This is a genomic window from Aureibaculum marinum (assembly GCF_003813905.1).
Taxonomy (GTDB): Bacteria; Bacteroidota; Bacteroidia; order Flavobacteriales; family Flavobacteriaceae; genus Aureibaculum; species Aureibaculum marinum.
This window is the reverse complement of the sequence record NZ_RPFJ01000006.1, coordinates 288,357-346,027: the sequence shown is the minus strand read 5'-3', so window position 1 is coordinate 346,027 and position 57,671 is coordinate 288,357. Positions and strand designations below refer to the sequence as shown.

General features: G+C 28.3%; 57 protein-coding genes and 1 tRNA gene (2 of these 58 cut by a window edge). 30 read left to right on the top strand and 28 right to left on the bottom strand.

Annotation, left to right across the window (positions count from 1 at the left end):
- A protein-coding gene (gene uvrA / locus EGM88_RS06145) for an excinuclease ABC subunit UvrA (RefSeq protein WP_123897084.1) crosses the window boundary here: on the top strand, window positions 1-2,704 show its 3' portion. It extends 74 nt beyond the left edge of the window; only the last 2,704 of its 2,778 coding nucleotides appear in the window; its start codon lies off the left edge, out of view; it ends in the stop codon at window positions 2,702-2,704.
- 79 nt (window positions 2,705-2,783) lie between these two features.
- Here the strand turns inward: uvrA and EGM88_RS06140 are convergent, their stop codons facing one another.
- The 4 genes from EGM88_RS06140 to bshB1 all read right to left on the bottom strand — a co-directional run bounded on the left by EGM88_RS06140 (window position 2,784) and on the right by bshB1 (window position 5,910).
- Complete coding sequence (locus EGM88_RS06140) at window positions 2,784-3,845, bottom strand: serine hydrolase domain-containing protein (RefSeq protein WP_123897083.1); 1,062 nt, start codon at window positions 3,843-3,845, stop codon at window positions 2,784-2,786.
- Between the two features lie 192 nt (window positions 3,846-4,037).
- A complete protein-coding gene (locus EGM88_RS06135) occupies window positions 4,038-4,733 on the bottom strand; it encodes a hypothetical protein (protein ID WP_123897082.1) in 696 nt (231 codons plus the stop codon).
- Window positions 4,734-5,016: 283 nt separating this feature from the next.
- Window positions 5,017-5,092: transfer RNA gene (locus tag EGM88_RS06130), tRNA-His, on the bottom strand.
- 101 nt (window positions 5,093-5,193) lie between these two features.
- Window positions 5,194-5,910 carry a bacillithiol biosynthesis deacetylase BshB1 gene (gene bshB1, locus EGM88_RS06125; protein WP_123897081.1) on the bottom strand — a complete coding sequence of 239 codons (717 nt, stop codon included), beginning with the start codon at window positions 5,908-5,910 and terminating at the stop codon, window positions 5,194-5,196.
- A gap of 133 nt (window positions 5,911-6,043) precedes the next feature.
- On the opposite strand from bshB1, the gene EGM88_RS06120 reads away from it, so the two are divergent.
- From EGM88_RS06120 to EGM88_RS06105, 4 genes are read left to right on the top strand one after another with little or no spacing between them, the layout of a single operon-like run.
- On the top strand, window positions 6,044-7,174 hold the full coding sequence (locus EGM88_RS06120) for an efflux RND transporter periplasmic adaptor subunit (RefSeq protein WP_123897080.1): 1,131 nt from the start codon (window positions 6,044-6,046) through the stop codon (window positions 7,172-7,174).
- 2 nt (window positions 7,175-7,176) lie between these two features.
- Window positions 7,177-10,368 (top strand): efflux RND transporter permease subunit, encoded by a 3,192-nt coding sequence (locus EGM88_RS06115; RefSeq protein ID WP_123897079.1) that lies wholly within the window; start codon window positions 7,177-7,179, stop codon window positions 10,366-10,368.
- Complete coding sequence (locus EGM88_RS06110; RefSeq protein ID WP_123897078.1) at window positions 10,358-11,671, top strand: TolC family protein; 1,314 nt, start codon at window positions 10,358-10,360, stop codon at window positions 11,669-11,671. The genes EGM88_RS06115 and EGM88_RS06110 overlap by 11 nt, the downstream gene beginning before the upstream one ends.
- A gap of 1 nt (window position 11,672) precedes the next feature.
- Entirely contained in the window at window positions 11,673-11,858 is a 186-nt protein-coding gene (locus tag EGM88_RS06105) for a CPXCG motif-containing cysteine-rich protein (protein ID WP_123897077.1), read from the top strand.
- A 47-nt stretch (window positions 11,859-11,905) separates the two neighbouring features.
- Here EGM88_RS06105 and EGM88_RS06100 read toward each other — a convergent pair whose 3' ends face one another.
- From EGM88_RS06100 to EGM88_RS06080, 5 genes are all read right to left on the bottom strand, one after another.
- A complete protein-coding gene (locus EGM88_RS06100; RefSeq protein WP_203229435.1) occupies window positions 11,906-12,703 on the bottom strand; it encodes an endonuclease/exonuclease/phosphatase family protein in 798 nt (265 codons plus the stop codon).
- Window positions 12,704-12,731: 28 nt separating this feature from the next.
- Window positions 12,732-13,877 (bottom strand): trans-sulfuration enzyme family protein, encoded by a 1,146-nt coding sequence (locus tag EGM88_RS06095; protein WP_123897075.1) that lies wholly within the window; start codon window positions 13,875-13,877, stop codon window positions 12,732-12,734.
- 160 nt (window positions 13,878-14,037) lie between these two features.
- Complete coding sequence (locus tag EGM88_RS06090) at window positions 14,038-14,655, bottom strand: glutathione peroxidase (RefSeq protein WP_123897074.1); 618 nt, start codon at window positions 14,653-14,655, stop codon at window positions 14,038-14,040.
- Window positions 14,655-17,849, bottom strand: a complete 3,195-nt coding sequence (ccsA, locus tag EGM88_RS06085) for a cytochrome c biogenesis protein (RefSeq protein ID WP_123897073.1) — start codon at window positions 17,847-17,849, stop codon at window positions 14,655-14,657. The genes EGM88_RS06090 and ccsA overlap by 1 nt, the downstream gene beginning before the upstream one ends.
- 145 nt (window positions 17,850-17,994) lie before the next feature.
- Window positions 17,995-18,276 (bottom strand): hypothetical protein, encoded by a 282-nt coding sequence (locus EGM88_RS06080; RefSeq protein ID WP_123897072.1) that lies wholly within the window; start codon window positions 18,274-18,276, stop codon window positions 17,995-17,997.
- A 74-nt stretch (window positions 18,277-18,350) separates the two neighbouring features.
- On the opposite strand from EGM88_RS06080, the gene EGM88_RS06075 reads away from it, so the two are divergent.
- The 5 genes from EGM88_RS06075 (at window position 18,351) to EGM88_RS06055 (ending at window position 21,674) form a co-directional block, all read left to right on the top strand.
- Window positions 18,351-18,938, top strand: coding sequence for a Crp/Fnr family transcriptional regulator (locus tag EGM88_RS06075; protein WP_123897071.1), 588 nt, complete (start codon window positions 18,351-18,353; stop codon window positions 18,936-18,938).
- 7 nt (window positions 18,939-18,945) lie between these two features.
- Window positions 18,946-19,707: a Rossmann-like and DUF2520 domain-containing protein gene (locus EGM88_RS06070; RefSeq protein WP_123897070.1), complete on the top strand. Its 762-nt coding sequence runs from the start codon at window positions 18,946-18,948 to the stop codon at window positions 19,705-19,707.
- Entirely contained in the window at window positions 19,691-20,197 is a 507-nt protein-coding gene (locus EGM88_RS06065) for a KdsC family phosphatase (protein WP_123897069.1), read from the top strand. Before EGM88_RS06070 ends, EGM88_RS06065 begins: the two co-directional genes overlap by 17 nt.
- Before the next feature lie 78 nt (window positions 20,198-20,275).
- A complete protein-coding gene (locus tag EGM88_RS06060) occupies window positions 20,276-21,208 on the top strand; it encodes a YihY/virulence factor BrkB family protein (RefSeq protein ID WP_123897068.1) in 933 nt (310 codons plus the stop codon).
- 4 nt (window positions 21,209-21,212) lie between these two features.
- Entirely contained in the window at window positions 21,213-21,674 is a 462-nt protein-coding gene (locus EGM88_RS06055; RefSeq protein ID WP_123897067.1) for a thioredoxin family protein, read from the top strand.
- A 187-nt stretch (window positions 21,675-21,861) separates the two neighbouring features.
- On the opposite strand, the gene rpsA is transcribed toward EGM88_RS06055, so the two are convergent.
- From rpsA to EGM88_RS06040, 3 genes are all read right to left on the bottom strand, one after another.
- A complete protein-coding gene (rpsA, locus tag EGM88_RS06050) occupies window positions 21,862-24,087 on the bottom strand; it encodes a 30S ribosomal protein S1 (protein WP_123897066.1) in 2,226 nt (741 codons plus the stop codon).
- Between the two features lie 273 nt (window positions 24,088-24,360).
- On the bottom strand, window positions 24,361-24,798 hold the full coding sequence (locus tag EGM88_RS06045) for a hypothetical protein (RefSeq protein WP_123897065.1): 438 nt from the start codon (window positions 24,796-24,798) through the stop codon (window positions 24,361-24,363).
- A 154-nt stretch (window positions 24,799-24,952) separates the two neighbouring features.
- A complete protein-coding gene (locus EGM88_RS06040; protein ID WP_238988393.1) occupies window positions 24,953-25,390 on the bottom strand; it encodes an Hsp20/alpha crystallin family protein in 438 nt (145 codons plus the stop codon).
- 191 nt (window positions 25,391-25,581) lie between these two features.
- Here EGM88_RS06040 and EGM88_RS06035 point away from each other — a divergent pair, with 191 nt between their 5' ends.
- On the top strand, window positions 25,582-26,190 hold the full coding sequence (locus EGM88_RS06035) for a WG repeat-containing protein (RefSeq protein ID WP_123897063.1): 609 nt from the start codon (window positions 25,582-25,584) through the stop codon (window positions 26,188-26,190).
- 47 nt (window positions 26,191-26,237) lie between these two features.
- Here the strand turns inward: EGM88_RS06035 and EGM88_RS06030 are convergent, their stop codons facing one another.
- From EGM88_RS06030 to EGM88_RS06020, 3 genes are all read right to left on the bottom strand, one after another.
- Complete coding sequence (locus EGM88_RS06030) at window positions 26,238-27,143, bottom strand: mechanosensitive ion channel family protein (protein ID WP_123897062.1); 906 nt, start codon at window positions 27,141-27,143, stop codon at window positions 26,238-26,240.
- Window positions 27,144-27,245: 102 nt separating this feature from the next.
- Window positions 27,246-27,665: a hypothetical protein gene (locus tag EGM88_RS06025; RefSeq protein ID WP_123897061.1), complete on the bottom strand. Its 420-nt coding sequence runs from the start codon at window positions 27,663-27,665 to the stop codon at window positions 27,246-27,248.
- Between the two features lie 9 nt (window positions 27,666-27,674).
- Window positions 27,675-28,064: a DUF302 domain-containing protein gene (locus EGM88_RS06020; protein ID WP_123897060.1), complete on the bottom strand. Its 390-nt coding sequence runs from the start codon at window positions 28,062-28,064 to the stop codon at window positions 27,675-27,677.
- A gap of 769 nt (window positions 28,065-28,833) precedes the next feature.
- Here EGM88_RS06020 and EGM88_RS06015 point away from each other — a divergent pair.
- Window positions 28,834-30,057, top strand: coding sequence for a DUF6051 family protein (locus EGM88_RS06015; RefSeq protein WP_123897059.1), 1,224 nt, complete (start codon window positions 28,834-28,836; stop codon window positions 30,055-30,057).
- A gap of 158 nt (window positions 30,058-30,215) precedes the next feature.
- Window positions 30,216-30,671 carry a pyridoxamine 5'-phosphate oxidase family protein gene (locus EGM88_RS06010; RefSeq protein WP_123897058.1) on the top strand — a complete coding sequence of 152 codons (456 nt, stop codon included), beginning with the start codon at window positions 30,216-30,218 and terminating at the stop codon, window positions 30,669-30,671.
- 53 nt (window positions 30,672-30,724) lie between these two features.
- Here EGM88_RS06010 and EGM88_RS06005 read toward each other — a convergent pair whose 3' ends face one another.
- The 4 genes from EGM88_RS06005 to EGM88_RS05990 all read right to left on the bottom strand — a co-directional run bounded on the left by EGM88_RS06005 (window position 30,725) and on the right by EGM88_RS05990 (window position 34,053).
- The gene (locus EGM88_RS06005; RefSeq protein ID WP_123897057.1) at window positions 30,725-31,702 is read right to left on the bottom strand and encodes an MlaD family protein; all 978 of its coding nucleotides are present in this window, start codon (window positions 31,700-31,702) and stop codon (window positions 30,725-30,727) included.
- 79 nt (window positions 31,703-31,781) lie between these two features.
- Entirely contained in the window at window positions 31,782-32,522 is a 741-nt protein-coding gene (locus EGM88_RS06000) for an ABC transporter ATP-binding protein (RefSeq protein ID WP_123897056.1), read from the bottom strand.
- Window positions 32,523-32,524: 2 nt separating this feature from the next.
- A complete protein-coding gene (locus EGM88_RS05995; protein WP_123897055.1) occupies window positions 32,525-33,310 on the bottom strand; it encodes an MlaE family ABC transporter permease in 786 nt (261 codons plus the stop codon).
- 41 nt (window positions 33,311-33,351) lie between these two features.
- A complete protein-coding gene (locus tag EGM88_RS05990) occupies window positions 33,352-34,053 on the bottom strand; it encodes an RNA polymerase sigma factor (protein ID WP_123897054.1) in 702 nt (233 codons plus the stop codon).
- 143 nt (window positions 34,054-34,196) lie between these two features.
- On the opposite strand from EGM88_RS05990, the gene EGM88_RS05985 reads away from it, so the two are divergent.
- Complete coding sequence (locus tag EGM88_RS05985; protein ID WP_123897053.1) at window positions 34,197-35,378, top strand: baeRF7 domain-containing protein; 1,182 nt, start codon at window positions 34,197-34,199, stop codon at window positions 35,376-35,378.
- Between the two features lie 207 nt (window positions 35,379-35,585).
- Window positions 35,586-36,023, top strand: a complete 438-nt coding sequence (locus tag EGM88_RS05980; RefSeq protein ID WP_123897052.1) for an Hsp20/alpha crystallin family protein — start codon at window positions 35,586-35,588, stop codon at window positions 36,021-36,023.
- A gap of 180 nt (window positions 36,024-36,203) precedes the next feature.
- Here EGM88_RS05980 and EGM88_RS05975 read toward each other — a convergent pair whose 3' ends face one another.
- Window positions 36,204-36,926 carry a peroxiredoxin gene (locus tag EGM88_RS05975; protein ID WP_123897051.1) on the bottom strand — a complete coding sequence of 241 codons (723 nt, stop codon included), beginning with the start codon at window positions 36,924-36,926 and terminating at the stop codon, window positions 36,204-36,206.
- A 172-nt stretch (window positions 36,927-37,098) separates the two neighbouring features.
- Window positions 37,099-37,899, bottom strand: coding sequence for a patatin-like phospholipase family protein (locus EGM88_RS05970; protein WP_123897050.1), 801 nt, complete (start codon window positions 37,897-37,899; stop codon window positions 37,099-37,101).
- A gap of 141 nt (window positions 37,900-38,040) precedes the next feature.
- Here EGM88_RS05970 and EGM88_RS05965 point away from each other — a divergent pair, with 141 nt between their 5' ends.
- The 3 genes from EGM88_RS05965 (at window position 38,041) to EGM88_RS05955 (ending at window position 42,989) form a co-directional block, all read left to right on the top strand.
- On the top strand, window positions 38,041-41,271 hold the full coding sequence (locus EGM88_RS05965) for a PAS domain S-box protein (RefSeq protein WP_123897049.1): 3,231 nt from the start codon (window positions 38,041-38,043) through the stop codon (window positions 41,269-41,271).
- A 29-nt stretch (window positions 41,272-41,300) separates the two neighbouring features.
- Window positions 41,301-42,371 (top strand): response regulator, encoded by a 1,071-nt coding sequence (locus EGM88_RS05960; protein ID WP_123897048.1) that lies wholly within the window; start codon window positions 41,301-41,303, stop codon window positions 42,369-42,371.
- Between the two features lie 150 nt (window positions 42,372-42,521).
- A complete protein-coding gene (locus EGM88_RS05955) occupies window positions 42,522-42,989 on the top strand; it encodes a hypothetical protein (protein WP_123897047.1) in 468 nt (155 codons plus the stop codon).
- 43 nt (window positions 42,990-43,032) lie between these two features.
- Here the strand turns inward: EGM88_RS05955 and EGM88_RS05950 are convergent, their stop codons facing one another.
- From EGM88_RS05950 to EGM88_RS05935, 4 genes are all read right to left on the bottom strand, one after another.
- Window positions 43,033-43,248 (bottom strand): DUF6327 family protein, encoded by a 216-nt coding sequence (locus EGM88_RS05950; RefSeq protein WP_123897046.1) that lies wholly within the window; start codon window positions 43,246-43,248, stop codon window positions 43,033-43,035.
- On the bottom strand, window positions 43,245-43,595 hold the full coding sequence (locus EGM88_RS05945) for a hypothetical protein (RefSeq protein ID WP_123897045.1): 351 nt from the start codon (window positions 43,593-43,595) through the stop codon (window positions 43,245-43,247). The genes EGM88_RS05950 and EGM88_RS05945 overlap by 4 nt, the downstream gene beginning before the upstream one ends.
- 5 nt (window positions 43,596-43,600) lie before the next feature.
- Window positions 43,601-43,933, bottom strand: a complete 333-nt coding sequence (locus EGM88_RS05940) for a YtxH domain-containing protein (RefSeq protein WP_123897044.1) — start codon at window positions 43,931-43,933, stop codon at window positions 43,601-43,603.
- Between the two features lie 132 nt (window positions 43,934-44,065).
- Entirely contained in the window at window positions 44,066-44,797 is a 732-nt protein-coding gene (locus EGM88_RS05935; protein ID WP_162497549.1) for a SpoIIAA family protein, read from the bottom strand.
- A gap of 277 nt (window positions 44,798-45,074) precedes the next feature.
- Here EGM88_RS05935 and EGM88_RS05930 point away from each other — a divergent pair, with 277 nt between their 5' ends.
- The 4 genes from EGM88_RS05930 to EGM88_RS05915 all read left to right on the top strand — a co-directional run bounded on the left by EGM88_RS05930 (window position 45,075) and on the right by EGM88_RS05915 (window position 48,039).
- Window positions 45,075-45,335 carry a cation transporter gene (locus EGM88_RS05930; protein ID WP_123897042.1) on the top strand — a complete coding sequence of 87 codons (261 nt, stop codon included), beginning with the start codon at window positions 45,075-45,077 and terminating at the stop codon, window positions 45,333-45,335.
- Between the two features lie 79 nt (window positions 45,336-45,414).
- On the top strand, window positions 45,415-46,272 hold the full coding sequence (locus EGM88_RS05925) for a universal stress protein (protein ID WP_123897041.1): 858 nt from the start codon (window positions 45,415-45,417) through the stop codon (window positions 46,270-46,272).
- Window positions 46,273-46,347: 75 nt separating this feature from the next.
- Window positions 46,348-47,193: a universal stress protein gene (locus EGM88_RS05920; protein WP_123897040.1), complete on the top strand. Its 846-nt coding sequence runs from the start codon at window positions 46,348-46,350 to the stop codon at window positions 47,191-47,193.
- Between the two features lie 15 nt (window positions 47,194-47,208).
- A complete protein-coding gene (locus tag EGM88_RS05915) occupies window positions 47,209-48,039 on the top strand; it encodes a universal stress protein (protein WP_123897039.1) in 831 nt (276 codons plus the stop codon).
- A gap of 166 nt (window positions 48,040-48,205) precedes the next feature.
- Here EGM88_RS05915 and EGM88_RS05910 read toward each other — a convergent pair whose 3' ends face one another.
- Together EGM88_RS05910 and EGM88_RS05905 are read right to left on the bottom strand one after the other, a co-directional pair.
- Complete coding sequence (locus tag EGM88_RS05910) at window positions 48,206-48,658, bottom strand: pyridoxamine 5'-phosphate oxidase family protein (RefSeq protein WP_123897038.1); 453 nt, start codon at window positions 48,656-48,658, stop codon at window positions 48,206-48,208.
- 28 nt (window positions 48,659-48,686) lie between these two features.
- Window positions 48,687-49,484 carry a universal stress protein gene (locus tag EGM88_RS05905; RefSeq protein ID WP_123897037.1) on the bottom strand — a complete coding sequence of 266 codons (798 nt, stop codon included), beginning with the start codon at window positions 49,482-49,484 and terminating at the stop codon, window positions 48,687-48,689.
- A gap of 118 nt (window positions 49,485-49,602) precedes the next feature.
- Between EGM88_RS05905 and hemN the strand changes: the two genes are divergently transcribed.
- The gene (hemN, locus tag EGM88_RS05900; protein ID WP_123897036.1) at window positions 49,603-50,970 is read left to right on the top strand and encodes an oxygen-independent coproporphyrinogen III oxidase; all 1,368 of its coding nucleotides are present in this window, start codon (window positions 49,603-49,605) and stop codon (window positions 50,968-50,970) included.
- A 46-nt stretch (window positions 50,971-51,016) separates the two neighbouring features.
- On the opposite strand, the gene EGM88_RS05895 is transcribed toward hemN, so the two are convergent.
- On the bottom strand, window positions 51,017-51,445 hold the full coding sequence (locus tag EGM88_RS05895; RefSeq protein ID WP_123897035.1) for an RrF2 family transcriptional regulator: 429 nt from the start codon (window positions 51,443-51,445) through the stop codon (window positions 51,017-51,019).
- Between the two features lie 117 nt (window positions 51,446-51,562).
- Here EGM88_RS05895 and EGM88_RS05890 point away from each other — a divergent pair, with 117 nt between their 5' ends.
- From EGM88_RS05890 to EGM88_RS05860, 7 genes are all read left to right on the top strand, one after another.
- Window positions 51,563-52,150, top strand: coding sequence for a fasciclin domain-containing protein (locus tag EGM88_RS05890; protein WP_123897034.1), 588 nt, complete (start codon window positions 51,563-51,565; stop codon window positions 52,148-52,150).
- Between the two features lie 58 nt (window positions 52,151-52,208).
- Window positions 52,209-52,673 (top strand): cytochrome c, encoded by a 465-nt coding sequence (locus tag EGM88_RS05885; protein WP_123897033.1) that lies wholly within the window; start codon window positions 52,209-52,211, stop codon window positions 52,671-52,673.
- Between the two features lie 28 nt (window positions 52,674-52,701).
- Window positions 52,702-54,669 carry a Sec-dependent nitrous-oxide reductase gene (gene nosZ / locus EGM88_RS05880; RefSeq protein ID WP_123897032.1) on the top strand — a complete coding sequence of 656 codons (1,968 nt, stop codon included), beginning with the start codon at window positions 52,702-52,704 and terminating at the stop codon, window positions 54,667-54,669.
- A 129-nt stretch (window positions 54,670-54,798) separates the two neighbouring features.
- Entirely contained in the window at window positions 54,799-55,410 is a 612-nt protein-coding gene (locus tag EGM88_RS05875; RefSeq protein WP_123897031.1) for a hypothetical protein, read from the top strand.
- A complete protein-coding gene (locus EGM88_RS05870) occupies window positions 55,407-55,838 on the top strand; it encodes a nitrous oxide reductase accessory protein NosL (RefSeq protein WP_123897030.1) in 432 nt (143 codons plus the stop codon). Before EGM88_RS05875 ends, EGM88_RS05870 begins: the two co-directional genes overlap by 4 nt.
- Before the next feature lie 29 nt (window positions 55,839-55,867).
- Window positions 55,868-57,109, top strand: coding sequence for a nitrous oxide reductase family maturation protein NosD (locus EGM88_RS05865; protein WP_123897029.1), 1,242 nt, complete (start codon window positions 55,868-55,870; stop codon window positions 57,107-57,109).
- On the top strand, window positions 57,102-57,671 hold the 5' portion of the coding sequence (locus EGM88_RS05860; protein WP_123897028.1) for an ABC transporter ATP-binding protein. Its footprint extends 159 nt past the window's final position; 570 of the gene's 729 nt are visible here — the first part of the coding sequence; it begins with the start codon at window positions 57,102-57,104; the stop codon falls past the right edge of the window. Before EGM88_RS05865 ends, EGM88_RS05860 begins: the two co-directional genes overlap by 8 nt.

Genomic DNA, 57,671 nt, shown 5'->3' with positions numbered 1-57,671 from the left:
AAACGTAGCTATTCCTAGAAATAAATTAGTAGTAATTACAGGGTTATCTGGCTCAGGAAAATCTAGTTTAGCCTTTGACACCTTATATGCAGAAGGCCAACGCCGTTATGTAGAGAGTTTATCCTCTTACGCTAGACAATTTTTAGGAAAATTGAATAAACCAAAAGTAGAATATATAAAAGGTATTGCCCCTGCAATTGCTATTGAACAAAAAGTTAATAGTACCAATCCACGTTCTACAGTTGGTACTTCTACAGAAATTTATGATTATTTAAAACTTTTGTTTGCCAGAATTGGCAAAACCTATTCTCCCATCTCAGGTAATAAAGTAAAAAAAAATACAGTTTCTGATGTAATTGATTATATTAAGACATATGATGAAGGAAGTAAGCTCTTGTTGCTATCTCCTATTTATATAGATAAAAATAGAACATTAAAAAAAGTTTTACAAATTTTAGAACAACAAGGCTATTCTAGAATAAAAATTAATAATGAAGTTGTTCGAATTAGTGATTTTACGCCAGGTGACCAAGATAACTTCAAATTAGTTGTAGATAGAATTGTAGTAAAAAATGATGAAGACTTTTACAATCGATTAGCCGATGCTATAGAAACGGCTTTTTTTGAAGGTAAAGGTGAATGTATAATTGAAGATTTATCAACTCAAAAAGAACATATATTTAATAATAAATTTGAACTTGATGGACTTTCTTTTTTAGAACCTAACACTCATTTATTTAGTTTTAATAATCCTTATGGAGCCTGCCCAACTTGTGAAGGATATGGAAATGTTATTGGAATTGACAATGATTTAGTAATTCCAAATACATCTTTGTCTATTTATGATGATGCAATTGTACCATGGAGAACTGAATCTTTTTTAGAATATAAAGAAGCTTTGATAGATAATGCTTATAAATTTGATTTTCCAATTCATAAACCTTATTTTCAACTAACTGATAAACAAAAGCAATTGCTTTGGGATGGCAATAAATATTTTCATGGTCTCAATACATTTTTTAAACATATAGAAGAGAAAACTTATAAAATTCAGTACCGTGTTATGCTTTCACGTTATCGTGGAAAAACCAAATGTAAGGATTGTAATGGTAAGAGGTTACGAAAAGAAACATCTTATATAAAAATAAATAATACCTCTATTACTGATTTAATTGACCTTCCAATTGACGAAGTATTGAGCTTTTTTCAAAATTTAAAACTTTCAGATCACGATTATAATATAGCCAAAAGATTATTGAAAGAAATTAATAACAGACTTCAATTTTTATCAGATGTTGGATTAAATTATTTAAGTTTAAATCGTGCTTCAAACACGCTATCAGGTGGTGAAAGTCAACGAATAAATTTAGCAACCTCTTTAGGGAGTAGTCTTGTGGGGTCAATGTACATTTTAGATGAGCCAAGCATTGGCTTACATTCAAAAGATACCGAACGTTTAATTAAAGTTTTAAAAGGATTACGAGATTTAGGCAATACCGTAATTGTGGTAGAACATGATGAAGATATTATGAAAGCTGCTGACTACATTATTGATATTGGTCCAGAAGCCGGAACCTTTGGAGGAGAAGTAGTAGCTTATGGTAGCTATAACGATATTTTAAAAACAGATACTTTAACGGCCAACTACCTAAAAGGAACTTTAAAAATAGACGTTCCAGAAAAAAGAAGAAAAGCCTCTAATTTTATTAACATTATAGGTGCAAGAGAGCATAATTTAAAAAATATTGATATTCAGTTTCCACTTAACACATTAACAATGATTACAGGGGTATCTGGAAGTGGTAAAAGTACTTTAGTGAAAAATATTCTCTATCCAGCTTTACAAAAAAGTTTATTTAATTACGGAGAGAAGCCTGGACAATTTACAACTATTGATGGAAATTTCTCATCTATAAAAAGTGTAGAATTTATCGACCAAAATCCTATAGGTAGATCTAGTAGATCAAATCCTGCTACATATATAAAAGTATATGATGATATCCGGGCTTTATTTACGCAACAAAAATTGTCTAAATTAAGAAATTATAAAGCCAAACATTTTTCATTTAATGTAGATGGTGGAAGATGTGATACTTGTAAAGGTGAAGGTGAAGTAACCATTGGAATGCAATTTATGGCTGATGTTCATTTACCATGTGAAGTCTGTAAAGGAAAACGCTTTAAAAAAGAAATTTTAGAAGTTCAATTTGAAAATAAATCAATTTCTGATGTTTTAGAAATGACCATTGACGAAGCTACTGCGTTTTTCAATCTTCATAAACAAAAAAAAATTGTAACAAAATTAAAACCATTACAGGACGTAGGCCTTGGTTATGTTCAGCTAGGACAAGCCTCTTCTACCCTATCAGGAGGTGAAGCCCAGCGTATAAAACTTGCCTCTTTTTTGGTAAAAGGAGACACAAAAGATAAAGTATTATTTATTTTTGATGAACCCACTACCGGATTGCATTTTCACGATATAAAAAAACTATTAGCATCTTTTAATGCTCTGATTGAAAAAGGACATACTATTATAGTTATTGAACATAATATAGATTTAATTAAATGTGCTGATTATATCATTGATCTCGGTAAAGATGGTGGAAAAAATGGAGGTAATTTATTATTTCAAGGAATACCTGAAGACTTGATAAAAGTTAAAGAATCTTATACAGGTAAGTATTTGGCAGAAAAATTAAACTAAATGATAACCTAAAAAAGCAGTATTTATAAATCAAATAGTCGCCTGTGATTTTTAAACATGCTTTAAAAGAATAATTTTTTTAGTCTAATAAAATATCTAAAAATTCACTATCCTCAAAAGTATCATCTTCTAATTGTGTTTGTCTAAGTATAACTATGTCTTTCGATGGTATTAAATACATTCTATTTTTTCCAGAACCTAAACCTGCAATAATTTCTGTATATCCATTATAATAAATCATTCCTCCTGCTGATCCGTCAGGTGCAGAATCATTTTCATTAAACCCATATCCGTCAACTAAGTTTAACCAAACAAAGTTTCCGTGTCCAGGATTAGGACCTTTGGGTATATACATTTCTTTCAATAAATCTGATTGTATTATCTGAACCCCATTCCATTTTCCTTCATTCAATAAAAACTGTCCATATTTCACCCAATTTCTTGGAGTAATAGTACATCCATTAGGAATATTTGGATTTCCTGCCTGATCATAATTCCAGCTTTCATATTCTAATCCAATTTTTTCAAAAATCTCGGTTTCAAGATATTCTAATGGGTTTTTTGAAATACCACTACTCTTTAACTTTCGCTCCAAAAAAACTCCAAAAACGTAATAATTACTTGGACCATAAGAAAATTTACTATTTGGCGTATTTATCATTTTTAATTCATCTACTACATACTGATAGGTATTACTTGTATTTGATATAGTTAAAAAATCTTGAGAAAGACCTGAAGACAATGTTAATAAATGCTGTATTTTAATTTGATTTTTGCCTGGATGCAAGTTAACATCTTGCCATTCAGTAATAGTATTGGCAACAAACTCTTCATAATTTAATAATCCTTGTTGTTTTGCTAATGCACAAACTGACATCCAAAAAAGTTTAGTTGCACTATGAATATCTGTTGCTGTATTTTCATCAGCTCCATTATGGTAATTTTCGTAAATAATATTACCTTTCTCCATTATTAAAACGGAACTGCCTCCTTTTTCCTTAGAATAATATGCCGAATTTGTTAACTGTTCAACAGTAAAAGTTTCTTCAGTATCTATTAAAGCATCATCATTTTCATCACATCCATAAAAAACAACTAAAACAACTAAAAAAGAAAAAAGATATGTTTTTATCGCATCCATAGATTTTTTAGTTTATACGCTTTGACTATTACTTTTACTAAAGGTTTAAAATAGCAAAAAGAATTATTTTATGAACTCCTTCATTTATGGTTATTTAACATAAAACAACGATTCATTTAATATAAAGTCCAAAAAAAAAAAGTTGAACTAGAGTTCTAATTCAACTTTATTTATTGTAGGTAAAACAATAATTTATTCTTTTTTTACTTGATTTCCATCTATAACAGCTTGTAAATTCTCTTTAGCTAGTACAAAATCTTCTTGAATCTCAACAGCTTTTTGAAAACTAGCTTTGGCTAAATCCATTTTATCTTGCTCAAATTCTATTAACCCTTTTAAATTTGAAATTGCTGCCAACAATGCCACTTGTTGTTGGTAATTCTTATTTACAGCATAAGTCACTTTTATTTCTCCTGTATCTTTTAACTCTAGTGCTTTTTGAATTGCTTTATAAGCCTCATCATATTTTTTAATAGCATAATATAAGTTAGCCAACTTATAGGCATGATAATTATTTTTAGTTTTTACTGTTAACTTCGCATAAGATTGAGCCGCTTTTTCGTATGCTCCCATATTCTCTAAAGAAATAGCTTGCATTTCTAAAATTTCTTGTTTACTACCATCTCTGCTTAATATATCTGTACAAACCATAAAACAAGAAGAAAACCGTCTGTCGTTAAAATAAAGATAAGCTAAACTATCTTTGTATGTACTATTTTCTCCTTCTTTGGCTATAATATCATACATACTTTTTTTAGCCACATCAGAATCAGCATAAATCAACGCTTGTTTTAAAACTTTTTTATCTAATTCAGTATCTGTATTATTTTGAGCATAAAAAGTAGCAACGGCTAAAAATGCACTTAATGTAATGTAAAAATTTCTCATAATTTATTTTTTGGGTGTTTTGCAAATTTATTGAAATTTATCTTAATAAAAGATTAAAGTTTTTTAGTCAATAAATGGTTTTAACTAGCCATAGCTAATGCCCAATTTATTAGGTAAAACTATAATGAAAAATCTTTATTTATTTTGTAGATTTAAAACAATAAAAAGAATTCATGCTTGATTTTTATAATTAAAAGCTACTCGACAGGTGTTTTTAAATATTCTAATAAAAATGAAACTTTATTATAAAAAAAAGCTTCTTATTTCTAAGAAGCTTTTACTTGGGTGGAAGATGGGGCTCGAACCCACGACCCTCGGTACCACAAACCGATGCTCTAACCAACTGAGCTACAACCACCATTTAAATTAAAGACTTAGCCATTCTTGCTAAGCGGATGCAAATATAATCTATTTGTAGTATTGTTCAAATAAAAAATGAAAAAATTTCTAATGAGTAATTTTAAATCAAAGCATCTAAACTATTAACAGCAACATAACGCTCTGTTGTAAAACCTTCTGCATAATCAACTCCAATTAATCTACCTAAATCCTTAGCTCTATAAGAAACACTTTCAAAAAAGTTTTTAGTAGCAATTGGTGAAGTTGGTTCTTTACTGTCTGGATTATAAAATTGAGATTCATAAGCCTTAATAGCTTCAACTTTTGTATCTATAAAACCAGTTACATCGACAACAAAATCAGGTTCAATATTCTTCCATTGTACATAATGATATACATGTATAGGTCTCCACGCTTCTTGATTTTCTCCATTTAATTCAGTTTCTATCTTACGTAAACCTGACAAAAAACATGCATCACTAACTAACTTGCTTCCTTTTCCGTGATCAATATGTCTATCATCAATGGCATTACAAAGCACAATTTTTGGTTTGTATTTTCTAATAATTTTTATAATTTCTAATTGATGAGATTTATCATTAACAAAAAAAGCATCACTAAAAGCAAGGTTTTCACGAACCTGTACACTTAATATTTTTGCTGCATTTGCAGACTCTTTATCTCTAATTTCAGCAGACCCTCTTGTCCCCAATTCTCCTCTAGTTAAATCTAGAATACCTACTTTTTTTCCTAAAGAAATTTCTTTTGCCAAGGTTGCTCCGCAACCTAATTCTACATCATCTGGATGTGCTCCTATAGCTAAAATATCTAATTTCATATTATTTTTAATAATTATACAAAGATACTAAAGTCTTTTTAACAAAATTTTAAATAACTTGATTAGTAACTGCCTGTATTTTAACATATTTTTGGAAATTATGAATTATTCTTTATAATTATTTACAAAAAAAATGAGAAAATTTTTACTTTCGGCTATTGGCATCGCAATTGTTATAATTGCTTTAATTATATCATATTTTATAGTTGAGAATAACATTAAACCAAAACCAAAAGTAGAAAAAGTTTCTAAAATGGTTTTTAGTGAAATTGTTAAAAATTCAACTATACCTATAACAATTCCTGCTAATGGAACATTAGTTGCTAAAAATAGATTAGAATTATATTCTGAAGTTCAAGGCATATTTCAAGGAAGTGCTAACGATTTTAAAGCAGGACAACCCTATAAAAAAGGACAAACTTTAATTAGCATCAATTCTAGTGAATATTACGCTTCGGTACAATCTGCAAAAAGTGATTTATACAATGCAATTACAGCTATAATGCCAGATTTAAGATTAGATTACCCTAGTGATTTTCCAAAATGGCAAACTTATTTATCAAATTTTGATTTAAATAAAAGTGTTAAACCTTTACCAGAGTCTTCTAATGAAAAAGTAAATTATTTTATTACTGGTAGAGGTATTATTACTGCTTATTACAATGTTAAAAATCTAGAGCAGCGATTATCTAAATATAGTATTTATGCACCTTTTAATGGTGTACTTACAGAAGCATTAGTTACTAAAGGAACATTAATTAGACCAAGTCAAAAACTAGGTGAATTTATTGACACTTCGGCTTATGAATTAGAACTATCTATTGGAAAAACATTTAGTGATTTATTACAGATAGGAGAAAATGTTCAACTACAAACACCTGAAGGTGATGCAAACTACACCGGAAAAGTTACGCGAATAAATGGAAAAATAGATCAAGCAACACAAACCATAAAAGTTTTTGTTGAAGTAAAAGGAAAATCGCTTAAAGAAGGAATGTTTCTTGAAGCTCATCTAGAAGCTAAAGAAGAACCTAATGCTATTAAAATTTCCAGAAAATTATTAATTGACGAATCTGAAATATTTATTATTAAAGACAGTATACTGGATATTATTAAGGTAAAACCAGTTTACTTTTCTCCAAAAGAAGTGGTAATAAAAGGGGTACCTGATGGTACAAAAATCTTATCCAAATCCATTCCAGGAGCTTATGCCGGAATGCTTGTAAAAAGTTACGAAGAACCGAAGAAACAAACTGCTAAATAATTATGAGAAAAGTATTAAGTTATTTCATAAAATATCATGTTGCAGTTAATGTAATTATTTTAGCCTTTGTAATTTTTGGATTAATGGGAATGTTTCAATTAAAATCATCCTTTTTTCCTCTTCAAGATGCAGAAATTATCTCAATTAATGTTTCTTATCCAGGAGCTGCTCCAGAAGAAATTGAAGAAGGAATTGTATTAAAAATTGAAGATAATTTAAAAGGGCTTATTGGTGTAGAACGAGTAACATCAACTTCTAGAGAAAATGGAGGTAGTATTACCGTAGAAATTGAAAGCAATCAAGACATCAATGACATGCTTGCTGAAGTTAAAAATGCTGTAGATAGGGTTTCTAATTTTCCTACAGGTATGGAGCCATTAGTAGTTGCAAAACAGGAAAGAATACGACAAACAATAGATTTTGCAATTAGTGGTGATAATATAGAATTAGCCTCCTTAAAGCAAATTGGCAGACAAATAGAAAATGATTTGCGAACCATGGAAGGTATTTCTCAAATAAACATTACTGGCTATCCTGATGAAGAAATTGAAATCGCTGTAAGAGAGACTGATTTATTAGCTTACAACTTAACCTTTACAGAGGTTGCCAATGCTGTGTCACGGGCAAATATTCTTACTACTGGAGGTAATATTAAAACGGACTCTGAAGACTATTTGATTAGAGCAAGTAATAAATCGTATTACGGTAATGAATTAAATAACCTAACTGTTAGAGCTAAAGAAGATGGAACTGTAGTTCGATTACATGAAGTAGCAACCGTCAGAGATCGATTCTCTGAAACTCCAAATGCTACTTATTTTAATGGAAATGCCGCTATTAATGTTGAAATAACAAATACAAACAGTGAAGACCTAATGTCAACGGCAAAACAGGTTAATGCTTATATTGAAGAATTTAATCAAAAACATACAGGAATAAAAATAGATGTAGTAAGTGATTCATCTATCCGACTAAAACAACGTACACAATTATTATTAGAAAATGGTGTAGTTGGTACTCTTTTAGTACTTTTCTTTTTATCTCTTTTCTTGAATACTAGAATGGCATTTTGGGTTGCTTTTGGACTTCCGATATCATTTTTAGGAATGTTTATTTTTGCTCCTCTTTTTAACGTTACCATTAACATATTATCTCTTTTTGGGATGATAATCGTTATTGGAATTTTAGTAGATGACGCTATTGTAATTTCAGAAAATATTTATCAACATTACGAACAAGGAAAATCAAGAGTACAAGCTGCTATAGATGGTACAATGGAAGTACTACCTGCTATTATCTCTGCCATTACTACAACAGTACTCGCTTTTTCAACTTTTCTATTTTTAGAAGGGCGAATTGGTATATTTTTTAGTGAGGTTGCAGTAATTGTTATGTTAACTTTAATAATTTCTCTAATTGAAGCAGTAATAATTTTGCCTGCTCACATTGCCCATTCAAAAGCTTTGATTAAAGTTTCTGAAGAAGAAGAAAATAAGAAAAAAGGAATAGCGAAAGTTTTTTTAAAACTAAGAAAACTTAATGAATATGGAGATCGTTTTATGAATTATTGTCGAGATAAACTTTATAGTCCAATACTTCGATTATTTTTAAAACAACGTTTTATTACTTTATCTGTTTTAGTAGCATTAATAATTTTAACTATAGGTTTTTATAAAGCTGGTATAGTAAGAAGTGCCTTTTTTCCCAATGTTGCTAGTGATCGGGTAAGTGTTGAGTTATTAATGCCTGAAGGTACAAATCCTAAATTAACAGATTCTGTTATTACAATGGTTGAAACTGCTGCTTGGAAAATAAATGAGGAATACACAAAAAAACAAACAGGAAATAAGCAAGTAGTAGAAAATATAATAAAACGCGTAGGACCTGGAAATAACAAAGCTAGTTTAAGTATAAATTTATTACCAGGAGAGGCTCGTGATTTTAGTTCTCAAGACATTACTAATTCTATTCGTGATGAAGTTGGAGAAGTATATGGCGTAGAACGTTTAATTTTTGGGTCAGGACGAAATTTTGGAGGTAGTCCCGTTTCAGTTTCTTTATTAGGTAATAATACAGAAGAATTAAAACGTGCCAAAGATGAGCTAAGATTGGTTTTTGAAAATAACCCTCTTTTAACAGACATTTCAGATTCAGATCCTGAAGGAATAAAAGAAATTAATATAGAATTAAAAGAATCAGCCTATGCTTTAGGTCTTAACTTAAGAGAAGTTATGAGTCAAGTTAGAGCTGGATTTTTTGGATTACAAGCTCAACGTTTTCAAAGAGGACAAGATGAGATACGTGTTTGGGTACGTTATGATCGGTCAAACCGAGAATCTATTAACAATCTTGATGAAATGCGTATTGTTACTCCATCAGGTCAACGAATTCCATTTAGAGAAATTGCAACCTACAACATAAAAAGAGGTGAAGAAAGCATTAGTCATTTAAATGGAAGAAGAGAAATTCAAGTTAATGCAGATTTAAAAGATCCTAAAGGAAGTCCTACAGAAATATTACAAGATATAAAAGATAATGTAATGCCTCAAATTAGTTCTAAATATCCTACTGTAAGTGCATCCTACGAAGGACAAAATAGAGAAGCTAACAAACTAACAAAATCAGCCAGAATAGTAGTGCCTGTAATTATTTTCTTAATTTACGTAGTAATTGCATTTACCTTTAGAAGTTATAGTCAACCATTATTACTTCTTTTTATGATACCTTTTAGCTCCATAGCTGTAGCTTTTGGACATTGGTTTCATGATTTTCCTATAAATTTTTTATCTGCCTTAGGCATCATAGCACTCATTGGTATTATGGTAAATGATGGGCTAGTTCTTATTGGTAAATTTAACTCTTTTTTAAAAGAAGGTATACCTTTTGATAAAGCTCTTTTTGAGGCAGGAAGGGTTAGATTTAGAGCTATATTTTTAACCTCATTAACCACAATAGCCGGTATTGCCCCTTTGCTACTTGAAAAAAGTAGACAAGCTCAGTTTTTAAAACCTATGGCAATTTCTATTGCTTACGGTATTGCAATCGCAACACTATTAACATTATTTATTTTACCCCTGTTACTGTCTATAACCAATAGTTTTAAAACAAATAGCAAATGGTTATTTACTGGAAAAAAAGTAAACAAAGAAGAAGTAGAACGTGCAATAAAAGAACAGAAAATAGATGAACATTAAAACAATATTTAACATATTATTCTTAATTTCTTTATCCGTTTCAGGTCAACAACTTCTAACAAAACAAGAAGCAATTTCTGTAGCACTTGAAAATAATTATGGAATAAAAATAGCCAAAAACAACTTAAAAATTGCGGAGAATAATAAAAATATCTTAAACTCTGGTTATTTACCGACTTTAGATGTAAATGCTGGTGCAACTTACAGTTTAGATGATACAGAAGCTACATATTCAGATGGTAGAGTAACTAATTTAACAGGAGCAGAAAGTGATCGATATAATACCTCTATAAGCCTTAACTACCTACTATTTGATGGCATGGGCAGATATTATGATTATAAAACTTTAAAAGAACAATATAACCTAACTGAATTACAAGCTAGACAAACTATAGAAAACACCATATTACAATTATTCTCTGTATATTATAATGTTGCTAAACTAACAGAAGATTATTCTCTTTTACAACAAAATCTTGCAATCTCTAAGGATAGATTACAACGTGTTCAATACCAATTTGAATATGGGCAAAATACAAAATTAGCTGTTTTAAATGCCGAAGTAGATGTTAATAATGATAGTATTAATTTATTAAACACAAAACAATTACTAATAAATGCTAAACGCGATTTATATGTTGTTTTAGGCAAAGAGGAAGCTCCAAATTTTACTGTAGATACCCTGGTAAATTTTAACCTAGCCCCCAGCAAGGAATCTTTATTTGAAAAAGTAAAAAACAATAATGTTGTTTTACAACAGGTAGAAAAAAATATATCAATAAATGAATTTCAGATAAAAGCGAATAAATCAGGCTATTTACCCACTATTGGATTAAGTGGCTCTTATGGATGGAATAAAAATAATAATAATGAAGCCTCATTTTTAGCAACATCTATAAATAATGGTTTATCCGCAGGAATAAGTCTCTCTTGGAATATTTTTGATGGCGGAAGTACCAAAACATTGGTAAATAATGCTAAAATAAACCTTGAAAATCAGGAATTAATAAAGGAAGAAACTATTCTAGATATTACAAGAACCTTCAATAATGCTTACGACGATTATGTAAACAAATTATTTATTTTACAAACACAAGAAAAAAACGTACAAACCAATACAAACAACTTTAACAGAACCGAAGAACAGTTTAAACTGGGACAAGTAACCTCAATAGAGTTTAGACAAGCTCAATTAAACTTAATTAATGCTATAAACGCTAAAAACTCTGCAAAATACGATGCAAAAATGGCTGAATTATTAGTTTTACAATTAAGTGGAGATTTATTAAATATTGATTATTAATATGCTTGAATACTTTTTTCAATGTCCATACTGTTGGGAAGAAATATCTATGTTATTAGATACTTCTATACTTAACACTACATACATTGAAGATTGTGAAGTTTGTTGTAGCCCAATTGAATTAAATGTGAGTTTTGATAATAATCAAAACTTAGAAAGTTTTTCTGCCATTAGCCTTGAACAATAAAAATATAAGTAAGACTAATCTATTATAGAAAATAGTATAATTATATTTTATTTATCTAATAATTCTAATACCACCAAATAAGCAAAATGGTCAGATGCTATTGTATTCTTTATAACTTTAGTTTCTAAAACCCGCCATCTATTTTTAGGATAAAACAACACATAATCAATTTTGACAGTAGGCTTATCTGAGGGGTAAGTTAAGTCATAATTATCCTTATCATAAGCTGTAGTCCAAATTTCTTCAAGAATATTGATGGGAGTACTATTAGGTTCAGCATTAAAATCTCCAGCTAAAATTGTAGGGTATTTGTTTTTAGAAAAAACTTCATTTATCTTTTTTACTTGAGCCACTCTATCTTTATCATTAGTTAAATGATCTAAATGTGTACCCACAAACGAAATGGTATCTTTAGATTTTAGCACTGTTGTAATTTCCAATGCTGCTCTAGGCTCGTGATCGTCATAATATGGCAAAGCTACCCTTCTTGAATTTAAAAATGAAGTTTTAGATAAAATACCTTCTCCGTATTCTCCTCCATCATAATTCATAGCTTTACCAAAAAGAGGACTTAACTTGGTACGCCAACCCAATTCTGTAACCAAATCATATTTTTTTGCCCTATTGGTTTTAAAATCAACTTCCTGTAACGCTACATAATCAGGATTCGCATCCTTTATAACATTAGCAATCAAATCTAAATTAAAATCACCTTTGGTGGTTGCACCATGTAGTATATTAAATGTCAATACACGCACTATTTTTGTACTATCTACTTGAGTTTGCGACCAAGATGTATTAGTTAAAACTAATACAATAATTATTAATTTAAAATTCAGTTTCATCTTCAATTTTTGTTAGTTATTGTAAATATTAAATTTTAAGAGCATTCTCTATATCTGCAATAATATCCTTTACATCTTCAATACCCACAGAAAAACGCAATAAATTATCTGAAACTCCCATTTCTTTTCGTTGTTCTGGTGTTAATAAACCATGAGATGTTAAAGATGGCATTAATATGGTAGACTCCACCCCTGCTAAACTCATACTAGGTTTTATTAATTTAAGATTCTTTTGAAATTCAGAAGCATTGAATTCTGATTTTAACTCAAAAGACAACATCCCTCCAAAACCATGCATTTGTTTTTTTGCTATATGGTGAGTTGGGTGAGACTGTAACCCTGGATAATATACTTTTTCTACAGCATTATTATTTTCTAACCATTCTGCTATAGTTTGAGCATTTAAGTTATGTCTTTCTACGCGTATTCCCAGAGTTTTAATACTACGTTCTAATAAATAGGCTATAAAATCGCTTAAATGCCCACCTAAATTTTTAGCTTTATTCCATATAATATCAATATTATGTTGAGAAGAAGCTACAGCCCCAGCAGAAATATCACTATGGCCTCCTAAATATTTAGTAGCTGAATGAATACAAATATCAATACCTAAATCTAAAGGAGTCTGATTTATAGGGGAAGCAAAAGTATTATCTATTATAGATAAAATATTGCTTCTTTTAGCCACTTCAGAAATAGCTTTTATGTCTGTAATACTCAATAAAGGGTTTGAAGGTGTTTCTAAATATAAAAGTTTGGTATTTGCTTTTATTTTTTCTTCAAAATGGATAGGTTCAATTCCTTCAGTAAAAGAGTATTCAATACCCATTTTATCAAATTCTTCTACAATCAGATTAAATGTTCCTCCATAAATCTCGTTTTGTAAAACAACATGATCTCCATGCTTTAAAAAAGCAAATAACGTAGTACTGATTACGGCCATACCTGAACCAAAAAGCAATCCTGCTTCTGCATTTTCTAAGGCGGCCACCTTTTGAGCTACTGCTTGTTGATTTGGAGTGTTAAAGTATCTAGGATATCGTTTTGAATCCACATCCATATAAGGATAAGAAGTAGTCATGTAAATGGGCGAAATTGCACCACCAAATTGAGTATCTTTCACCTCTCCAGTATGTGTACAAATAGTATTTAAACCATGTTTTTTAGTTGTCATTTTTATAAATTAAAAGTAGGGTAATTTACAAAAACTTAATATAAAAATACTAGTAGACACTAAAAAATAGATATGAAACTTAGATAAAATTATTACCGTTTACTCAGTAAAGAAATACTACTTTTAAATTAAATAACTTTAAGAAAAAGTAAAACTAGTATTAACCTTTAATCCAATTTACAATGGCTTCATCTGTTGGTAATGTTTTTGACAAATATACATTTACCACATGACCATTTTCATCAATTAAATATTTTTGAAAGTTCCATTTTACTTCTGAATCTTTAAATCCATTTTTCCTCTTTTGAGTTAAAAATTGATATAAAGGATGCATGTCTTCCCCTTTTACAGAAATTTTAGCCATCATAGGAAATGTTACCCCATAATTTTCTTGACAAAACGAAGCAATTTCACTATTTGTACCAGGCTCTTGTTGATTAAAATTATTTGCAGGAAAACCTACTATAGTAAAGTTATCATTCTTATAGGTATCATATAACTTTTGTAAATCTTCATACTGAGGTGTAAAACCACATTTGGAAGCTGTATTTACCACCAATATTTTTTTTCCTTTTAAAGAAGAAAAGTCAAAATCTTCACCAGTTAAAGTTTTAACATTAAATTGATAGATATTTTCCATAGTTTCTTGATTTTGAACTAATGCGGTTTCATTTTTTACAGAATCTTTTTCTGTATTAATTTTATTGGTATTATTCTTAGTCTCTTTACAACTTATCAACATTAAAGCTGACGCCATAACGATTATAATTTTTTTCATTATTTTATTTTTTTAGTTTTTTTATAATATTTCTTGAACTTTAAATACCCCAAAACACTAATAATAGCTGATACAATCAACCATCCCCAAATTTCATTAGGTATTGGAACGGCATCTCCTACTGCATAAGAGTGTAAACCTGATAATAAGTGATTTACACCTAGAAAAGTCATTAATATACTCGCATAAGCAAAAACAGAAATCATATTAAAAGCAAAACGACTTCTTAATCCTGGCACTAAACGCATGTGCAAAACAAATGCATACACCATAATACTCACTAATGCCCAAGTTTCTTTAGGGTCCCAGCCCCAATAACGCCCCCAACTTTCATTAGCCCACATACCACCTAAAAAGTTGCCTATAGTTAACATAACCAATCCAATGGTTAAGGCCATTTCATTAATTATAGTTACTTCTTTTATAGCTAAATCGAGTTTATGTTTGTTTTTAGTTGTTGTTACAGCAAATAAAACAAGTGATAATAAACCTAATACCATACCTATTGTCAATGGCCCGTAACTTCCTACAATAATAGCCACATGAATCATTAACCAATATGAATCTAATACTGGCACTAATGTTCCTATTGAAGGATCTAGCCAATTCCAATGGGCAATCATCAAAATCATAGAAACTACAAAAGTGGTTGCAGCTACCGTTAATGACGATTTTTTTCCAAAAAGCAAACCGAAAAGCATTGTTGCCCATGCCACATAAATCATTGCTTCGTACCCATTACTCCATGGTGCATGACCAGAAATATACCAACGAATACCTAACCCTATAGTATGAAAAATAAATAATGCAATAATTATAAATACCCCTGCTTGCACAAACCTAACGATAAGTTTAGAATTATTAAAAATTTGCACTATTACAACCACAAATAAGAATAAGGCGGCCAGCATATAATACATAAACAAACTTCTAAAAATATCGTATTTATTATACAGTAGTTCTAATTCAACTTTTCTATCAGAAGGCATAACCGCACCTCCAAATTTATGCTGATAACGGTGCATGCTTTCTAAAAACTCATCAGCTTTTGAATAATCGTTTTTTTCAGCAGCCAATTTTAATCCGTTGGCATACAATGGTATTACATTAGCAACATACAGTGAATCTGTACCTTTAAACCCTGCCAATTTGTGTTCTACGTAAGAGAACCATTTATTATTTGGATCTCCTTGCAACGGAAAAAACTTAAAAATACTTCCATTTATAACTGCTTGGTATAATAATGTAACTCTCCCATCAATATTTAATATACTTTCTTCAAATTTATTTTTAATCTTCTTTTTATACGCTTTTTCTACTTCTACACTTAGTTTATATTCTCCTCTTGTGGTAAAAAAATCTGACAGTCGAGCATATTTCTGATCTTCAGGTATTCCTATTATTTCTCTCACCCTAGTATTTGCTGGTTTAATATAAATAAATGGAACTGACATCCAAATTCTAGGATTAGTAACCATAGATATGGCTATTTGATTAGCATCTAAACCATTATAAGTGTCTTTTTTACTTACTTTTCTAATCAATTCAGAAGTAAATGTATTTACAGGTTTCATCCTCCCATTAGCATCTTGAATAATTAAACTTCCAAATTTTTCAGCATGCTCCTTAGATGCTTTTTGAGCAGTTAAAATAGAATCTATTTTTTCTTTTGTTAAAATGTGGCTACTATGATTGTCTTGAGCAAAAGATACTGCTCCAAAAAACAACAAGAATAGAGACAATGTTGCTTTTTTCTCTTTCACTTTATTTAAAGCCTTTCGTAAAGCTCCAAATCGAGAAGTTTTAGAAAACAATATCATAATAAGACCAAAATACAATAAAGAATACCCAAAATAAGTAACCCAAGTACCAACTGCATCATGATTTACGGATAAATGTGTTTCTTCAAATTCATCAGTAATTCTATAACTACTTTGAAAAAACTTAAACCCCCTATGGATTAATATATGATTCATATATATTCTAAAATCGAAATTATTGCCATTATCTAAAACGGTAACTTCACTAGCATAAGATTTAGGACTTTCAGAGCCAGGATACCTATCTAACTGAAAATCATTTAGTTTTATAAAAAACGGCAATTTTAATTGTCTTGCTCCATAGGAAATTCTAAAATTTAATCCATCCATTGAAAACATTTCTGGTGGAGTTGCAGCAAATTGATATCCGTATAAATCAACTATCTTTTTTTCATTTTCAGTTACAATCTCTACAGTTAATTTATCTGCAGGATGTTCATCTTTATCTCCTGAAGTCTCAATTAAATTACCTTTTAAGTTTGCCTCTGGTACTACAAACTGCAAGTTACCAATATTATGCAATGCTCTTAAGTTAAATGTTTGAACAGAGTCTTTAACAATAGTACCTCTAGCTTGTGTAGCCATAACCATATAATCTCCGGCAAAAGGAGATTGTATTTTTAAGGTATCGTTTTCTGTAAAAATATTAATAGCACCCTCAGTTTTGTTTTCGTAAGAAACTAAAGCATTATGAATGTTTGCAACTTCACCTTTTTTTATATAATGATCATGTCTTCCTCCTCCACCAGATTCTACAAAATGTAAAAAGTCGGTCCCTGAAGGGTCTTCTTCAAATTTTTCAAAAGCATTAGGTATATAATTTATGTAATTTACCGTAACAGGCTTATCTTTAAAGTCTGCATTAAATGAAAAGTCATTGCCTCCTCTTAAAAAATTAAAGAATTTTGAAACTAAAGGAATAAAACGCTTTTCATCACCTATTTCAGGAGCAAAAAAATATCTTTTATTAATTTCTCTAGCCACTTTTCCATCATCAACATGAACATTAATGGTAGTTTTTTCTGAGAGCATTAAGTTAGTAGTTTCTCCCTCTTTAATCGGCATTATGGCTTCATAACTAATATATCTAGTAATCCCTGCTCCAATGATTATAAAGATAAAAGCAAGGTGAAAAATCAAAACAGAAAATTTCTCTTTACGCAATAATCTATATCTAAAAATATTACCTATAAAGTTACCCACAAAAATCAGCATAATTAGCTCAAACCACCACGTATTATAAACTAATGCTTTAGAAGCTTGTGTTCCATAGTCATTTTCAATAAAAGTTGCTATTCCATTAGCAGCTCCAAAAACAATAAATAAAATAGCAGTAAGGCGGGTTGAGAAGAGAATATTATAAAATTTTTTCATACAAAAGGGATGTTCTAATAAACTCTGGCGAAGATACTCAAAATTCATTTAATAATTTTTGGTTTTAACATATATTCATGGCCCTTTAACAGAACTGATTTACACTTTTAATCATTAGCAAAAAATATAAACCAGTTCAATATTCTTACAAAATGTTAATAAGAATCAATGTAGAATTAACAACTAAGGATATGATTAATAGGTTAAAGGCTATTTCCTTTTTAAAACTTGCTATTAATGAAGTATTGTACAGCATAGATACCATAACACAAACTGATAATTCAACTATACTTAACACATCATTATCTTGAGACACAATCACCATTGCGGCTATAGAACCTAGACAACTTTGAAAGATAATAGTTAAAGCTATATACATTAAAAAATGCTTCTTATAATCAGCTAATAAATCAGCATAAAAACTCATAATTTATCATTTTAAATTAGACGATAAAGTTCTATGCCCTATCTTTGTTATTTTATGATTCTAATCATAAGGTTATGATACCCGAAAATATTTTATCAAAGTACAATCCTACTTTAAAAACATATAAAGTTGGGCAACTAATTTTTGAAGAAGGTACTAATGCAAAATTTTTCTATCAGATAAAAAAAGGTAAAGTAAAAGTCTTTAACTTATCAGAAGATGGTAAGGAAGTTTTACATGCTTATTTTAAAGATGGCGATAGTTTTGGTGCACCTGCACTTATAGCTAATTTTAAACGTCCAGCTCGTGCTGAAACTATAGAAAAATCGTCAATCTACACTTTATCAAGAGAACTGTTTATGCAAATTTTAGCTAAAAACAGTGACATACATTTAGAATTAACTGCAAAAATTTGCCAAAGACTACATTTCAAATCTTTATTAATAAAAGAAGTATCATTATATCCACCTGAACATAGAATTATTACATTATTAAATCATTTAAAAGAAAAATCTAATTACCAAAAAAAATATGAGGTACAATTGACACGACAAGAGATTTCTAATCTTACAGGACTACGAGTAGAAACTGTTATAAAAGCAGTAAAAAAGTTAGAAAAACGAAACTTATTAACCCTAACTAATCGCAAAATATATATTTAATTTTATAATGATTTCAGCAATACTATTAGGCACAGGAAATGTAGCAAACCATTTAATTGATACATTTTTACAGTCAAAAGATGTAGATTTGGTGCAAGTTTATGGAAGAAATAGTGCCAATTTAAAACTAATTAGAGATAAAGTTTGTACTACTTCAGAGATAAATCAATTAAAAAATGCTGATGTTTATATTATAGCTATTTCTGATGATGCTATTCAAGAATTTTCATCTCAAATTACTATAAAAAACAAATTAATTGTTCATACCTCTGGTAGTGTTTCTATGGATGCTCTTTCTTTTCATAAAAATAGAGGAGTCTTTTACCCTTTACAAACGTTTACAAAAAATAAACCTGTAAATTTTAAAGAAATACCAATTTGTTTAGAAACAAACAGAAGTGAAAATTATAAATTATTAGAACAACTTGCTAAATCCATTTCAAATCATGTATATAATATAGATTCTAATCAAAGAAAATATATTCATCTAGCGGCCGTTTTCACTAATAATTTTGTAAATTATATGTATAAAATTGGTAATGATATTTGCACTGAAAATAACATCCCCTTTAAAATCTTGTATCCGTTGATTTTAGAAACTGCTAAAAAAATTAAAAACAACAATCCTGCTAACATTCAGACAGGACCTGCAGTACGTAATGATACTAAAACAATTGAAAAACAAATTAATCTATTGAACAACCAACAACAACAAATATATAAACAATTAACCCAAGCTATAAAAAACACTTATGGAAAAAAGTTATAAAGAATTAATGCCTCAAATAACTACATTTATTTTTGATGTAGATGGCGTTTTAACTGATGCAACAATTTCAGTTTTAACAAATGGAGAACTTATTAGAACAATGAATATGAAAGATGGTTATGCCTTAAAAACAGCCATTAATACTGGTTATAATGTATGTATTATTTCAGGAGGAACCAACGAAGGAGTTAGATCTCGTTTAGAGGGTTTGGGTATAAAAGATATTTTTTTAGGAGTACATAACAAAGTCGATCAATTAAAAAAGTATTTAGATGCTCACAATATTAAATTAGAAAATGTATTATATATGGGTGATGATATACCCGATTATTCTGTTATGAAAATAATAGGTTTACCAACTTGCCCTAAAGATGCTGTTCCTGAAATTCAGAATATTTCACTGTATGTTTCTCAAAAAAAAGGAGGAAATGGCTGTGTTAGAGATGTTATAGAACAAGTAATGAAAGTGCAAGATAGGTGGAAAGTTTAAAACTCTTTAGTAATATGTCCAAATCACTTTTTACTTTTAATTACTAAAAGATAAGAATGAAAATATTGAACTAAAACAATGACCACAGAAGAAAAACTTTTAAAGATACCCATTTTAGGTTGGCTAGTCAAACTTTTAAAAAAAATAAAAGTTCCTGGTCTTGAGGGCATGTCTTTATACAACGTTTTAGAAATGTATGTTTTAGGAATTGTTAAAGGAGCCTTAACATCAAGGGCTGGTGGTATTGCTTTTAGTTTTTTTATGGCTTTGTTTCCATTTGCTCTTTTTATATTAACCCTAATTCCATTTATCACCATTGAAGGCTTTCAAGATGGGTTTATGGATTTTATCCATCAAGCATTACCTCCACAAACTTATGATGCAGTAGACTCTGTTCTAAATGATATTATCAATAATAAATACAGTGGTTTATTGTCTTTTGGTTTTGTATTTTCGATAGTTTTAATGACTAATGGGGTTAATGCCCTATTTGGCGGTTTCGAATACAGCTATCATAAAATGCAACCCCGTTCGATGATACGACAGTTTTTGGTTTCAATGGCCATTTCAATTATCTTGGCATTATTATTGCTATTAACAGTCGCAGTAATTATCTACTTTGAAGTTGCTATTAGTAACTTTAAAGAAAAAGGCTATGTTTCTGATGATTTATTTTGGATTGATATAGGTAAATATGTTATTGTACTAGCCATGATATTGATAACGGTTGCATTGTTTTATTTTTTCGGCACAAAAGAAGGTAGAAAAATTTCGTTTTTTTCACCAGGAGCTATACTTACCACCTTATTATTAATACTAAACTTCAAACTTTTTGGCATTTATGTAAGAAAATTTGCACAATATAATGAGCTTTATGGAGCCGTTGGAACTTTATTAGTGTTAATGTTATTTATTTGGTTAAATTCCATAATACTATTATTAGGATTTGAATTAAATGCCGCGATTATTGGATTAAAAAGAAATATAACAACAAAAAATAGGAAGGAATAATAAAATGAGGAAGATTGCTTACATAGTATTTTTAATGTTGACTTGTACTTTATCTGCAAATTCACAAAATAATAAGTCAATTGATTTAAATTGGCAAAGTGATTTTGAAAAAGCAAAAAAACTAGCTACATCAGAAGGCAAACACATCCTTGTGTATTTTACTGGATATGATCGGACAGATTCTTGTCAAATGCTAAATGAAGATTTTTTCTATACTGAAAAATTTCAAAAAATAGCACAACGTTATTTAATTTTAGTTCGAGTAAATGCACATGCAAGACCAGACGCTTTAACTGATGAACAAAAAAAGAAAAATCATGCTCTCAGTAAACAATTTAATCAAAAAGTACACCCTACGGTCGTTTTAACGGATGCTAATGGCAAAATGATAGAAAAAATAGAGAGCTATAATTACTTGCGAGATACTAGTAAACATTATGCTTTATTAAAGAAAATTATGAAGTAGTAAGCCATAAAGTGGATTTATTACAATATATATATTCATTTCTGATTCTTTTATAACAAAACTAAAAAGAAACAAAACCAGTAAAGTTAGCTTTTTACAATTTTAAAAATCTCAAGCAAAAAAACTATTGTATAAAAAAACCGTTCTAATTTCTTAGAACGGTTTTTTAATTATAGAACATTAATGGTTACTTTTTCTTAGCATCCATTTTGTCTTTTAAATCAGCTAACGCAGAAATGTCTCCCAATGTAGCTTTTTCTACATTATCTTCCATTTTTTTCTTTGTTGCTCTTACTGTTTTCTCTTCTTGTTCTCTAAAGATAGAAGTATGAGAAACAACTAATCTTCTATACTCTTTGTTAAATTCTAAAACTTTAAATTCAACTTTGTCTCCTTTAACAATCTTAGAACCATCTTCTTTTTCCATGTGACGTTGAGGAACAAATGCTTCTACATCATCATCTCCAAAAGAAACTAAAGCACCTTTATCAGTAACAGAAGTAACTTCACCTGTATGAACAGAATCAATTGAGAATTTTTCTTCATAAGCATCCCAAGGATTCTCAGTTGTTTGCTTATGACCTAAGTTCAATTTACGTCCTTCTACATCTAATTCTAATACTTCAACTTCTAATTTATCACCAACTTTAACAAAGTCAGATGGATGTTTTACTTTAGTTGTCCAAGATAAGTCTGAGATATATACTAAACCATCAATTCCTTCCTCTAACTCTACAAATACACCAAAATTAGTATAATTTCTAACTGTACCTACATGTTTAGAACCTACAGGATATTTAGTGGTTACATCTGTCCAAGGATCAGGATGTAATTGCTTCATACCTAAAGACATTTTACGTTCTTCTCTATCTAGAGTTAAGATCACTGCCTCAACTTCATCACCAACATTTACAAAATCTTGTGCAGAACGTAAATGAGTTGACCATGACATTTCAGATACGTGAATTAAACCTTCAACACCCTGACTAACTTCGATAAACGCACCATAATCAGCAATAATAGCAACTTTACCTTTTACTTTATCACCAACTTTAAGATTCTCATCTAGAGCTTCCCAAGGATGTTTTTGTAATTGTTTTAAACCTAATTGAATTCTAGATTTATTATCGTCAAAATCAAGAATTACCACATTAATTTTCTCATCTAATTCTAACACTTCACTTGGATGATTAATTCTACTCCAAGATAAGTCAGTAATATGAACTAATCCATCAACACCACCTAAATCAACAAATACACCATAAGAAGTTATGTTTTTAACAATACCTTCTAATACTTGTCCTTTTTCTAATTGGCCGATGATTTCTTTTTTCTGTTCTGCTAAATCAGCTTCAATCAATGCTTTATGAGAAACTACAACGTTTTTAAATTCGTGATTTACTTTAACCACTTTAAATTCCATAGTTTTCTCAACATATTGATCATAATCTCTAATTGGTTTCACGTCAATTTGAGAACCTGGTAAGAATGCTTCAATTCCGAAAACATCTACAATCATACCACCTTTAGTTCTACATTTAATAAAACCATTAACAACTTCTTGAGTTTCGTGAGCTTTATTAACACGTTCCCAAGCTTTGATTACTCTAGCTTTTTTATGAGACAATACCAATTGACCAGTACTATCTTCACGCTTATCAACCAATACTTCAACAGTATCACCTACTGCTAAATTTGGATTATATCTAAACTCGTTTAATGAAATTACACCTTCTGATTTTGAGTTGATATCAATAATAGCTTCTCTATCAGTTAATCTAATAACTTCACCATCTATAACTTGACGCTCCTCAACAAACCCTACAGTTCCTTTAAGTGCTTTATCAAATTCTTCTAATTTAGATTCGTCAACAGCTTCAATACCTTCTTCGTATTTATGCCAATCGAAATTATCTAAAAATTCTTGAGTATTTTGTGGAGCAGGAGCTTCTTCTTTTACTTCTTTAGTTTCTGCTACAACTTCTTTATCTTCTTCTTTTGGAGTTTCTTTCTCCACTTCTTCAGCAACCTCTTTCTCCTCTTTTATAGGAGCTTCTTTAGCCACCTTTTCTTCTTCTGCATACACAGCTTGTGCACCAAACTCTTCAACTAAAATAGTATAAAAAATAGCTCTATACTTATTTCTGTTTGAAGAACCTATAGTTTCAATAGCTTTTTGAATAGCTTCATCTAACTTAGGCGAATCTTCTAATCCTAATTTTTTAATTAAAAAATTCTTTTTTACGGTTTCTAACTCTGCTGAGTCAGAACTTGATACTTTTTCAGCATCTGCTTTGTAAATTGATGGGCCTAACCCTTTGGTTACACTTGCTAATAAATTAGTATCTAATTTTAATCCTAATTTTTTAACTTCTTCTGTGTATTGATCAATTTTTTCTTGTAGTTTAGACATATGGTCTAATTAAATTTGTATTTTATTGACAACCAGATTTTTAACGATATCGCAATAAAAGATGTTAATTTATTTGTTTTTTTTCAATTCCTTTCTAAATCTGTACTCGTAAAAAGGAGTGCAAAAGTATTAATTTTTTCTTAATCTAACAATAAGATTATCAAATAAATCCACTCAAAATCAACTTTTAAAATAAAGAAACTCTAATTTTTAAATTTTAACGTTAATTTAATTACCAACTGTCCTTATTTATTAATAAAAAATAAGACAATATCAAATTAATTTTTTTACATCTTTTTTATTTGCAACAAATTCTACTATCTTAAAGAGTTTTCTTTTAATTGTTTTGAATTTATCATAATATAAATCCATTAATCTTTCTAACTTTAAATGACTTTCTAAATAATTAAGATTATGTTCTAAACTTACCGAAGATTTTAAATCACCAATAACATTATCATGTTCTTGTATCATTAAACCTAATTTATTAATAGCATTTTTTTCTTCTTTAATTTCATTAATCACATCGGTTACATTCTCTTTTAGACCAGTGTCTAAAAAGTCAATATAATTAAGACCCAATAAGTGTTCTAAGAACTGCATTTCATCTTTAACAAAACCTATTTCTGACAACCAAAATTTGTTATCATTATGCAGTTCTTTAGCATTTTTTTTCTTACCGTACCATTGTTTTTTTATTTTAGTTTTCATATCTTTAAAATAGATTTAAGTGATTATATTTATGCATTTTCAAAAAATGCCAATACTAATATTAACTTTATCTAGGCAACTTCTCTAATCAACAATTTACCATGTGTAAAGGTTGAAGGCAAAAGTTACCTCTTACCTCCTACCCTTAAAAAAATCAACTAATCTCAACAACCTTTTTTGAAGTTACTTTTTTCTCTTCCTTTTTTAACATTTTCATAGTTAAAACTCCATTTTTAAAATGGGCTATTATGTTCTTGTCAAGATTAATGTTTTCAGGAAGTCTTAAAGATCTTTTAAAAGAATCATAGCTAAATTCTTTACACAAATAATTCTCTTCCTCTTTTTCTGTTTTTTTAGCAGCCGAAATATGAAGTTCATTATTATCTATTGCAATTTCAAAATCTTCTTTTAAAAATCCAGGAGCAGCTAATTCGATAACAAAGTCTTTATCATTTTCTTTTACATTTATTGCGGGCATTAGACTATTTTTTACAAAAAAATTGTCATTGAACATATTGTCAGTAGATAAAATAGTATCAAATACTGAAGTACTTAAAGGGAAACGTTCGTTAAATTTAATAAGTGACATCATTTTAAAATTTAGAATTAATAGCAGTTTTTTTATTGTTTTAAAAATAAATGTAACTATAAACAAATGCAATGATTTAGGTCAGTTTACGACCTTATTTTTATGACTCCATAAAGCAATGCACTGACTTAAATCATTTTATAACAAATAGTTAAAAAATACATTTACTTTTAATTAATCTAAAATTTATAATCATGAAAAAGTTATTTATAATAGTGTTTAGCATTACATTTAGTATAACTGGTTTTTCACAAATTATTGAAAATGTAGATGAAGTAGTTCCTTTCCATGAAGGATTAGCAGCAATTAAAAAAAATAACCAATGGGCATTTATTAACAGCAATGGAGAAAAGGTAATTGACTATAGAGATGATATTGTTAAAAGTAGAGGAAAGAACAATATAAAATATCCTTATTTTAAAGAAGGTAGATGCTTAATTAGAAAAACTATAGATGGTATTGATTTTTATGGCTTTATTGATAATACTGGTAATGAAGTAATTTCTCCAAAATATTTAAAAGCTTCTAATTTTAAAAATGGATATGCAATAATTGTTAATTTCGATGAATACAAAGTGGGTAAAAATCCTATTTTGGGTAAAGAGATCGTGAACAAAATTTTAGAAGAATATATTATTGACACTTCTGGAAAAATAATAAAGTATCTTTATAATCCACGTAAGTGTAGTCTTTCTCAATTAAATGATAAAAATGCCCCTTGCTTTGATTCAAAATTTATTGGAAATAAGATGGTGGCCGTTAAAAATAAAAATGGAACTTTTGATATACATAAATTTGAATAACTACTTGTAATAATTTATATCTACTTATAACTTAAACTAGCAATTAGTTATTTTGATGTTAGATTTATCTCTGGCAAGTTAATTATTTCTAAAGTTGTAGATGCTAACATTACTTTACCATTGGTATTTTTAATTTCAGAATTAATTTTTTCGTTCAATAAATTTTTAGTGCATCTTCTCTTTTTATAATCTACTATGTAGCGTAAATTTAATTGAATCCAGTTATCGGTTAATGTAATGGCCAATGTTGGATTTACTTGAGCATCTTCTATATAATATTTATTAACTACTTCTTTCCAAGTAGCTTTTGATAACTTGGTATATTCTGAAAGTGTTTCAATAGCAATTCTAGTAATAATAGATTTTACCATTTCAATATCAGAGCCATACTTAATAGGTAAATTAAATTCATCCCAAATAAATGGAAAGTCTTTAGAATAATTATAGATAGGTCCTTTAAACACAAAAGCATTACTTATCTTAACAATTCTTCCTGTATAATTATCACTACCCACCCACTCTCCTATTTCCATCATAGTAGTGTAAACACTATCTATATCAATAACATCTCCTTTTATTTTATGAAGTTCAATTCGGTCGCCAGGTTTATAAACTTTGATAAGAAAAATATAAATTGAACCAGCAATACTTAAAAATAATTCTTGTAAAGCAAATGCAATACCTGCAGAAAATAAACCAATAGCTAGAGTAAAATCTTTAATACTACCAGTAAAATATGCAATAGAAAGCACAATCAAAAACACATAACCAATAATTTCAATAGCTTTTTGCGATTTATATCGAGCATCACTATCTAAAATTTTTCTTCGTAATAGTCGCCTTATCAATTGAATCATAATTACAACAAACAATACCCATACAACATATTTAAAAAAAATGTAATATGATGGATTAGCTTCAATCCAATTTTTTATTGCTTCAAGAGTAAACATTTAGTATAAATTAATCATTATTAATCAATCTCTTGACCGCTTAATAACAAGGTTTCAGTTTGTAATTAACTTCTCTTTTATAAAAATTAAAAGTATTAATTATTAAGAATTAGCAATAACACCATGCATAAACTTATAAATATCAATTTTTAAGTTTTTATATTCTTGCAAATAATTAAAAATATTTTCAGCTAATTGATTGTATTCATTGAGATAAAAAGCGTCACAACTTAAATCATTACACTCTAATTTTCCTTCTAATTGATTATTATGATTACGTATTTCTTTGATAAGTTTTGGTTGTTCATTTTCAAACTCATCAAGTTTCTTAGTAAACGATTGAATGTTTTCAAATAAATTAGGAATACTATTCATATATGGATAATATTTAACCAAACGTTTTAAAAAAGGCAATTCAAAAATTACAAACTCAAGTTCCGATGTCCACTGTTCAGTGTTATAATGTAATTCATCAACACTTTTGTCATTACTAAAAGCTTTATATTTTACTTGTTTTATCATTTCAACACTTTATAAATTATCAATAACTTTTTTTAACTTTTCTCTAATCTCAATAGCAATTGGAGCCAAAGCCTTATTCATTACTGCCTGCATTGAAGCTACAGGATCTACAGCTGAAACCTCAACAACACCTTGCTTTTGCTCTTGAACTATAACATTACAAGGCAACATTGTTCCTATTTTATCTTCTGCTTTTAGTGCTTTATATGCATATTCTGGATGACAAGCACCTAAAATTTTATAGTTATAGAAATCTACATCAAGCTTTTTCTTTAATGTGGCTGCAATATCTATTTCTGTAAGTACCCCAAAACCTTCTGTTTTAAGATTTTGAATAACTTTTTCTATAGCTTGTTCAAAGGTTTTGTTATTTATAATTTTATTAAAATAGTAATCCATAATATTTTTATTTTGATAGTTAAATTAATAAATTTCAGCATTTTATTAAAATAAAAACAGGAAAGCATAGTGATGCTTTCCTGTTCTCTGTATTAGAGTTTTATTGCTATTTTAACTTTAATTATAGGTATATCAATTCTTGTTATTTTAACAACACATATCAAAGTAAAATTCACTTCTTAAAACTCTTTTTTTCTATTTCAATATTACAATAAAAAAGTACAAAGTTGAAATATGCATACATTTAAAGGAAAAGAACAGGAAGTTGTCACTTCCTGTTCTTACCGATTTAAAAACTTTTTTTAAACCATTTCTTAACTCATAAATTGCTTTTAAACAATTCACAAACCATATTAGCTTAAAAAGAACTCTTAAATCTTTCTATTCATAGCAACTATTTAAAATGAAACAAGACACAGAAACTAACCACTTTAAAAATTTAAGTTTGTTAATTTTATTCTATATCCATCTCATAGATTTATTTCAAGGAACTTATCTTTCTTATTATTATCAAATGTAACTACATGATTTATAAATTAAAATGACCTACATCAGTTTTAGCATTTAATATTATCCTTTTTTTAGTAATGCTTATAGAATAAATATAATACCTCTTATTTTCTAATTATTTAAAACTGATAAAAGTCATTTTTTCTAGGTTAATTAATTATAATTTTGTAGTCGTATTTAGAATTATTATTACAATAATAATATGCTCATTTTTATAGGTAAATGATTGTCTTAACAAACAGAATAACACTATATTTATATGAATTATACTGACAGCTACTATGCCTTAAAAAATATTTTTTCACCTCCTTTCATTAACAAATCTATTGATACTATTGAACTGCATGAAGAACCTTTTAATTCCAATTCACATAAAATATTATTAGGTAAAAAGGAATATTATTGTGATGTACATCAAGAAATCCTTAAACCAAATTTTCATTTTTTTAATAAAATTGGTACTATCAAAGATAATGTCTATATCAAGGATACTTACGTAGAAGAAAATCAAAGATTCAACTATCAAATTGTGAAGCCAAAGGGCATAAAAAAAGCTGACAAAGCAACCATTCTTTTACATGGATTTAATGAAAAGGATTGGTACAAATACTTGCCTTGGGCAAAAGCAATTAGTGAAGGTACTGACAGTGCTGTAATACTTTTTCCTATTGCTTTTCATATGCAACGAGCACCTCAACTGTGGAGTGGAAAAAGAGAAATGTACAAATTAAGTGAAGATAGAAAAAGTAGATTCCCAAATATTGTAAACTCTACCCTATCAAATGTTGCCATTAGTATGCGTTTACATGCAATGCCTCAACGTTTTATTTGGTCTGGACTACAAAGTTATTATGATATTATACAGTGGATTGAAGATTGTAAAAAAGGAAACAACCCACATATTGAAAAAAATTTTGAATTCAATATGTTTGGCTACTCAATTGGTGGATTTCTATCTCAAATTTTAAAATTGACTAACTATAACAATTACTTTAACCATGCAAAGGTTTGTTTGTTTTGTAGTGGAGCTACATTTAATAGATATTCTCCAGTTTCAAAATTTATTTTAGATAGTGAAGCTAATGTAGCTCTGTATTCTTTTTTAGTAGAACATTTTGATAAAATTTTACAAAAAGACAATTTACTTCATCATTACATAAAAGAAGATCATTTCGAAGGGAAAGTTTTTTCATCTATGTTAGATTATCAAAAAATGATGGATTTTAGACAGTCTTTACTTAAAAAATATGAAAACCAATTGTATGCAATTGCCTTAAAAAAAGATGAAGTAATACCTCCTTTTGAAATCTCAAACACCTTAAAAGGTGCTTATCGCAATATTAATATTACGGTAGATGAATTAGATTTTGACTTTGATTATACTCACGAAAACCCTTTTCCTATGGACAATTCAAAATCTAAAAAAGTAGATAAAAATTTTAAATTAATGTTTAAAAAAGTTTGTGATTTTTTTAATAAATAAACCTTTCAGAGTATAAAACACCCTTCTTAAAAAAAGCAAAAAGTATTGAAATACAACAAATTAAACATTACTTTAGTTAGAAAAAGCAGCTAAAAACTGATTTACATCATTTTTTAATTACTCTAATGTGCTTATATTTAAAATATAAAAACTAGAGCATGGTAACCGATTTATCTACAAAAGAATGCCTTCAGATTATTAGTAACAATTATATTGGACACTTAGGTTATATATCTGGTAGTATTCCTATTGTAGTACCTATTACGTATTATTTTAATACTGCTGATGATAAATTAATTAGTTATTCATTGGAAGGAAAGAAAATAGACGGTATGAGAAAACAAAATTCAGTTATCTTTCTTATTACCGAAATTACTTCTGTAAATCAATGGAAATCTGTATTAGTACATGGCACATTTGAAGAACTCAGTGGAGAAACTGCTAAAGAACAATTACATCAATTTACCAGAGGAGTAAAATACTTGGTAAATAAAGAAGATAACATGGAGGTTCAATTTGTTAGTGATTTCTCACAGCAAATATACGGTGAAGGACAACCAATAGTATATCGTATTAAAATTATTGATTTTTCAGGAAAACAGCGTATTTTATAATTTAGTTAAAATAAATTTTAATTAAAAAAAATTAACTTCACTAGAAACATATCCTAATTATTATTTTTCTTTTGCTCTTTTTCTAATTTTCTAAAATACCTTCTGAACAAAAAGTTGTGTTTTAAAGCTTCTAAATCCTCATTTAATTTTACACTTCCTTTTTTAATATTTATCATGGTACTATCAATATTTTTCACCAAAATAGTATCATTTAATATATAATTTAAGGCCCCCTTTCCATTTTTAAATTGTGCAGTAACTTCGTCAATATTACTTATTACAGAATCTATTCCTATACTAGATTTTTCTAAATTATTAATTATCGTTTTCATTTTAGTTGCAGCTAAAGAATCACTCAAAAAAACTGCTGCCAAACTATTATCATAATTTACAGAACTAATAATTTTATTCAAATTTTTTATCACATTGGAAGCCTCAAAACTTGCATTTTTTAAAGCTGTTATAGTTTCTTTTAAATCGATAGCCATACCCTCATCACTAATAAGTTTACCTAAAGTTCCTTTTCCTGAATTGATAGTTTTTACAGTTTCCAAAAGATCTGCAGTTAAAAGAGCTGCATTATCACCGGTGGTATTCAACGAGGATAGAATGTTATCAGTTGAAATTTTACTAAAAGATTTTATGGTATCTCCAGGTTGTAATTGAGCTTCAGTTTCCTTATTTGGTACAATATTTATTACCATGCTACCTACAAGACCGTCAGAGCTAATAGCAGCAATGGCATTTTTCTTTAAATGTGGTAAAATTTTGTCTTCAATAATCATATCAACACAAATGGTAGTATCATTGATCATTTCTATTTTTTTTACGGTACCTACATTTATACCAGAATACCTCACATTATTACCCAACATTAATCCGTTTACATTATTAAAAACAGCACTAATTTTAAATGTTTTTCCAAAAATATTTTGTTTGTTTCCAACAAAATAGAGTGTTATTATTAACAAAAATGTGCTAATAACTACAAATAAACCTAACCTGAATTTTTGTGATTTTGATTGTCTCATCCCTATATAATTTTAGCATTTGTTTATGCAAATAGTTATTCTAATCGATTATTACTTTTATTTTTTACAACCATACTACTTATTTAAAAAATGCTTGTATTTTTTTATCAATTGATTTTGATAATTGTACAAAATCACCTTCCACATAATTAATTCCATCGATAAGTAAAATTATTCGGTTAGCTATAACTCTAGCACAATCTATATCATGAGTAATAATTAATGATGAAGTGCCATATTTCTGTTGTATATCGCTCATCAATTGTATAATTTCTTTTGATGTAATAGGATCTAAACCTGTGGTTGGTTCATCATATATAATAATTTTTGGTTTTAAAATAATTGCTCTAGCCAGAGCTACTCTTCGTTTCATACCTCCAGAAAGTTCATCTGGCATTAAATCTACAGTGTGTTTTAGGCCTACATTTTCCAAAGCTTCTTCTACTAAAACCTCTTTTTGTTGTAACCTTTCAGGATGTGTGCGTAAAGGAAATTCTAAATTTTCACGCACTGTCATAGAATCGTATAGTGCACTTCCTTGAAAAAGAAATCCCACTTGGGTTCTCAAACTATTTAATTCATTTTGAGAAAGTTGAGAAATTTTATTCCCCATAATTTCAATGGTTCCACTATCGTGTTGCATAAGTCCCATTAAACATTTAACCATTACAGATTTGCCTGATCCAGATTTACCCATAATTACCAAGTTTTCCCCTTTATACAATTCTAATGAGAATCCATTTAAAACATGATTATCTCCAAAACTTTTCTTTAAGTTTTCTATTTTTAAAACGGGTAATGTGTTTTTTGAAATATCCATAATTAAACTTCAAAAAATATATCAGCAATAAAAACTGCAATAAAATCAATTATAAACAACAGCATAGAAGTATAAACTACAGCTGCATTTGAGGCTTCTCCAACACCAACAGTTCCTTTTTTACAATTGTAACCTTTGTAAGTGCCCACTACTCCAATTGCAAAACCAAAGAAAATAGACTTTATAGTTGCAGGTATAATATCAGAATAAGATAACGCTTTTGCTACCTGATTAAAATACAATAAAAATGAAACCTCTCCTTTTAAATTTTCTACAATAGCAGATCCTAATAACGCAACAGCATCTCCAAAAACTATAAGTAGAGGCAACATTAAGGTTGCAGCTAAAATACGTGTGACCACCAAATACTTAAAAGGATTAGTTCCTGAAACCTCCATAGCATCAATTTGCTCTGTAACACGCATTGATCCTAATTCTGCTCCCATCCCTGATCCAATTTTACCAGCACAAATTAATGAAATAATAACAGGACCAATTTCTCGTACAATTGAAATACTAACCATATTTGGCATCCAAGATTCTGCACCAAACTGCATTAATGTAGGCCTCGATTGTAAGGTAAAAACCAAACCTAAAATAAAACCTGTAACTCCTACTAACAACAGTGAGCGATTGCCCATATTATAACATTGTCTCAACAATTCTTTAATTTCAAAAGGTCTTGAAAAAAGTTCTTTAAAAAAACGACTTGCGAAATAAGACAACTCCCCTATTTCTTCAAAAAAGGATTCAATTTTGTTAGTTAAATGTATAGATGCTTTACTCATTTCATTTAAGTTCTTTTGAAAAATATAAAAAGCATACTATGTTATAAGATTAACTTAAATTTTTCTTTTACACTTTCAATTACTTGTTCAACCATTTTCCGTTGGATATTCATTATTTCTGAAATATCTTCAACACTCTGATTTCCATAGATATGCAATTCAATAATAGATTTACTTGCTGGAGGAAGATTATAAAACAAACCTCCAAACAGTTTTTTCTTTTTTACTGACTCTAGTGTAGAATTCTCTAAATTCAGTTTTTCTAGCATTAGCTTTTCTAAAGAATCATCTAAAATTAAATTTGAAGGCTTAAAATCATCTTGATGATAAGAAATATCGTCTAATTCATCATATAAAATAAAATCTCCATCACCATCTACTGTATATTTTTCATTTAATGTTTGTAATTCTTCTTTTAAGATTTTATCACTATTAATATGATTATCCAATTGATGTCCTAAGATGGTTTTTTCATCTATTTTTTCAACACTTTTTATAAAAAGCTTTTTTCTTAAATCTTTTGCATTAATTTTATTATTGAAATTATTAAAAACCTCAAGGTAAACATCGTCTAAGATATCATTGGGCTTGTAAAATTTTTTATCAATGATTCCTAAATTCTCAGCTAGATGTAATTTTCTAGAAATAAATTCTTTTAAACTTGGTTCAAAAGCTAAAATTTTCTCATAGAAATGGTCAAAATTATTCTCTTTTCTTAATTGTGATAATTCTTGTGTAATCATGATTATATATATTAAAGAGTTAATAATAATTATTATGAAAGTACAATAAAACCCCATGAATAAACATGATGTAAATCAGTTTAGCTTTATTTTTTATACTTAAACTGACCTATATCATTTCCAAATATCTTATTTCATGTAATTTGGATAATAAATCAGAAAATATAAAAGCCATGTTGTTATCTAGAAAAGAAATTGTAGAGTTGACTAAAGTAAGTTATAGCAATTGTATATCCATTTTTATTCCAACCCACAGAGCTGGTAAAAAAGTGCTTCAAGATGAAGATAAATTGTATTTAAAAATGCAATTAAAAATTATAAAAAATAAACTATCTCATAATGGAATGCACATTAGTACAATTAACAAAATGCTAGCTCCAGTGCAAGAGTTAATAGATAACGGATCTTTTTGGAGAGAACAATCTGATGGTTTAGCTATTTTTGTTGCAGATGGTTTCTTTAAAAAATACTGTTTACCAATCCATTTTAAAGAATTTAATTATGTTTCTAACTCATTCTATATAAAACCATTAACACCTATACTTGTAGGTGATGGTGAATTCTATTTGCTATTATTAGAATTTGACAATGTTAAATTGTATGAATGCACACATCATAGTTTTACAGAGATTATAATTGATGATTTAATTCCGAACAAACAAGAAAGACATGGGTATAACTATCAAGAAAAAGAACTTCAATTTAGAACGCAACAAGGAGGTTCTAACCAAGTAATGTATCACGGCCAAGAAACTACTTCGGGGAAAAAGAAAAATGAAACAAATAAGTACTTAAAAGCAATAAATGACGGCCTTAAACCATTATTAAACAAAAAGAATATTCCATTACTTATTGCTTCTCAAGACTATCTTTTTGATATTTATAAAGATATAAATACCTATAATACTTTACACCATCAGAATATTAAAATTAACTTAAACAATAGTGATATTTATGAAACACATGAGTTGGCATGGAAAGAAATGGCTTCAATTTTTGATCAACCTCGAAAAGATAAAATTGCTGAATTTCTAGAAGCTCAAGGTTCTGGAAAAACAGCAATTGGAATCACTGAAATATTAAATGCAGCCTTTTTAGGAAAAATTGATACGTTGTTCTGTTTAAATGACTCAGATATTACTGGAAATTATAAAGAAAAAAACAATACTCTAATTGTAACTGAAACTCAAGAAAACAACACTACTATTTCATTAATGAATTTGGCCGTTACTAAAACGTTTTTAAATGATGGTACCGTTTATTTATTAGAAAAGGATGAAATGCCTAATGCCAATTCAAAAATTAATGCTCTTTTCAGGTATTAGAACAAATAGAACCTTTAAATATCACTATTATTAGTACTATAATTATCAAGAATAAATCTATTAACAATTGAAGTTATGGCAATAGCTAATGATTTCAATAATCTATTTTAATAAACTCTGAACTGACCTAGGTCATTTCAACTTAAAACTAACAAGGGTATTTTTGATTTGTAACTTAAAAGAAGTTGAACTTAAAACTATAATATTATGAAACCAGTAAGTTTAAAAAAAAGAAGAAGGCCTTTTAGAAGAGGTCTTATTCCATCAAATTTATTTAATGACAATCATTTTTTTGATGAACCTTTATGGATGAAAAGATTAGATGAACCAGCTTTAAACATAAAAGAAACTGATGATACATTTGAAATAGAATTAGCGGCTCCAGGCTATTCCAAAAAAGATTTTAATGTAACCATTGATGGAGGACTTTTAAATATTTCTGCTGAAAAAGAATCAGAGGAAAAAGAAGAAGAAGAAAATTATACTTGTAGGGAATTTAGCTATGAATCCTTTCAAAGATCATTAATGCTTCCAGAGACTGTAAAAAGTGAAGATGTAAAAGCAAAATACGAAAATGGTATTTTAAAATTTCATCTTGCAAAAAAAGAAGAAGCTAAAAAACCAAAAATAGTTGAAGTTTCTTGATCTTGATTTTATTCTTATTCAGTAGTGAATTTATTTAGAACTCCAATAATTAGCCCTTATTCAAAATTATATTTTTCTTATTATTTTAGTTTTGCTTAAGGGTCTATTAGTAAAAAAATCCCTGAATGTATAATTAATAAATTCAGGGATTTTTTTATAAAATAGTTAATTCTTCTAATATCATTTTTTTAAAACCGTACTTAACACTTCATCTTTATCCAATTTTTTAGTACAGAAAAACCAATCTTCACATTCTATGTCACCATTGTCTTTTCCCATTCTTTCTTCTGCAACGCCACAACTACCAGCAGGAGATAAAATAACATCGTCTCCTGGATGCCAGTCTGCAGGAGTAGCTACATTAAATGCATCTGTGGTTTGCATAGCTATTAAAGCTCTGTAAATTTCTTTAAAGTTTCTACCCAAACTCAATGGATAATAAATAATAGCCCTAATAATACCTTTTGGATCTATAAAAAATACTGCTCTAACAGCTTGAGTTTTGCTCTCTCCAGGTTGAATCATTCCATATTTTTTAGCAACACTCATAGAAATGTCTTCTATTAAAGGAAATTTAACTTCTACATTTTCCATTCCTTTAAACTTAATTTTTTCTTTAATTGTTCTTAACCAAGCAATATGGCTATATAAACCGTCTATAGACAACCCTATTAACTCGCAATTGGCTTTATTAAATTTTTCTTCTAGATGGGCAAAAGTGATAAATTCAGAAGTACAAACAGGTGTAAAATCAGCTGGGTGACTGAATAAAATGACCCATTTACCACTATAATCTTCAGGGAAGTTAACTGTACCCTGTGTAGTTACCGCTTCAAAAGGTGGTGCACTATCTCCAATTCTTGGCATAGCTGAAACTTGTTCTTGCTCTAAAATCGTTTCCATAATATATAAAATTTTTAATTATTGTTATAATTTTATACTTCAAAAATATGGTTAAGCTCTATGGGTAACAATGATGTAGATCAGTTCCAATTTATACACGTATAATATCTTTTAAAACAAAGTTATTAATCGTTACTAAATAAAATTAAGTGTTAAAAACAAGCATATTTTATTATAAATCAGCTAACAGTAACCTTCCACTATTTGATTCTAGAACTTCAAGTGTTGCTTCATAACCTAAATTAAAAACGTTGTCAATATCACTAAATGAAAAAGTACCAAAACTTTTTAAATCATCAGGACAAATAAGTAAGTCACAATCAGAAAATTTTAGAAGAGAATCATTAGCCATATTAATTTTAAATGCTCTATCTAATACGGTAAAAGTATTTTTTAAATTTTCTATTTTTATTCTTTTAAATGGGTTTACATAAACACCAATAATTCTTTTGCAATAAGGTGTTAACAAATCAACTGGAAAATTATTTATTGTACCTCCATCAATATAATATTCATCATCTATTTTTATTGGAGTAAATACACCAGGAAATGCAGCCGATGCCAAAATTGGTTTAATTAAATCTCCTTCTTTAAATACTTTTAATGTACCATCTAAAATATTTGTTGCAGTAATAAAAAGTGATTTTTTTAATACATCAAAAGTATCTTCTTCTAAAATATTTAGAAACTCATCATAAAACTTTTGTGTATCTACAAGACCTGGTTTTTTCCATGCAAACTTATTAATACTAAAAACATTAACAGTTTTAAAAAAGTGCATTATTTGTTCTATAGAACAGCCCTTAGCATATAATGCACCAACAAGAGCTCCTGCACTTGTACCAGCTATATAATCTGGCGAAATACCATATTCTTCTAAAGCTTTTATAACGCCTACGTGAGCAATACCTCGTACCCCTCCGCCAGAAAGAGCTAATCCTATTTTAACTGGTTTTGGTTGTTTAAAATTCAATGGTTCAAGAATTTTTTAATAATAATGTTTTAAAGATACTAAACTTTAGTAAATTACAATTTTAGATTACAAATTATTATGACTTAAGTCATTTTTTTTTACCTCTAATAGAATTAACTTTACTAATTACAATTTCATTAAATGGATACCTTATTACTTCAGAGCATATTTGAATCTTCATTTGAGGGAATTATCCTAATAGATAGTAAAGGAATTATTATAAAAGCAAATACAGCTGCCGAAAAAATTTTCAACTACAGTAAAGGAGAATTACAACACATTAAGATTGAGAATTTAATCCCTGAACATACAAACAACATTCATAATCTTTTTAAAGAAAAATATGTAAAGTCTAAATCCTTCATAAATCTTAAAAATATATTGGCATTTAAAAAGGGTGGAAATAAATTTCTTGTAGATATAAACATTAAACCTATTGTTATTGATACAAAAAATATAAATATTGTCTTTTTTAGAGAAATTTTAAAAAAAGAAGAAACAGAAAAATTACTTATAGAAAGTAAACGAAGATTAAATTCACTATTAGGCAAATTACCGGGGTTTGTATATAGGAGTAAAAATGATAAAAATTGGACTATCGAATATGTTAGTAAAGGCATTTATGAAGTTACAGGATATACAATTTCGGATTTTTTAGAAAAGGAAATATATTTTGGAAAAATAATACTAAAAAAAGACAAAGAATATGTTTGGAACACGATACAAAAAGCTATAAAAAAGAAAAAAACTTATAGTATTCACTATAGGATTATAACCAAAACTGGTGAAATCAAATACTTATGGGAAAAAGGAGAAGGGGTGTTTGACAGTAATAACAAGGTCATAGCTCTTGAAGGTTTTATTCAAGATATAAGCAATAGAATTTTATTAGAAAAGGCATTAAAAACAAAACATGCTAAAAACAAAGCCCTATTAGAAGCTGTTCCGGACACAATGATTGTTCTAGATTTAGATGGAAATTACCTCGACTTTAACAGTCCAAAATCTCAGAATCTATTTAAAAATCCGGAAAATATTATTGGTAAAAATATTAAAAATACCCTTCCTAATGAAATTTATAAAAAAACGAAAAAAACTATAGAAAGTACTATAAAAAAAAAACACATTCATCTATTAGAATATAAAATAAATGATTCTGACTACTATGAAGCAAGAATTGTTCCCTTAAACAATCACAATGTGTTAGCCATTATTAGAGACGTAACTGAAAAGAAAAAAGCTGAACACACTTTAGAAATTAGAAATAGAGCTTTAGCCGCAGTTGGTAATAGTATAATTATTGTAGATGCTCAAAAACAAGATTATCCTATCATTTATACCAACAAAGCATTCACCGAAATTACAGGATACAAACAAAGTGAAGTTCTAGGTAAAAATTGTCGTTTTTTACAAAATGATGATAGAGACCAAACAGCTGTTACAACAATGAACCATGCCATTAAAAATGGTCAATCATGTGAAGTTATTTTGCGTAATTACAAAAAAGATGGTTCATTATTTTATAATGAATTAACTATTACTCCAATTTATAATGACCAACAAAAACTTACTCATTTTATTGGAGCAAGTAATGACGTTACTAATAGAAGAATAGAAGAACTTCTTAAAGAGAAAATGAGTAATATTTTAAAAATGATTGCTCAAGAGCAGACACTAGAAAATATAGCAGATAGTGTTATTACTATAATAGAAGACAATTTAAATTATTTTACGGGAATAATTTTATTATTAAATAATGATACTCAGCATTTAAAGGCTCTATCAACACCACATTTACCAGAATCATTTTATCATGTTATGGGAAAAGTAAATATTCAATCAGAAGAATGCCCTTGCTCTACTTCTGCTTTAACAGGAAAAAAGATTATAATTGAAAATTTGTCAAATGAACATAGATGGGAAAATTACAAAGCTATTGCATTAAAAAATGGCTTTAAATCTTCTTGGTCATTTCCTATATTCTCTTCAGAAGAAAAAGTTATTGGTGTATTTACTTTATATGGTAAAATTGCAAAAACACCTGTAGAATTCGAATATAAATTAATAAAAAACATTGTCAATTTATTAAGTATTGCTATAGAACAAGAAACAATTAGAGTTGAACTATTTCAAAACCGTAAAAAACTAGCTATTTATGCTAAAGAACTAGAAGAAAAGGTAAAAAAACGAACCAACGATTTAAAAGCAACAGTACAGAAATTAGTAGAAACCAACTTATCCCTTGAAGACCAAATAACTGAGACAAAATTAGCAGAACAAAAAGCATTAGATAATCAAGCTTTGTTTTGGGCTATTGCAAAAAATTTTCCTAAAGGTGCTATTGCTGTTGTTGATGACAATTGTCATTTAATATTTATAGATGGTAATGAATTATTAAATTTTGAATTTTCAAATTCTACTGATACATATATCCATATCAACGACATCAACATTTTAAATAACGATCAAAAAACATTTGTAAAAGACCTTATTAAAAAAACGATACATGGTCAACATTTATCTTTAGAAGTTAAATTTAGAGGTCATACATATAATGTGAACACAACCCCCCTTTACGATGCTGATAAAAATATTAATAAAGCTCTATTTGTATTTAATAATATAACCGAACATAAACAAGTAGAATTAAACATATTAAATGCCTTACGAAAAGAGCAAGAGCTAAATGAACTAAAATCGCGTTTTGTTTCCATGGCATCTCATGAATTTAGAACTCCTTTAAGTACAATACTATCATCTGCAACTTTAATAGAAAAGCAAAATGGAATTGGTCGAGAATCAAAACGTATTAAAAATGTTTCTAGAATTAAATCAAATGTCAAAAATATGGTTAACATATTAGATGATTTTCTATCATTAAGCAGATTAGAAGATGGTAAATTATCAATGACTCCTGAAAAATTTGATATTATTGATTTTACAAAACTTCTTATTGACGAAATCAAATTAAGCAAAAAAGAAGGTCAAACTATTAAATTAAAGCATGAAAGTAAAAAAATTAGAATATATCAAGATACTAAAATTATAAGAATTGTTATTAATAACTTAATCTCAAATGCAATAAAATACTCTCCTAAAAATACTGATATAAGCATATCAATTAGTTCTAATAACAATCTAGTTAATATAGAGGTTAAAGATCAAGGAATGGGGATTACTGATGAAGATCAAGAACATTTATTTGAACGTTTTTTCAGAGCTAAAAACGCTAGTCACATTCAAGGAACCGGATTAGGTTTATACATTGTAAAACAATATACGAACCTAATGGGAGGTAAAATTTTTGTTAAAAGTAAAGATAGAAAAGGCACAACTTTTATGGTAGAATTTCCTACTAACGCCAATTATTAAGTATTAAAACGGATAAAAACTCTAAATTGATGAAAACAGTATTACTTATAGAAGATAATAAAGATGTACGTGAAACAACTGCTGATATTATTGAATTGGCAAACTACAATATTATAACTGCTGAAGATGGTAAAGAAGGAATAACTAAAGCGTTACAACACATACCTGATATTATTTTATGTGATATTATGATGCCTGGATTAAGTGGTTATGAGGTTTTTCATGTTCTAAATAAAAACTCAAAAACAGCAAGTATTCCCTTTGTATTTTTAACCGCAAAAGCCGAAAAAGCAGATGTAAGAAAAGGAATGAACCTTGGTGCAGATGACTATTTAACTAAACCGTTTGAAGAACATGAACTACTAGATGCAATTTCGAGCCGACTACGTAAAAAAGATTTTTTACAAAAACAATTTGCCAAAAATATAGAAGGAATTACAGAATTTTTTGAAGAAGCATCAACCTATCTTGACATTGAAATTCTATCAAAAGACAGGGAATTACAACAGTTAAAAAAAGGAGAAATTATTTTTAATGAAGGAAGAACAGCACATTCTATGTATCTTATAGATAGTGGAGCTGTTAAAACATTTAAAGCCACAGAAACAGGGAAAGATTTTGTTACTGGCATGTATAAATCTGGTGATTTTATTGGGCAACTTTCTTTATTAAGTCATAAAGAAGTATATATAGAAACTGCTATTGCTTTAGAAAACACGGCTGTTTTTGGAATACCAAAAGACTTTTTTATAAAATTACTACACTCTAATAAAATAATAGCAAATAAGTTTATAGAGCTTATTTCTAATGATTTGGTAGAAATACAATCTAAATTAGTAAATATGGCCTATGCCACTGTACGACAAAGAGCCGCAAAAGCATTATTAGAATTACACAGTAAAGGATTAATTAACGACAACCCAAACTCAGGTATTGGAATACCTCGAGATGATTTTGCTGGTATTATAGGCACTGCAACCGAAACTGCCATAAGAACTTTAACTGAATTTAAAGAAGAAGGATTTATTGAAGTTACTACTGGTAGAAAACTTAAAATATTAAATAAAAAAGGACTAGAACAAATAGCCAGTTTCGATTAAAGCCAGATCAAAATCAGATTATTTAATTTGTAAACAACAGAAAATTATATTCTATAAAATTAATTAAAACAAGGCTTATACCTGACCCAAATCATTGTATAAATATAGTTACAGTTTTAACTTCGCCTTAATAATTAAAAATTGTTTAAGATGAATTATGCTATAAAAAATGAGTCTATAAAACCAGATAAAAAATTAGTTTTTATAATAAATTTTGAGCAATTAATAGATATTAAAAATACCATTAAAAATATACTGAATAATAAATTAGACCTACAACTATCTGTATTAGGAAAAATAAATAACAACGACCATTGTAAAGAAACCTTAGAAAATGAATGGAAAAAAGTATTTGGAAAAAATTCAGGTTTTAGAATATTATCAAGTCAAGAAATCGGAACCTTTTTTATAGCAGGATCACTCACAGAATTATTTCTATATAAAATTGATGGTAAACCTTTAGGAGAAATGACAACTGGCCTATATGGTATTTTAAGAGGATTGGGGTTTAATAAAAATAAAGTAGAATTGTTTTTAAATGACTTACGTTCAAACCAATATTTATTAATTTTAAGAGGTCATAATTTACAAATAAATAAAATTCAGAATCTATTATAATAAAATTGGAAGTTCCGTTAAAAAGCAAAACTTCCAATCAATTCTATCCAACCATCTTTCTTAATTTCTTTATAATAGTAATTAATAAATATTCTTGAAAAGCCCCTTGGAAACTATGCAATAGATTAGTTGGGTAAACGTCTTTATTTATTCTTGACACACCTATTTTTATATTTTCTTTATCAATTTCTCGTTTAAGTTTTAAAATTTTTAATTTTTTATCAATATCTTCAAATGAATTATATTCAGTTTTATTCATAATTTTTTGAAATAAAATTTAGAAAATTTTTTAATAATAGGTCTATTAATTTTATTTCTTAAAAAATAAGTAACTATCACTATTATTAACATGAATGAACCTACTATTAAAAAACCATAAAAAGTACTATCTAATAGTTGTCCTAAACCAATGGAGGCTGCAAAAGTTAATAGAAACAATACTATCAAAGTCAATGCACCTATCACTAAAATTTGTACAAATGAAGTAACTAACTTCATTGACATTTTAAAACTTTTTAGATATATATAATCCTCAGTATTTTTAATATAGGATTGTACATTGTCTTGAGCCTCCTTTAAGTCCTGTTTTAATTCTTCAAAAATCATTCTTATTAATTTTTTTGAAGATGGGCATTTTTCTTTTTCAAATTCTCCAATTTTTCTTCTAAAGTAGATATTATATCTTCAGCTTTATAACTCATATTAGACAGTGTATCATCTAATTTTTTATCAAATTCAGCTTTTTTCTCATTTGCTGTTTTAGTTAATTCTTCTTTTGCATGACGAATTCGGTCAGAAACATCATGCCCTGCATCTTCTAACTTATTTTTAATTTTACCTCTGGTATTTTTACCTTTATCTGGGGCAAATAAAATTCCAAATCCTGCTCCTAATGCTGCTCCTGCAACTAAAGCTACTAATACATTTTCACTATTTTTTGCCATGATTTTTTGTTTTAAAAAGTTAATACTTAATTAGTTTACTATTATAAATTTATCAGAGAAAAGTAAAATTCACAATGACTTGGGTCAGTTTTACAAATAATTTCGTAAAACTTTCTTCTTTAAAATTCCCTTTTATCTTGCTTCTATCCATTTAATTGCCAACTCCTTTTCTTCTTGAGAGAATGATTTAAATTGTATTCCTGGAGTTATTAAATCTGTTATTTTTACCAATACATTTATATTTTTATTTGGTACAACTGCAATTTTTTTAAACTTTCTATAATAACTAAATCCCATTTTTAAATCTTCCAAAAATGCTCTAAGAGTCATCCCTTCAAAGTCTGAAAACTCAACAAGTAACGAAACTTCATTTTCATAATTATGCATAATTTTATTAAGTGCTTTATAATCAAAAATGGTAAGCTTATCATAAACAATAAGGTGAAGATAGTTTTCTTTTGGCCAAATTGCCAAACCATGTTTTTCGTTATGTGATGAAGAGTTTATCCAATCAATAGCCTTTTCTTTCTCGTCCATATCAAATTGTTTCATTTCTACTTTTGGAGTTAACATACCTGCGATTTCAATAATATTCTCAACCCAATCGTTATTTGTTATTAATGCATATTTTCGAAGATGCCTAAGCACATACCATTTATCCCCAAGATTATCAAAAAAAAGTTTTATACTTTCTATTCCATTAACATCTTCAATTTGCATTAATAAATTTACATTTTCATTTTGATCAATTATGGTTCTTAATTTTTTATAGGTCTTATTAATTGTTTCTGAATCAATACCATCACTTATGGTTAAACTTACCGTAGTATTAAGATTTAAGCTTGTTAATTTTGTAGTTTCCATTTTACTATTTTTTATTAAATATAAGAAGGCAAAAGCCATTAAAACTATGTTATACTAAGACCAATTTTAAACGCCTCAGTATTATATTATTTTTCTTCTCTGTTTGGAATTCGAAATAATTAAATCCAAACAATTATTAGATATTTTGTGAAAATAAGGTATGTTTATTTAAGAAAAAATGACCTACATCAGCTAATAAACAATTTTAAACTGACCTAAATCATTGTTACATTTTTATGAGAACAGTAGTTTTGATTAAACTCTAAATAAGGTAATTATGAAAGTTTTAATGAAGTTTGACCAACTAAAAAATGATAATTTATACGATACCAATTGTGAATGGAAAATTTGTAGAAATTTAAGTAGAATAATGGATGTTAAAGTTGTAAATGTCAATGAAAACAAACATACTTTATCTATTATTTATGAAAACCCAAAAACAGTTTCTAAGGTGATAGACGAACTACGTAGAATTGGGTGTCCAATTAAATATACTATAAAAACTTCTAAAGCAGAATTATTTAGAAGGTTAGAATAGGAAAATAACTTGATATGATAAAAATCATAGTTTTCTTGAATATTGCTTACTAACTTTACGTATTATAAAAAGGTTTGATATGAAAAATATACTCTATGCTACCGACTATTCGAAAAATTCTATTACGGCTTTAAAATATGCTTATGAGCTAAGCACTAAAATAAATGCTCAGCTTAAAGTTATTCATGTATTTCATTACCCATCAACATTAGTTGAAATGACAACTAATACTGATGATGATTTTGGAGTAAATTACTTTAAACGTCATACTGCAAAACTAGATCAATTTTGTTACGATTATTTAGGTACTGATTTAAAAAATGTATCAGTTGAAGCTGTAGAAAATAAATCAATTTTAGAAGGGATAATTTCTAAAGCTAAAGAACTTAGTCCTCGTTTAGTTATAGTGGGTACCAAAGGGCAAAGTTCTATAAAAGATTTAATAATGGGTAACACCACGAAAAATCTAATAGAAAAAGGGTTATTCCCTGTAATGTCCATACCAAGTATAGAGCAATTACCCGAATTAAAAACTATAGTATATGCAACTGCTTTTGAAGAAGAAGACCTCCATGCTATTTGTAAATTAACTGAAATTGCCTTACCTCTAAATGCTACAATAAAAATAGTACACGTTTCTTCAAAAAAAGATTATCCTGGAGACATACAAATGGAATGGTTTAAAGAAATGCTTAGCGAAAAATTAGATTATAAAAACTTAGAATTTAAGGTGATTACCTCTGATGATGTTTTTAATTCATTAAGAAAGTATGCAAATGATGTAAATGCTGACTTATTAGCAATGTTAGAACGTAAAAAAGGAGGATTTCTTAAAAATTTATTAAACAAAGATACCGTACATAAAATGAATGATTATGGAAAATATCCACTCATCAGTTTTAACACAAGCAATTGTATTAAGTTAAGTTTTTCATAACTTATTATATTTTAAAACATCAAGTTGAGATAAAATCAATTTTTTGTTATTTTACAATTTTTTAAAACTTACATTATGAAACAGATTCTTTTACCTACCGACTTTTCTGAAATTTCTAAAAATGCGATTGATTATGCTTTAGAATTATTTCAAGATTCTGAATGTACATTTCACTTTTTAAACACCTATACACCTGTAATATACAATTACGATTACCAAATGAATACAGGCGGTCATGTAGGTGGAGTTGTAGATATTGTACGTAATAATTCTAAAGAACAACTAGAAGCATTAAAAAAATATGTAATTGAAAAGTACAATAATCCTAAACATAAATTTGAATTAATTTCATCGTTTAGCTTATTAACTGAAGAAATAGAATTTCTTGTTGAAAAACTTAACTTAGATTTAGTTATAATGGGTACAAAAGGTGCTTCAGGACTTCAAGAAGTTTTATTTGGTTCTAATACAGTACATACTATAAAAAAAGTTAAATGTCCAGTATTGGCAATTCCTGACGGATTCTTTTTTGAAAAACCTAAAGAAATACTCTACCCAACAGATTATAAAATAGATTATACTTCAAATCATCTTATGGTGTTAAAAAACATAGCTAAAATGTATAAATCTACTGTTCACATACTTCATGTTTCATCGGGTAATGAATTAAATGAAACAGAAAAGCAAAACAAAGATAAATTAGATAATATGTTAAACGGAATTGATCATATTTTTCATACTGTACCAGATCAAGCCATTCCTAATGCCATAAATGATTTTCAAAAAACAACGTACATTCACCTGCTAATGATGGTAAAAAATAAACATACATTTTTAGAGAATTTATTCTTTAAAAAAGTAATTGATCAAATAGGATTTAACTTAACCATTCCATTTTTGGTAGTACCTTCAGAATTTTAATTCTTTTATACTCATATGAAAAACATTTTAATACCAACTGATTTCTCAAAGAATGCCAAAACAGCTATAGATTATGCTATTAGTTTATATGCTAATGTAAATTGTACTTTTCACATATTGCATTCTACTTATTTTATAAATCCAGAATCTAGAACCCATATAACGCCACATTATGTAAATAAGGTAAAAGAAGAAGGTGAAATAAAAACTAAAGAAACGGTTTCTAAATTAAATAAGAAAAATACAAATAGTAAGCATAACTTTAAATGTATTATTTGTGACAAAAAATTGAGTATTGCTATTGATAAATCGGTAAAAGAAAATGCCATTGATTTTATTGTTATGGGTACCAAAGGTACAACAGCTTCTATCGATTATTTTGCGGGTAGTAATACTATAGAAATTGTTAAAAAAATAAAAAGTTGTCCTATTATAGTAGTTCCTGACAAACAACAATTTGTTACACCTAAGCAAATTGCATTTCCAACTGATTTTAGCCGTTTTTATGATGATAGAGAAATAGAACCTCTTAAAAGTATAACTGAACTTTACACGTCAGAAATTAAAGTTATCCATATAAACAAAGAAGGCTCACTAACTGATATTCAAGAGTATAACAAAGAATTATTAAGTAATCATTTAAATAATTTCACCTTTAGTTTTCACTTTATAAAAGACAATGACAAAAAATCGAATAGTATTGAAAATTTTATTGAAGAATTTAAAATTGACCTATTGGTTATGGTAAATTACAGACATAGTCTAATAGAGAATATTTTAAGAGAACCTGTAATTAAAAAATTAATTTTTCATCCTAAAATTCCAGTATTAATAATACCAGAATAGAAAAAATTTAAAGCATAAGATTGTCTCTCTCTTAAAGTAATTACTAATCCTTTTTGAATGAGAATAATATGATGTTTATCTTAAATGAAGTTATTCTGAAAAAGACATCCCTTTATGAACTTGTAGATAAATAAGATAATTACTATTAGTAATTATTTTTTTAATACTAACCTCGTTTTAATCCTGTAATTTCAAGATTCTTTATTATAAAAATAATAGACGATTTTTGATCAAACATTTTACTTGAAAACTCATTTAAAAAACTCATTTTCTTATGCTCTTTAATTCTAATTAGATCTTTTATGCCTAATGAAAAATCATGAAGTTTTGCTTTTGCACTTACACCTTCTAATTCTTCAAAAACTCCTCTAACTGAAACAGAGTTCCAATTATTTATAGCGTTAATTTCTGTAACAGACATTGACACGTTAGGGTTAGTTCTCATAGCTTTAATTTTCTGCCCTTCAGCAGAATAAAAAACTAAAGTATGATCATTTTTATCATAAAAATAAGTTATAGGCACAACATACGGTATACGCAATACTAAATATGACAAATAACCTATGTAGTTATTCTTTAAAATACGAATACATTCTTTTGTATTTATTGTTTTAACCATAACGCACCAGATTAATAACCTTATAAATTTACAAAAATAACAATGGAACCTTACTAGCATAAGTAAGATTTGTAGATGTTGACGTAGAAAATACTCTTTTAAAAAATGATTTGGTATTTATAATTTTCGAAATCATCTCAATGTTATATTTTGCTACAATTTGCTCTATTGTATTTTTCTCAAGACTATAATTAGTCTTTATAAAATCAATATTAACACCGTTAAAAATACTAGTAATTATATTATTTTGATTCTCTTTTTTAGCAGCTGACACTTTTAAACTAGCATTAAATTTTGAAATAAAATACATTAATGGTTTAATGCTATCGTCATTAAATTTAGTATCATAAATAAATAAAATATTTTCTGGCTTTGTAAATTTATAATTCTCTGGAACAACCAATGTAGGTAAAGTAATATTCTTTAACACATGTACTGTATTTGATCCAAAAACAGTTTCTTTAATACCAGAAACACCATTTGTTCCCATTATTATTAAGTCAATATTTTTAGATTGAATTACCTGTTTTACTGAACTTATAAAACTGTCGTAATTACATATTCCATCAATAGTATAAGATTCACTAGCATATTCTCTTTTTAAATCATTTACTAAAATATTCAATTTCTTTTTTGGATTTTTAATTACTGCATCGTACACCGTTTTATTAGGAGAAGTTAGTAAATCACTAGTGATATATTTAGAAATTTTTTGAACATTTAACACATAAAAATTACATGGTTCACCTCTAAATAGCTGCATGCCATATCTTATAGCATTGTTTGCATTTTTAGAAAAATCTGTTAGTAAAAGTATATTGGTCATAACTGTTATATTTTCATTAATAAATATACAATTTAATTGAATTCTAAAGTATGACAAATATCATTGTGGATACTTAAGCATACTATTACCTTTGATTTCATAAAATAATAATATTATCATGTCGAAAACAACATTAATACAAAAGTATAATGTACCTGGACCAAGATACACTAGCTATCCTACGGTACCTTATTGGGATGAAGATAGTATTAATGAAGATAGTTGGATACAAACCATAAAACATTCATTTGAAGAAAGTAATTCAACGAAAGGTATTAGTTTATACATTCATCTTCCTTTTTGCGAAAGTTTATGCACATTCTGTGCATGTCACAAACATATTACAAAAAGACATGATGTAGAAACTCCCTATATCAAATCGCTTCTAAAGGAATGGGAATTATATTTGCAACACTTTGATAAAAAACCCTTATTAAGAGAATTACACTTAGGCGGAGGAACACCTACATTTTTTGAGACCTCCAATTTAGAAAATTTAATAAAATCTATTTTATCTTCAGTTGATTTACACCAAGATTTTGAATTTAGTTTTGAAGGACACCCTAACAATACAACAAAAAAACATCTACAAACACTATATAATTTAGGTTTTACTAGAGTTAGCTTTGGTGTACAAGATTATTCAGAAAAAGTACAAAAAGCTATTAATAGAATACAACCTTTTGAAAATGTAAAAAATGTAACAGAATGGGCTAGAGATATTGGTTACACTTCTATAAGTCACGATTTAATTTTTGGATTACCTTTTCAAACAGTAGGTGATATTATTGACAGTATTAAAAAAACAATGGATTTAAAACCAGAGCGAATTTCATTTTATAGTTATGCTCACGTGCCTTGGATTAAAGGAGTTGGACAACGAGGCTTTAAAGATTCTGATATACCTAAAGGTGAAGAAAAAAGAAAGTTGTACGAAATAGGCAAACATATGTTACTCAATTTAGGTTATATTGAAACAGGAATGGATCATTTCTCGTTGCCTTCAGATGCTCTATTTAATGCTTTTAACAGTGCTAATTTACATAGAAATTTCATGGGTTATACTACCAACCCAACCCAGCTAATGATTGGTTTAGGAATGTCTGCTATTAGTGATTCTTGGTATAGTTTTGCTCAAAATGAAAAGTCTGTAAAAGCATATCAACAACAAATTGAAAATGGTAAAATACCTTTGATTAAAGGACATTTATTAACTGAAGAAGATTTAATAATAAGAAGACACATTTTAAATATAATGTGTCACTTTAGAACTTCATGGAAAAGTGATAAATTAAAATTTAAAGAATTACCTGAAACCATAAATCGATTAAAAGAACTTGAAAAAGATGGATTAGTAGTAATAGTAGATGAAGAGCTTCTTGTACCAAAAAATGCAAGGGCTTTTGTGAGAAATATTTGTATGGCTTTTGATTTAAGAATGGTAAGAAACAAACCAGATACAGAATTATTTTCGATGACTATTTAATTGTTATAACTACTAAAACTTTTGGTTAACTTTTAGAAGGAAAAACTCAAAAAACGTGAATTTTTCCTTCTTTCATTTCTCTAGTATAATCAGCTATAGTTTTATCACTTAACTCATTTATCAATTTATTCCTTAAAGGAGTTATTGCATTATGTAACGGACAAGGGTTACTACCATTACATTCAGATAGACCTAAAGCACATTCTTTAAATTTTCCTAATCCATCTATGGCATTAACAATTGATATTAACGAATTTAATCGATTGTCATCAGATAAATAAAACCCCCCATTTCTCCCCTTCTTCGAAGAAATAAAGTTACGTCTTGTAAGCTCTTGTAAAGTTTTGGCTAAAAATGGTGCTGGAATATCAATATCATCGGCTATTTGCCACGGACTAAATTTTTTTTCTTCATTCGAATTAAGAGATAAATATAATACGGCTCTAATTGCATAAGTACTTGATTTTGATAACATTTTTCATTATTTTAGCTCTGACAAAATAAAAAGATAAAAAAGTCTTTTTATATGATAAATATCATATTTTTATCAGTACATCAACATTATTTTTGTGTCAAATATAAATCAACAATTATGAAACCAGCAACTTTAATACCTATTTTAGTGTTTGCCATTGTTATTTCATGCACAAATAAAAATCATACTGATAATAAAACAAAAGGGAACACAATAGAACAAAATTCAAAACAAGAAGCAGAAAATCAAGGTCAGGCTTCCATTACAGATGATATTTCTGATTCAAATGCATTACAAGTAGCTAAATCTTTACCTGATTTCACCACTCTTGTAACTGCCATAGAAACCGCAGGTGTAGAAAACTCAGTAGTAAACGTTGGTCCTTTAACAATCTTCGCTCCCACCAACAGTGCTTTTGACAAATTACCTTCAGGTACATTAGAAAACCTAGTTAAACCCGGAAACAAGGAAAAATTAGCTTATATCTTAAAAAATCATGTTGCCCCAGCTAATTATCCTGATTCCCAATTAGAAAAAGAAGCTGAAAAAGGACGTAAATTATATATGGCTTCTGGAGAATATTTAAATGTTCTAAAGAAAGAAGATGGTCTTTACGTAGGAGATACTAAAATTTTAAAAACTGTAAAAGTGAGTAATGGATGGATACATGTTATAGACGATGTAATTATTCCAACAAACAAGTAAAAAACAATAATTTTTAATAATAAATAGGAATATAAATCAATAATCTAAAACTAAAATAATGAAAAAAATAATTTTAAGTATGGTAGTATTCTCTCTAATCTTTTTAGTGAGTTGTGGTGATAAAGCAAAAAAAGATGGTGTAGAAAAAACAATAAAAGAAACTGTTACTGAAGAACCTGCTAGCACTGACCCTATGCAAAACAAGGGTATCGGACCTGTAAAAAGTGTAACATTAGCAGAAGAAATAGATCACGAATTAGCCGCTAAAGGTAAAGAAGTGTATGAGCAAATGTGTACCGCATGTCACAAAGTTGATAAAAAGTTTATTGGCCCAGCTCCCAAAGACATTTTAAATAGACGTTCACCTGAATGGGTTATGAATATGATTTTAAACCCAGATGTTATGGTAAAAGAAGATCCTATTGCTAAAGCATTATTAGCAGAGTATTTATCGCCAATGTCTAATCAAAATTTAACAGAAGAGCAAGCGAGATCCATCTTAGAATATTTTAGAACCTTATAATAATCAAACTTTAATTAAAATAAATCACATGAAAACAACTTTCAAATTAATAATGCTGTTGTTATCTGCTACTTTTTTACTGAGTAGCTGTGGTAATAACAATGGAAAATCTTCTGGAAGCGACGGTGCTTTAAGAAGCAGCAACGCAGAAAAAGTATATGTTGCCCCTGGCGAACACGACGAGTTTTATGCATTTATGTCTGGTGGTTATAGTGGAAATTTAACAGTTTACGGATTACCTTCTGGAAGAATGTTTAAAGAAATTCCTGTATTTTCTCAATTTCCAACCAGTGGTTATGGATATTCAGAAGAAACTGTACCCATGTTAAATACCTCTTTTGGTTTTGTACCTTGGGATGATTCTCACCATCCAGATATTTCTCAAACAAATGGAGAATTAGATGGCCGTTGGATATTCATAAATGGAAACAACACACCTCGTATTGCAAGAATTAGTCTTAAAACCTTTGAAACAGAAGAAATTATTGAGGTACCAAATAGTGCTGGAAATCACAGTTCTTCATTTGTTACAGAAAATACAGAATATGTAGTTGCAGGTACTCGTTTTTCAATTCCTGTTCCTCAAAAAGATATGCCTATTAGTGAATACAAAGGTAATTTTAAAGGTGCTTTGTCTTTTATTAAAGTAGATCAAGAAACAGGTAGAATGGCAATTAAATTTCAAGTATTAATGCCTGGTTTTAACTATGACTTATCTCACCCTGGAAGAAATAAATCTCACGGATGGTTTTTCTTTACTACCTACAATACAGAAGAAGCGAATTCATTATTAGAAGTTAATGCATCTCAAAATGATAAAGACTTTATTGCTGCAATTAACTGGAAAAAAATTGAAGAATATGTAAATAATGGTGGTGGTAAAATAATGCCTACCAATTATGCACATAATGTATATGATGAACATTCTCATTCAGCTACATCAACCATGATAAAAGAAGTACTTACTGTAGATCCAACTGAAATACCTGGGGCAGTTTATTTATTACCTACACCAAAATCACCTCATGGTTGTGATGTTGACCCTTCTGGTGAATATATCATTGGTAATGGTAAATTATCAGCTGATTTAACGATACATTCCTTTACTAAAATGTTAGACGCAATTGAAAATAAAAAATTTGATGGTGATGCTTACGGTATTCCAATTTTAAACTTTGAAGATATTTTAGCAGGTACTGTTAAATCTGGTGGTTTAGGTCCATTACACACAGAATTTGATGATAAAGGAAATGCGTACACCACTTTCTTTATTTCCTCTGAAGTTGTAAAATGGAAAGTGGGTACTTGGGAGGTTATTGATAGAAAACCAACCTATTATTCTGTAGGTCACTTAATGATTCCTGGAGGTAATTCTCGTAAACCTTTTGGTAAATATGTAGTTGCTATGAATAAAATTACAAAAGACCGTTATTTACCAACAGGCCCTGAGTTAGAACATTCTGCTCAATTATACGACATTACAGGTGATAAAATGGAATTAATTTATGATTTTCCTACTCATGGAGAACCACATTATGCTGCTGCTATTCCTGCAGATTTAATAAAAGACAATTCTCAGAAAATATATCGATTAGATGAAAATAAACATCCTTATGCAGTAACCAATCAAAGTGACGCTAAAGTAACCAGAAATGGAAATGAAGTTCATATTAGTATGTCTATGATTAGAAGTCACTTTACACCTGATAATATAGAAGGTATAAAAGTAGGTGATAAAGTATATTTCCACATCACAAACCTAGAACAGGATTTTGATGTACCTCATGGTTTTGCAATGATTGGAGCTAACACCTCTGAAATTTTAGTAATGCCAGGACAAACTAAAACCATTCTATGGGAACCCAAACAAGTAGGTGTTTGGCCATTTTATTGTACAGATTTCTGTTCAGCATTACATCAAGAAATGCAAGGGTATATTAGAGTATCCCCTAAAGAATCTAACATTGATTTGTCTTGGTCTTTAGACGGTGAATAATATGTTATTTTAGTTTGAAAAGGCTGTATTGAAAATTTCAATCCTTTAGTTTGATACAGCCTTTTTGTAATAATCCTTCAGAACTATTAAAAGTTCTAGCCTCTTAGACAAAAACAAAAAACAAAAACAATGAAAAAAGCCGGTTTTATTATGATTATTGGCTCCTTATTACTCTTGGGCCTATTTAAATTTCCTTTATGGAATATTATGTTAGGAGCTCCACAATATCCAGAACCATTAGGGTTGGATATTTATATAACTGGCATTCAAGGTGCCTCAGAATTTGATTTACAAAACATTGATGGACTAAACCACTATATTGGTATGAAAACTATCCCCAAACCAGAAGATATGTGGGAATTTTCTGTTTTTCCAAAAGTAATTGCTGGTATGGTAATCTTAGGAGTACTAATAGGAATTTTAGGTATGACAGGCAAAGTTTCATATAAATGGTTTTTAGGTTGGTTTATATTAATGTCTATTTTAGGCATTTTAGGTATGTATGACTTTCATTTATGGTTGGTTGATTACGGAAGTAATCTAGATCCTAATGCCATTTTAAAAATGGTAGATGATCAAGGTAATCCAATGAAATACGACCCTCCTCTAATTGGACACAAAGTTTTATTAAATTTTGATGCGTTTTCATATCCACATACAGGTGCCTACATGATGTTTATTGGAATGATATTAACTGTAATTGCATTTTTTATAGGTAAAAAAGAAACTAAAAAGATATGAAAAAACTTATTCTACTTTTATTGATGTTAAATCTAGTTTTTGCATGTTCTATAAAACCATCAAAAATTGAATATGGTAAAGATGCTTGTCGTTATTGTAAAATGACTATTGTACAAAAAACGCATGCCGCACAAATGATAACCAAAAAAGGAAAACCCTTTAAATATGATGCGGTTGAATGTCTAATAAATGATTTACTTGACCGAGATACTAGTAAAATTGAATTGATTTTAGTGACAGATTATCTAAATCCGGCAACATTAATAGATGCTAAAACCGCAACGTACTTAATCAGTTCAACAATTAAAAGTCCAATGGGTGCAAATTTATCAGCATTTGCTTCTAAAGAAGAAGCTAAAAAGTTTCTGAAATCATACAAGGATAAATTATATACTTGGCAAGAAATAAAAACACAGAGTTTTAAATAAAAACGTAAATCAAACAATTAGTTGATACAATGTTCAAAGCAGCACTTACATTTTTACTATTTAATAGCATTATTTTAACTAGTTATTCTCAATCTATTGATGTATGTAAAGCGTGTGATGTCAAAACTTTGACTGATGCCATTGCCAAATCAAAACCTCATAATAAAATTATTATTCACAAAGGCACTTATTATGAAAGCGATATTACAATTGATAAACCATTACATATTATAGGTAAAAACAACCCAATTATTGATGGAGAAAATAAAAGTTATATACTCATAGTAAAATCTGATAGTGTAACTGTTTCTGGGCTAACAATTAAAAATCCTGGACAAAGTTATACTAAAGATTATGCTGCGGTTTTAATTTCTCAGAGTAACAATTTTAAATTTGAAAATAATTCATTAGAAAATGTATTTTTTGGCTATTTATTAGAAAAATCACATCAGGGAATTATAACAGCCAATAAAGTTTCTAGTAATGCTGTAAATCAATCATCATCTGGAAATGGAATCCATTTATGGAATTGTTCTAATATTACTATTTCAGATAACGAAGTATTTAATTTACGAGATGGCATCTACCTAGAGTTTGTAAAAGAAAGTAAAATACTAAATAATCAAAGTTACAACAATATGCGTTATGGCTTACATTTTATGTTTTCTAATAACAACGAATATCACAATAATACTTTTAAAAATAATGGTGCTGGTGTTGCGGTAATGTTTTCAAAATTTATAAAAATGACTGGAAACACTTTTACGGAGAACTGGGGAACTGCCTCTTACGGATTATTGCTAAAAGAAATTTATGATGCCGAAATAGAAAACAATACTTTTAAAGAAAACACCATTGGAATTAACGTAGAAGGCTCTACTAGAATCAATTACACAAAAAACAACTTTATTAGCAATGGTTGGTCTGTAAAAATTGCTGGAGCTTGTTATACCAACAATTTTAAACAAAACAACTTTTTAAACAATTCTTTTGACATTTCTTACAATAGTAAAATGCATGATAATAAATTTAACAATAATTACTGGAGTTCATACACAGGTTATGATTTAGATAAAAATGGTATTGGAGATGTCCCCTACCGTCCTGTGAAACTATTTTCTTATATTGTCAATAAAACCCCAGAAACTATTGTTTTATTAAGAAGTTTATTTGTAGATATTATTAATTTTTCTGAAAAAGTTTCACCTGTTTTTACCCCTGATGAATTGGAAGATATTAACCCTTTAATGAGTCCCGTTTTAAATGATTAAAATTAAAAACCTACATAAAAAATTTGGAAAAGTAGAAGTTTTAAAAGGGTTAGATTTATCTATTCACTCTAACACTTCTAGTGGAGGTATTGTTGCTGTTTTAGGACCTAATGGTTCTGGAAAAACTACTTTGATTAAAAGTATTTTAGGAATGGTAATCCCCGATAAAGGTGAAATAAAACTACAGGATAAAAATATATTAAAAAAACATCAATACAGAAATAACATTAATTATTTGCCTCAAATTGCCAATTTTCCTAGTAATCTAAGTGTAAAAGAATTAATAAAAATGGTAAAAGATTTACGTCCCAAACCTACTACTGATAACAATTTAATTGATTTGTTTGGGTTACTACCATTCTTAGATAAAAAATTAGGTAATTTATCTGGTGGCACAAAACAAAAAGTAAATATTCTATTAACTTTTATGTTTGACAGTGAACTCATTATTTTAGATGAACCCACAACTGGTTTAGACCCTATTTCATTACTTAATCTTAAAAAAATAATTTTAGAAGAAAAGCAAAAAGGAAAAACCATTTTAATTACATCTCATATAATG

Bases quoted from the DNA above. Each gene is read 5' to 3' on its own strand.
- EGM88_RS05955 (WP_123897047.1), top strand. From the start codon at position 42,522: ATGAATTATGCTATAAAAAATGAGTCTATAAAACCAGATAAAAAATTA.
- nosZ (WP_123897032.1), top strand. From the start codon at position 52,702: ATGAAAACAACTTTCAAATTAATAATGCTGTTGTTATCTGCTACTTTT.
- EGM88_RS06060 (WP_123897068.1), top strand. From the start codon at position 20,276: ATGACCACAGAAGAAAAACTTTTAAAGATACCCATTTTAGGTTGGCTA.
- EGM88_RS05960 (WP_123897048.1), top strand. From the start codon at position 41,301: ATGAAAACAGTATTACTTATAGAAGATAATAAAGATGTACGTGAAACA.
- EGM88_RS05945 (WP_123897045.1), bottom strand. From the start codon at position 43,595: ATGATTTTTGAAGAATTAAAACAGGACTTAAAGGAGGCTCAAGACAAT.
- EGM88_RS06075 (WP_123897071.1), top strand. From the start codon at position 18,351: ATGATACCCGAAAATATTTTATCAAAGTACAATCCTACTTTAAAAACA.
- EGM88_RS06140 (WP_123897083.1), bottom strand. From the start codon at position 3,845: ATGGATGCGATAAAAACATATCTTTTTTCTTTTTTAGTTGTTTTAGTT.
- EGM88_RS06025 (WP_123897061.1), bottom strand. From the start codon at position 27,665: ATGATAAAACAAGTAAAATATAAAGCTTTTAGTAATGACAAAAGTGTT.
- EGM88_RS06120 (WP_123897080.1), top strand. From the start codon at position 6,044: ATGAGAAAATTTTTACTTTCGGCTATTGGCATCGCAATTGTTATAATT.
- ccsA (WP_123897073.1), bottom strand. From the start codon at position 17,849: ATGAAAAAATTTTATAATATTCTCTTCTCAACCCGCCTTACTGCTATT.
- EGM88_RS06035 (WP_123897063.1), top strand. From the start codon at position 25,582: ATGAAAAAGTTATTTATAATAGTGTTTAGCATTACATTTAGTATAACT.
- EGM88_RS06045 (WP_123897065.1), bottom strand. From the start codon at position 24,798: ATGAAAACTAAAATAAAAAAACAATGGTACGGTAAGAAAAAAAATGCT.
- EGM88_RS06115 (WP_123897079.1), top strand. From the start codon at position 7,177: ATGAGAAAAGTATTAAGTTATTTCATAAAATATCATGTTGCAGTTAAT.
- EGM88_RS05930 (WP_123897042.1), top strand. From the start codon at position 45,075: ATGAAAGTTTTAATGAAGTTTGACCAACTAAAAAATGATAATTTATAC.
- EGM88_RS05870 (WP_123897030.1), top strand. From the start codon at position 55,407: ATGAAAAAACTTATTCTACTTTTATTGATGTTAAATCTAGTTTTTGCA.
- EGM88_RS06020 (WP_123897060.1), bottom strand. From the start codon at position 28,064: ATGGATTACTATTTTAATAAAATTATAAATAACAAAACCTTTGAACAA.
- EGM88_RS06070 (WP_123897070.1), top strand. From the start codon at position 18,946: ATGATTTCAGCAATACTATTAGGCACAGGAAATGTAGCAAACCATTTA.
- EGM88_RS06105 (WP_123897077.1), top strand. From the start codon at position 11,673: ATGCTTGAATACTTTTTTCAATGTCCATACTGTTGGGAAGAAATATCT.
- EGM88_RS05925 (WP_123897041.1), top strand. From the start codon at position 45,415: ATGAAAAATATACTCTATGCTACCGACTATTCGAAAAATTCTATTACG.
- EGM88_RS05940 (WP_123897044.1), bottom strand. From the start codon at position 43,933: ATGGCAAAAAATAGTGAAAATGTATTAGTAGCTTTAGTTGCAGGAGCA.
- EGM88_RS05905 (WP_123897037.1), bottom strand. From the start codon at position 49,484: ATGACCAATATACTTTTACTAACAGATTTTTCTAAAAATGCAAACAAT.
- EGM88_RS05890 (WP_123897034.1), top strand. From the start codon at position 51,563: ATGAAACCAGCAACTTTAATACCTATTTTAGTGTTTGCCATTGTTATT.
- EGM88_RS05965 (WP_123897049.1), top strand. From the start codon at position 38,041: ATGGATACCTTATTACTTCAGAGCATATTTGAATCTTCATTTGAGGGA.
- bshB1 (WP_123897081.1), bottom strand. From the start codon at position 5,910: ATGAAATTAGATATTTTAGCTATAGGAGCACATCCAGATGATGTAGAA.
- EGM88_RS06055 (WP_123897067.1), top strand. From the start codon at position 21,213: ATGAGGAAGATTGCTTACATAGTATTTTTAATGTTGACTTGTACTTTA.
- EGM88_RS05915 (WP_123897039.1), top strand. From the start codon at position 47,209: ATGAAAAACATTTTAATACCAACTGATTTCTCAAAGAATGCCAAAACA.
- EGM88_RS06135 (WP_123897082.1), bottom strand. From the start codon at position 4,733: ATGAGAAATTTTTACATTACATTAAGTGCATTTTTAGCCGTTGCTACT.
- EGM88_RS06005 (WP_123897057.1), bottom strand. From the start codon at position 31,702: ATGAGACAATCAAAATCACAAAAATTCAGGTTAGGTTTATTTGTAGTT.
- EGM88_RS05920 (WP_123897040.1), top strand. From the start codon at position 46,348: ATGAAACAGATTCTTTTACCTACCGACTTTTCTGAAATTTCTAAAAAT.
- EGM88_RS06090 (WP_123897074.1), bottom strand. From the start codon at position 14,655: ATGAAAAAAATTATAATCGTTATGGCGTCAGCTTTAATGTTGATAAGT.
- EGM88_RS05865 (WP_123897029.1), top strand. From the start codon at position 55,868: ATGTTCAAAGCAGCACTTACATTTTTACTATTTAATAGCATTATTTTA.
- EGM88_RS05910 (WP_123897038.1), bottom strand. From the start codon at position 48,658: ATGGTTAAAACAATAAATACAAAAGAATGTATTCGTATTTTAAAGAAT.
- EGM88_RS06010 (WP_123897058.1), top strand. From the start codon at position 30,216: ATGGTAACCGATTTATCTACAAAAGAATGCCTTCAGATTATTAGTAAC.
- EGM88_RS05990 (WP_123897054.1), bottom strand. From the start codon at position 34,053: ATGATTACACAAGAATTATCACAATTAAGAAAAGAGAATAATTTTGAC.
- rpsA (WP_123897066.1), bottom strand. From the start codon at position 24,087: ATGTCTAAACTACAAGAAAAAATTGATCAATACACAGAAGAAGTTAAA.
- EGM88_RS06110 (WP_123897078.1), top strand. From the start codon at position 10,358: ATGAACATTAAAACAATATTTAACATATTATTCTTAATTTCTTTATCC.
- EGM88_RS05975 (WP_123897051.1), bottom strand. From the start codon at position 36,926: ATGGAAACGATTTTAGAGCAAGAACAAGTTTCAGCTATGCCAAGAATT.
- EGM88_RS06080 (WP_123897072.1), bottom strand. From the start codon at position 18,276: ATGAGTTTTTATGCTGATTTATTAGCTGATTATAAGAAGCATTTTTTA.
- EGM88_RS06065 (WP_123897069.1), top strand. From the start codon at position 19,691: ATGGAAAAAAGTTATAAAGAATTAATGCCTCAAATAACTACATTTATT.
- EGM88_RS05875 (WP_123897031.1), top strand. From the start codon at position 54,799: ATGAAAAAAGCCGGTTTTATTATGATTATTGGCTCCTTATTACTCTTG.
- EGM88_RS05995 (WP_123897055.1), bottom strand. From the start codon at position 33,310: ATGAGTAAAGCATCTATACATTTAACTAACAAAATTGAATCCTTTTTT.
- EGM88_RS05950 (WP_123897046.1), bottom strand. From the start codon at position 43,248: ATGAATAAAACTGAATATAATTCATTTGAAGATATTGATAAAAAATTA.
- EGM88_RS06000 (WP_123897056.1), bottom strand. From the start codon at position 32,522: ATGGATATTTCAAAAAACACATTACCCGTTTTAAAAATAGAAAACTTA.
- EGM88_RS06030 (WP_123897062.1), bottom strand. From the start codon at position 27,143: ATGTTTACTCTTGAAGCAATAAAAAATTGGATTGAAGCTAATCCATCA.
- EGM88_RS06015 (WP_123897059.1), top strand. From the start codon at position 28,834: ATGAATTATACTGACAGCTACTATGCCTTAAAAAATATTTTTTCACCT.
- EGM88_RS06100 (WP_203229435.1), bottom strand. From the start codon at position 12,703: ATGAAACTGAATTTTAAATTAATAATTATTGTATTAGTTTTAACTAAT.
- EGM88_RS06095 (WP_123897075.1), bottom strand. From the start codon at position 13,877: ATGACAACTAAAAAACATGGTTTAAATACTATTTGTACACATACTGGA.
- hemN (WP_123897036.1), top strand. From the start codon at position 49,603: ATGTCGAAAACAACATTAATACAAAAGTATAATGTACCTGGACCAAGA.
- EGM88_RS05885 (WP_123897033.1), top strand. From the start codon at position 52,209: ATGAAAAAAATAATTTTAAGTATGGTAGTATTCTCTCTAATCTTTTTA.
- EGM88_RS05895 (WP_123897035.1), bottom strand. From the start codon at position 51,445: ATGTTATCAAAATCAAGTACTTATGCAATTAGAGCCGTATTATATTTA.
- EGM88_RS06040 (WP_238988393.1), bottom strand. From the start codon at position 25,390: ATGATGTCACTTATTAAATTTAACGAACGTTTCCCTTTAAGTACTTCA.
- EGM88_RS05980 (WP_123897052.1), top strand. From the start codon at position 35,586: ATGAAACCAGTAAGTTTAAAAAAAAGAAGAAGGCCTTTTAGAAGAGGT.
- EGM88_RS05935 (WP_162497549.1), bottom strand. From the start codon at position 44,797: ATGGAAACTACAAAATTAACAAGCTTAAATCTTAATACTACGGTAAGT.